The following is a 55625-nucleotide window of genomic DNA, read 5'->3' on the forward strand; positions in this document are numbered from 1 at the left end:
GCAAGCCCGGCAACGTCCTGGCCAAGTACCTGCCCGCCCTGCGGAAGGTCAACGGCACCGACTCGCACCAGGGCCTGGACCCCAATTACCCCGCGGACTGGCGCAAGGCCGCCCAGGACACCGCCTTCCAGCAGGCCCAGAACGACGAACGCGACCGCGTCTACTTCAACCCCGCCGTCGCCCAGGGCAAGACCGACGGGCTGCGCGCGCTCGGCCAGTTCATCTACTACGACGCCATCGTCATGCACGGCGACGGCGACGACCCGACCAGCTTCCGCAACATCCGCAAGCGCGCCCTGCGCAGCGCCAAGCCGCCGGCCCAGGGCGGCGACGAGACGGCGTACCTGAACGCCTTCCTGGACGCCCGGGTGTGGGCCATGAAGCAGGAGGAGGCCCACAGCGACACCAGCCGCGTCGACACCGCGCAGCGCGTCTTCCTGCGCAAGGGCAACCTCGACCTGAACACCCCGCTCGACTGGAAGGTCTACGGCGACAGCTACCACATCGGCTGATCTCCGCCGGGAACACGGCAGGCCGGCGGGCCCGGACTCCGGAGCCGGAGCGCGGTCCGGCGGCCTGCCGCCGTGCCGGACCGCGCCGGAGCCCCGCGCGGCCGGATCACGAGGCCCGGCGGGCCGGGTGTGTCCCACCTGTCAGGGGCGCACTCGCATGGCACGCCCCTGACAGGAAAGATGGGCGGTGAGCGAACGACCCCATCGAGGAGGAACCGACTCATGGCGCACGAGCGCGCCGGCCGGCCGGCCGGTCCCGAGGACCTTGTCGACGTGGCCCGGCTGGTCACGGCGTACTACACGCTGCACCCCGACCCGGCGGACCCGGGACAGCGGGTGGCGTTCGGCACCTCGGGCCACCGCGGTTCGTCCCTGGCGAGCGCCTTCAACGAGGACCACATCGCCGCCACCAGCCAGGCCATCTGCGAGTACCGCGCCGCCCAGGGCACCGACGGGCCGCTCTTCCTGGGCGCCGACACGCACGCCCTGTCCGAGCCGGCCAAGGCCACCGCGCTGGAGGTGTTCGCCGCCAACGAGGTGACCGTCCTCATCGACAGCGCGGACGGCTACACGCCCACGCCCGCCGTCTCGCACGCGATCCTGACGTACAACCGGGGCCGCACCACGGGCCTGGCCGACGGTGTGGTCGTCACCCCGTCGCACAACCCGCCCGCCGACGGCGGCTTCAAGTACAACCCGCCGAGCGGCGGCCCGGCGGCCTCCGACGCCACCTCCTGGATCCAGGACCGCGCCAACCAGATCATCGCGGGCGGCCTGAAGGACGTACGCCGCCTCCCGTACGCCCGCGCGCTCGCCGCGGAGACCACCCAGCGGTACGACTTCCTCGGCACGTACGTCACCGACCTGCCCAGCGTCCTGGACCTGGACGCCGTCCGCGCCTCCGGCGTGCGCATCGGCGCCGACCCGCTCGGCGGCGCCTCCGTCGCCTACTGGGGCCGGATCGCGGAGCAGCACGGCATCGACCTGACGGTGGTCAACCCGCACACCGACCCCACCTGGCGGTTCATGACGCTGGACTGGGACGGCCAGATCCGCATGGACTGCTCCTCGCCGTACGCCATGGCCTCCCTCATCGAGCAGCGCGACCGCTTCCGCATCGCCACCGGCAACGACGCCGACGCCGACCGGCACGGCATCGTCACCCCGGACGCGGGCCTGATGAACCCCAACCACTACCTCGCCGTCGCCATCTCCTACCTCTACCGGCACCGCGACCAGTGGCCGGCCGACGCGGGCATCGGCAAGACCCTCGTCTCCTCCACCATGATCGACCGGGTCGCCCGCGACCTCGGCCGCCGGCTCGTCGAGGTGCCCGTCGGCTTCAAGTGGTTCGTGGACGGACTGGCCGGCGGCGACCTCGGGTTCGGCGGCGAGGAGTCGGCCGGCGCGTCCTTCCTGCGCCGGGACGGCTCGGTGTGGACCACCGACAAGGACGGCATCATCCTCGCCCTGCTCGCCTCGGAGATCACGGCCGTCACCGACAGGACCCCCTCGGAGCACTACGCCGGCCTGACCGCGCGCTTCGGCGCACCCGCCTACGCCCGCATCGACGCCCCCGCGACCCGCGAACAGAAGGCGCTGCTCGCCAAGTTGTCGCCGGCGCAGGTCACCGCGGACACGCTGGCCGGGGAGCAGGTCACCGCCGTGCTCACCGAGGCGCCCGGCAACGGCGCCAGGATCGGCGGGATCAAGGTCACCACGGAGAACGCCTGGTTCGCCGCCCGGCCCTCGGGCACCGAGGACGTCTACAAGGTGTACGCCGAGTCCTTCCTCGGCGCCCGCCACCTCGCCCGGGTGCAGGAGGAGGCCCAGGCCGTGGTGCTGGGAGCGCTCGGCGGCTGAGCGGACGGCGGGGCGGCCTCCCGGCCCGGCAGACCGCCCCACCGCCCCGGCCCGGTTCCGTCCGCCTCCCCGGCTCAGCGGCGTCCGCGTCCCCGGTCCAGGCGGTCCAGCACGGCCTCGGCCATGGCGGCCTCGCCCTTGGCGTTGGGATGGGCCGGGGCGGCGGGGGAGGCCGGCTGAAGGGGCTCGATCCAGCGGTCCGCCGGCGCCTTGCACATGTCGTGGCCGACCGTGGGTCCGTAGGTGTCCGCGTACTCGGCCCGGTTCACGCCGGCCACCAGCCGCAGCATGAGGTTCAGCCGCTTCTCGGTGTCGCGCAGGTAGGCGAAGTCCTGCTGGGCGAAGGGGACCTGGGGGAAGCAGCCGCTGCCGTCGTCGGGCAGGAGGTCCGGGTAGCCGACGACGACCACGCGGGCGTGCGGCGCCCGGGCGTGCACGGCCCGCAGCACCCGGTCGACCTTCGGCGCGGTCCGCACGATGGTGAGGGCCAGCTGGTCGTGACCGGAGGCCGAGTAGGAGCGCTCGCAGGGGTTGCCCGCCGGGTCCTGGGCGGCCAGGCGGGCGCAGGTGGCGATGATGGAGCCGAAGCCGACGTCGTTGCCGCCGATCTGCACCGTCACCAGGTCCGTGTGCCGGTCCAGGGCGTCGAGCTGGGGCGGGTTGGCGCCCTGCGCCTGCCACATCTCGGCGGTCGTCGCCCCGCCGCAGCTCACGTCCGTGAAGGCGGCCGCCTGCCGCCGGCCGGCCACGAGCGAGGGGTAGTTGTGGTCCGAGCGCGCGCAGCCGGCGTCCACCTGCCGGGGGATGCCCGGGCCCGAGGTGTAGGAGTCGCCGAGCGCGACATAGGCGCTCGCGCGGCCGGGTCCGCCCGGGTGCGCCGCGGCCGGTGCCGTACCGGCGGCGACGAGGGCGCAACCGCCCAGTACCGCTCCGAGCACGGCGCGGCGCCGCCGGCCTGCCGCCCCGTCCGCCGGACGCGTCCCGTTCGCCATGAGTCCTGCCCCTGAGCCCGCTGCGGCGCGCGGCGGCACCACCGCAGAGCGGCCCTCGCGCGTTCGACCGGGTCTGTATACCGTCCGGTAGGTCCCGCCGACCAGAAGCGGGACGCGACGAGTTCAGGGGGAGGGGCGGCGACAGCCCCGGGGAAGGGGCGGGTTCAGACGGCGGACACCTGTTCCACGGGGGCGGACGGCTGGAGCGTGGACGACGGCTCGGGCGTGGCCGGAGCCTGGAGCAGGGAGTCGTCCTCCGGGCGGGCGCCGGAGAGACGGTGGCGGGCGGCGATGAGGGCCATGTCGACGTCCCGGGTGCCGGTGGCCACGCACAGCGTGTAGGAGATGTCCGCCAGCCGCTGCCGGGCCTCCGGTGTGCTCTCCTCGGCCCCGAGCAGTGTGAGGGCCTCGTACTGGGCGATGAGGTCCTGCAGTACTGCGGGGTGGGCCATGAGCATGCGATCCGCCTCCCTGAATGGGGTCGCCGATGTACGAAGTCGCAGCGCGAATACCCCCGCATCCGCCGCGCATTCCCCGCGGTCCCGGGCGGTCGGCCCGTCCGGGGCGTCCCCCTCGGCCGGCCTCACCGGCCCCCCACGTCGCCGTCCTCCCCGAGGGCACCGCCACCTGCGACCCGGCCGAGCCCGGCAACGGGCTCGCCGAGCAGCGCTCCGGTACGCCGTCTGCTTCCCCGGCCAGGACGGCCACGGCGGTACGGCACCGTCAGGTACGGCCGCCGAACCGGCGCCCGCCCGGCTGTCCGCCCGCCCGGCTGTCCGGCGGAGCCGACTTCGTGACACCGTCGTCTCCGGCCTCGTCGGCCCGCCCCGCCGGGTGACGGCGGGCATCCACGGCTCCTGGATCGCGGACAGCGCGCTCCCGGGGAGCACGGGAAGGGCTGACCGGACGGACTCGGGGCGCCGGGATGCCCGGCGGTGTGCCGGCGCGTCACCCGGTCGGGTGCTCTCTGCCCGGGATGTGCCGGATCACGGCACGCCGCCGTGATCTTTCCGTGATCATGCCCCCTGTGAGTCTGCAACGTCGAGGTGCCCTGGGCCGGCGGGTCGTTCCGGCCGTACTCGGCACCCTCAGTGTCCTGTCCCTGCTGTCCGCCCTGCCGGCCGCAGCCCAGCCGGCGCGGCGGGACCACCGGCCCGCCGCACCACCGCCCCGGCAGGTCACCGCCGCGGAGGCGCGCACCGACGCCCGTCTCCGCTCCCTCCACGACCGGCCCGCGGCCCTGCGGGAGTTCTTCCGGCAGCTCCCCAAGGGCGGAGACCTGCACAACCACCTCTCCGGCGCGGTGTCCACGGAGTACCTGATCGAGCTGGCCGCCGAGGACGGGCTGTGCGTCGACACCGCGACGCTGACCGCGGTCACCCCGCCCTGCGGCGCCGGCACCCGGCCCGCCGCCGACGCGCGCACCGACCGCGCCTTCCACGACGCGCTGGTGCGCGCCTGGTCCATGGAGGACTTCCCGCCCGGTGAGAGCGGGCACGACCACTTCTTCGACACCTTCGGCAAGTTCGGCGAGGTCACCTGGCGGCACCGGGGCAAGCTGCTCGCGGAGGTCGCCGACACCGTCGTCCGCAACAACCAGTCCTACCTGGAGACGATGGTCACCCCGGCCTCCGACGGCGCGAAGAAGCTCGCCGCCGAGGTCGGCTGGGACGACGACCTCGCCGCCCTGCACCGCAGGCTGGTCGCGGGCGGCAAGCTGGACAAACTGGTCGCCCAGGCCCGCGCGGAGGCGGACGACGGCGACGCGGAGTTCCGCGCCACCGAGCGGTGCGGCACCCCGCGGGCGCGTCCCGGGTGCGGCCTCACCGTCCGCTGGATCTCCCAGGCGTCCCGGGGCAGTGCGCCGGAGCGGGTCTTCACCCAGCTCGCCCTCGGGCTGCGGCTGGCCGAGGCCGACCCGCGGTTCGTGGCCGTGAACCTCGTCCAGCCCGAGGACTCGGACGTCTCCCTGCGCGACTACGGCCTGCAGATGCGCATGGTCGGCTACCTGCGCACCCAGTACCCGAAGGCGCACGTCACCCTGCACGCCGGCGAGCTGTGGCCGGGGCTGGTCAAGCCGAAGGACCTGAAGTCCCACATCCGAAAGGCCGTGGAGGTCGCCCGCACCGAACGGGTCGGGCACGGCGTCGACCTGGTCCACGAGGACGACTGGCGGCGCACCGCCCGCACGATGGCGGACCGTCAGGTGGCGGTGGAGGTGCCCTTCTCCAGCAACGCCCAGATCCTCGGCGTCAAGGGAGCCGACCACCCCTTCGGCACCTACCGCCGCTACGGCGTCCCGGTCGTCCTCGCCACCGACGACCCCGGGGTGTCCCGGATCGACATCAGCCACGAGTACCAGTACGCCGCCGCCACCTACGGCCTGAGCTACCCCGAGCTGAAGGACCTCGCCCGCGCCTCCCTGGAGTACGCCTTCCTGCCGGGCGCGAGCCTGTGGCAGGGCAACCCCACCGCCCAGGGCTACCGGCCGGTCCCGGCGTGCCGTGCCGAGCGCCCCGGCCTGCCCGTGCGCGGCGCGGCCTGCCGGCACCTGCTCGCCGACAGCGCCAAGGCCCGTCTCGAATGGCGCCAGGAGGCCGCCTTCGCCGCCTTCGAAAGGACGCACGGGGGCTGACGCCACCCGCCCGGCACCCCCGAGGCCCCTGGGGGTGCCGGGCGGACGAGGGAGCCTGGCGTGCGGTTCGGGTACGTGGCGCACGGCCGTGCGCACCTCACCCCGGGGCAGCCGCCCTGTCCTCAGGCCCTGTTGAGTCCGGCGGTGTCCGGCGGGGAGGGTGTGGAAGGCTGGGCGGGTCCGCGTCCGCGCAACGGGAGGCAACCACCCGCATGGCCGTCATCCACCGCACGACCCTCAAGCCCGGCAAGACCGAACTGCTCGCCGACTGGCTGCCCGGCCGCCCCTGGTACCGCGGCGGCCCGGCCGCTCCCGTGCTGGAGAAGTCCGGCGGCTTCCGGCTGGACGACCCCGAGGGCGAGGTCGGCATCGAGTTCATGGTGGTCACCGACACGTCGGGCCCCGGCCGTACGGCCTATCTGGCGCCGCTCACCTACCGGGGGGCGCCGCTGGAGGGCGCCGAGCACGCGCTCGTCGGCACGACGGAGCACGGGGTGCTGGGCACGCGCTGGGTGTACGACGGCTGCCACGACCCGGTGCTGGTCACCGAACTGCTGGCGCTGATCGAGGGCAGGGCGCAGGCGATGGCCCAGAGCGTCACGGACACCCCCGACCACGAGGTGACCCGCTCCTACGACGGCGCGCCCCTCGTCCCGGACGGCTTCAGGCCCGAACCGTCCGACGACGAGGACGGCACCCGCCTTCCGGTGCCCGGGGGCCTGACCCTGCACGTCCACCGCGTCCTCACCCCCGTCACCGGGAACCCGCCGCTGCCGCCGCGGGACGCCCTCGGCCATGTGGCGACCGGCTGGCCGGACCCGGACGGCACCCGTCCGCGCGCCGTCTTCATGACGCTGCGCGCCCGCTGACCCCGGCGGGCGGTGCCGGCGGGCCGGGGGGCGCGCCGGCCCGCTCGGGGCCACTCTCTCCGCCGCTCTGGCATGACCCGGTCAAATCTGTCACTCTTTCGGCAGCCCGCGCCCCGACCCACAGGGGCGCGCGCCGCACCTGTGCACAGCGATCGCGCAAGCCCCACCCGGACCGCCCCGGCGCACCCCAGCCGGCCGGGCGGTCTTCGAGCAGGCCGGACCCGGCCGCCGCAAAGGAGTAGCGTGTGAGACCGACCCCCCACAGGGCCCTTGGCGTCGGCGCGGTCACCGCCGCCGCGCTGGCCGCCCTCGTCCTTCCCGGCACCCCCGCCGCCGCACGGCCCGCCACGGCTCCCGCCGCCTGCACCCCGGCGCAGGTGGTCGCCAACGGCGGCTTCGAGAGCGGCACTTCACCGTGGACCCAGTCCGCGTCCACCGTGATCACCAGCCGCTCCGGGCAGAGCCCCCACGGCGGCGGCTCCTACGCCTGGCTGGACGGCGTCGGCGGCACCCACACCGACACCCTCGCCCAGAGCGTCACCGTCCCGTCCGGATGCGGCGCCGCCACCCTCACCTTCTGGCTGCACGTCGACACCGCCGAGACGACCTCGTCCACCGCCTACGACACACTCACGGCCAAGCTCGGCGGCACCACGCTGGCCACCTACTCGAACCTGGACAAGAACACCGGCTACGTCAAGAAGTCGGTCGACGTGTCCGCGTTCGCCGGCCAGACCGTGAACCTGTCCTTCACCGGCACCGAGGACTCCAGCCTCCAGACGAGCTTCGTCCTGGACGACATCGCCCTCGACACCTCGGACGGCACCACACCACCGCCGGCCGACTCCGCACGGACCCCGGCGGCCCCGTCGTACACCGTGAACCTGAGCAGCGACACCAGCGGCACCGTCTGGACCGGGCGCGAGAGCGTCACCTTCACCAACGCCTCCGCCACCGCGCTCGGCGAGGTCTACCTCAGGCTCTGGGACAACTACCACGGCAGCTGCGACGCGATGCCCGTCAAGGTCGGCAACGTCACCGGCGGCACCGCCGGCGCCCTCTCCGTCGCGTGCACCGCCCTGAGGATCGACCTGCCGAGCCCGCTCGCCCAGGGCCAGAGCGCCACCATAGGCTTCGACCTCGGCATCACCGTGCCCAGCGGCGCCGACCGCTTCGGCCACGACGGCGCGTTCAGCTTCGTCGGCAACGCCCTGCCCGTCCTCGCCGTCCACGACAGCGCCGGCTGGCACCTGGACCCGTACACGAACAACGGCGAGTCCTTCTACTCCCTGGCCGCCGACTTCCGCGTCACCCTGGACCACCCCAGCACCCTGCTGGTCCCGGCCACCGGCACCTCCACGGACACGCCCGGCTCCAGCGGCCGTACCGTCACCACGGCCACCGCCTCCAAGGTCCGTGACTTCGCCTGGGCGGCGGGCCCCTTCACCAAGATCTCCGGCACCTCGGCCGCCGGCGTCCCGGTGAACGTCTACTCCGTCTCGGGGATCAGCTCCACCAGCGCCCAGTCGATGCTCAGCACCGCCAAGAGCGCGGTCGACGCCCACGCCTCCCGGTTCGGCGCCTACCCGTACGGCGAGCTGGACGCCGTCATCGACAACAACTACTGGTTCGGCGGCATGGAGTACCCCGGCTTCGTCCTCGACCTGGTCAGCACCACCGCGCTCACCCACGAGATCGCCCACCAGTGGTGGTACGGCATCGTCGGCGACGACGAGTACACCAGCCCCTGGCTGGACGAGTCGTTCACCGACTACGCCACCGACCTCGCCCAGGGCAAGACCGGGACCAACTGCTGGAGCGGCGTCTCCTGGGCCTCCAGCGCCGAGAAGATCACCAACTCGATGGCGTACTGGGACGCGCACTCCTCCCGGTACTCCACCGTCGTCTACGGCTACGGCAAGTGCGCCCTGCACGACCTGCGCCGCGTCCTCGGGGACACCGCCATGGCCAAGCTGCTGAAGGACTACGCGACCGCGCACTGGTACGGCGTGTCCACCACGGCCGAGTTCAAGGCGGCGGCCCAGGCGGCCACGAGCACGGACCTGACCTCCTTCTGGACGCAGCACCGCATCGAGGGGTGAGGGGCGCCCACACGGGTTGAAACCGGCCGCGGACGGCCTCGTTGGGCGCAGTCCGACGTGCGCGGGGCTCGGGCCCCGGGTCGGATGGATCCCGTGCGAATCCCCATATTCCGTTTCCGCGGCCGGTCCCGCCCGTGCCTCACCGGCGCCCTGACCTGCCTGCTGCTGTTCCTGTCCGGCCCCCCGGCCGCGTCCGACGCGACCGGGGGCGCGCCCGAGCGCGGCAGCGCCTACATGGGCATCGGCGTCCTCGCCCACGACGGCGAGTCCGGCGACCCGCCGCCGGACCCCCGCGCCTCCCAGACCGAGGGGGTGGACGTCTCCAGCCACCAACGCGACGTCGACTGGCCGACGCTGTGGAACAGCGGCACCAAGTGGGCGTACACCAAGGCCACCGAGGGGACGTCCTACACCAACCCCTACTTCACCCAGCAGTACGACGGCTCGTTCGACGCCGGCATGGTGCGCGGCGCCTACCACTTCGCCACCCCGGACACGGCCGGCGGCGCCGCCCAGGCCGACTGGTTCGTGCAGCACGGCGGCGGCTGGTCGAACGACGCCCGGACGCTCCCCGGCGCCCTCGACATGGAATGGAACCCGTACGGCGACTCCTGCTACGGCAAGTCCAAGAGCGGCATGGTCAGCTGGATCCGGGACTTCCTGGAGCGCTACAGGTCCCGCACCGGCCGGGACGCGGTCATCTACACGGCGACCAACTGGTGGACCGAGTGCACCGGCGACTACGCCGGCTTCGGCGCGACCAACCCGCTGTGGATCGCGCGCTACGCCTCGACGGCCGGTCCGCTGCCGGCCGGGTGGACGTCGTACACGATGTGGCAGTACACCTCCAGTGGCCCGACGGTCGGCGACCACGACCGCTTCAACGGCTCCCAGGACGGGCTGCGGGAGTTCGCCACCGGTGACGCACCGGACGCGCAGGCGCTGCGGACCCCCGGCTCCGGGACGGCGTCACGGTCCTGACCTCCGGGTCACGGCCAAAGGGCCGGGCGCCGGGACCGGGACCGGGCCGGCGCCGGTTAGGCTCGGAGCGTGCCGCACGTCGAGATACTCCAGCTGCTGGTGTCCCCGGTGCACCGCCTCGCGGGCCGGCCGGGCGACGGCCCGCCCGAGCTGCCGCCCGGCGAGCTCGTGACGAGCGCCGAGGTCCGCGCGGGTCTCGGCATCGTCGGGGACCGCTACTTCAACCACCCCGCCCACCGCAACGCCTCGATCACCCTCATGGCCGCCGAGCGGCTGCCGCAGCCGTACCCGGCCGACCTGCTGCGGACCCGGCGCAACGTCCTGCTGCGCGGGGTGGACATCGACGCCTGCGTGGGCAGGACCGTCTTCCTCGACTCCGGTTCCGGGCCGGTCGAACTGGAGGTGCGCAGCGCCGCCCGGCCCTGCGCCTGGATGGACACCACCCTCGGCCCCGGCGCCCAGCGAGCCCTGCGCGGCGGCGGGGGAGTGCGCTGCCGGCCGCTGACCGACGGCGTCCTCACCGTGGGCCCCGCCGTGTTCGGCGTCCGCGGACCGGCGGACCCGGCGCCCGGCGCGTAGCGCCCGCGTTCACCCGGCCGAGGCGGCCAACTGGTCGGCCAGCCGGTGGGCCTGGGCCAGCAGCGCGCCGTAGGTGGCGACCTCGTCGGGGTCGTCCGTCGTGGAGCGGACCAGGTCCCGGCGCAGCTCGCCGAGCGTGTCCCGCACCCGCCCCACCGCCTCGCACAGCTCGTCCTCGCACTCGTCGCCGAACCGGCTGTGGCTGTAGAGCCGCAGCGCGCGGGCGGTCTCGTACAGGAAGTCCGCGTAGCGCTGGGCGAGTTGCGGGTTCGGCCGGGGCGCCGAGCGGTCCTCGGCGGCGGCCTCCAGCACCGTGCGGGTCACCCCCGCGGTGTGCACGGCCGCGTAGTCCAGCACCACCAGCGCGTCGTCGTACCCCTTCCCGGGCAGCGGCAGGGCCGGCTTGCGGCGCCCGCGCAGGTTGACGCGCAGGCTCTCCCGGCTCCAGTCGACCGCCGAGCGGGCCTCCTCCACGAGCCCGTGCAGCCGCAGCGCGCGCTGGTGCCAGGCGTCGGCCTCCTCCGCGTCCCAGCGGCTCGCCGCCAGTCCGTCGGCCACGTCCCGCAGGATGTCGTGGGCCTCCTCGGTCGCGTCCCGCAGGACGGCACGGGTGTCGCGCAGATACAGCGGCGGCCGGACCAGCGCGTTCACGGCGATGCCGACCACCGCCCCGAACAGGGCCTCGGTGAGCCGGGCCGCGGAGGTGGCGACGGTGACCGATCCGTTGGTCAGGACGAACAGGGCGCCCGTGGCCGCGTAGATGCCCTGACTGCCCAGGCGGCGCCACTGGCCCAGCAGCATCACCAGGGGGAGCACCACCGCCATCGCGGCCACCGTGCTGTGCATCAGCAGTCCGACCGCGGTCGCCGCGACCGTGCCGGCCGCGATCGCCGCGAGCTGTTGCAGGCCGTGCGCGATCGAGCGGTACACGGTCGACTCCACCAGGACGACCGCCACCCACGGCGCGACGAAGGCGACCGGCGCCCGCAGCCACCAGCCCGCGACCGCCCACGCCACCCACGCGGCCAGCGCCGCCTTCACCGCCTGGACGGCCAGGTCCCGTTCCCGGCACGGTCCCGCCCAGGCCCGCCGCACCGCACCCGCGGCACCCGCCACGTCACTCCGTACTCCTTGCCAGGTCAGTCGTATCCCACGCACGGCGCCCCGGGTGCCACCGTCGGCCCGCCTCATGCCACCGGGGCGCTGCCGATGTGGCGGGGCCGGGACGGCGGCGGCCCTTGGCGTGGGCGCCGTACGGGGCGGCCGGCGGCGGGTCAGGCGGAGGACGCGTCCGTCCGTGCCGCCCTCCTCCAGGCGGCCTCGCGCAGCAGGCGCAGGCCGTTCAGGCCGACGAGGACCGTGGAACCCTCGTGGCCGAGGACGCCCAGCGGCAGCGGCAGCGTGCCCGCGAGGTCCCAGACGACCAGGCCGGAGATGAACGCCGCCGCGATGACGAGGTTCTGCACGACCAGGCGGCGGGCGCGGCGGGAGAGGGCGACGACAGCGGGCACCGCGGCCAGCTCGTTGCGCACGATCACCGCGTCGGCGGTCTCCAGCGCCAGATCGGACCCGGCGCGGCCCATCGCGACTCCGCTGTGCGCGGCGGCCAGCGCGGGCGCGTCGTTGACGCCGTCACCGACGACCAGCACCCGGCGGCCGGCGTCCTGCCGCTCCCGTACGACGGCCACCTTGTCCTCGGGCAGCAATCCGGCCCGGACGTCCTGGATGCCGACCTCGCCGGCCAGCCGGGCGGCGGCGCGCGCGTTGTCCCCGGTCAGCAGCGTCGGACGGGTCCCGGTCAGCGCGGTGAGCGCGGCGACGGTGACGGCGGCGTCCGGCCGCAGCCGGTCCGCGATCCCGAGCACCCCGGCCGGAACGCCGTCCACCACCACCAGCACGGCGGTACGGCCACCGGCTTCGAGCCGTGCGACGAGGGACGCGGCGGCGCGGCCGGCCGCCTGCCGGGTGGTGACCGGGGAAGCGGCGACGGGGGAGCCGTGCGGGTCCGTGTGCGACGGCCCGGTCGGCGCGCCGTCGTCCGGCGTCCCGCTCGTCCCGTCCAGCAGCCGGGCCGGCGTGCCCACCGCGACCGCGTGCTCCCCGACCGTGGCGGTGACGCCGACACCCGGTGCGGAGCGGAAGCCGCGGGCGATCGGAACGGCGAGGTCACGGGCGCGCGCGGCCTCCACCACGGCCCGGGCGAGCGGATGCTCGCTCGGATGCTCGGCCGCCGCCGCGAGCGTGAGCAGCTCGCGCTCGCCGGGACCGGCTCCGGGCAGCGGTACGACGTCCGTCACCTTCGGCGTGCCCTCGGTCAGGGTGCCCGTCTTGTCCAGCGCCACCGCGTCCACCTGCCCGAAGCGTTCCATCACCACCGCCGACTTCACCAGCACCCCGTGCCGGCCGGCGTTGGCGATCGCCGACAGCAGCGGCGGCATGGTCGCGAGCACCACCGCGCACGGCGAGGCGACGATCATGAACGTCATGGCCCGCAGCAGCGACCCGGTCAGCGCGGCGCCGAAGGCGAGCGGCACCGCGAACACGGCGAGCGTCGCGGCGACCATGCCCAGCGAGTAGCGCTGTTCGACCTTCTCGATGAACAGCTGGGTCGGGGCCTTGGTCCCGGACGCCTCCTGCACCATGCGCACGATCCGGGCGATCACCGAGTCGGCGGCGTCCCGGCCGACCCGCACCCGCAGCGCGCCGGTGCCGTTGAGGGTGCCGGCGAAGACCTCGTCGCCGGGCTCCTTGGCGACGGGCAGCGGTTCACCGGTGATGGTGGCCTGGTCGACCTCGCTCGTCCCGTCCAGCACCCGGCCGTCGGCGCCGATCCGCTCGCCGGGCCGCACCAGGACGGTGTCGCCGACGGTGAGGTCCGCGGGCGTGACCGTCTCCTCGGTGCCGTCCGCGCGCAGCCGGGTGGCGGTGGCGGGGGCGAGGTCGAGCAGGCCGCGCACCGAGTCGGCGGTCCGGGCGGTGGCGAGCGCCTCCAGCGCCCCGGAGGTGGCGAAGATGACGATCAGCAGGGCGCCGTCCATCACCTGGCCGACGGCCGCCGCGCCCAGCGCCGCCACGATCATCAGCAGGTCCACGTCCAGGGTCCGGCCGGCCAGTGCCCGCAGCCCCGCCCACGCGGGCTCCCAGCCGCCGGCCGCGTAGGCGAGCGCGTACGGCACGGCCCAGGCCCAGCCGGGGGCGCCGGTGAGCTGGAGGGGGAGGGCGAGCAGGAACAGCACCGTGGCCGCCGCCGCCCAGCGGGCCTCGGGCAGCGCGAGGACCCGGGTGCGACGCCGGGGCGCGGCGGGCTCGGCGCCCGCCGCCCCGGTGGACAGGGGGCGGCGGGCGGTGAGGACGGAGGGCATGGCGGGGGAACCCTTCGGCAGGGTGGACGGCAGTGCAGCATGGCTCACCATACAGGTACATATGAAGAATCTTTCAAGTGTCGTCTGTATGATGGCCCGCATGGGCCATGGAGCAACTCCCGCGCGGACGGCGGTTCCCCGTACGCGCCTGGACGCGGACAGTGCCGCGCGCGTGGCGACCACACTGCAGGCCCTGGCCACTCCGTCCCGGCTCCTGATCCTGTCCCGGCTGCGGGAGGGGCCGTGCGCGGCCACCGAGCTCGCCGCCGAGGTCGGCATGGAGCAGTCCGCGTGCTCGCACCAGCTGCGGCTGCTGCGCAACCTCGGCCTGGTCGTCGGCCGCCGCCAGGGCCGCTCGGTGATCTACGCCCTGTACGACGGCCATGTGGCCGAACTCCTCGACCAGGCCGTCTATCACATCGAGCACCTGCGATTGGGCCTGAGCGACGGCGCGGACGCCGGTCTGCCGGGGGAGGCGCCGTCCGGCGCCGCGCGTTAGGGGTTCGCCGGAAGCACTTCGCGGGAGGGGGGACCGGGATGGGCTGGGGGACACGGAGCGCCGAAGCGGACGAGGAGGCGCTGCGCAGGGCGGAACGGGCCGCCGCCGCCCACGGGCTGGGCGAGCGGACGCACACACAGCGCATCGGGAGCCGGACCACCGGTCTGGGCTGCGCGTCGCTGATGCCGGCACTGCTCTGTCTGGTCTTCGGTGCCGGCATGGTGTCCGGCCCCTACGGTCCCGGGGTGAAGGCCGCCGCCGTCGGCCTCCTCGTCCTGGCGGTCGTACTCCCCGTGGCCGGCTTCGTCGTCGAGGGCCGGCTCACCCACCGGGACACCCGCCTGCACGTGTTCGCCGGGGGCGTCGTCGTGACCGTGGGCGTGACCCGCACCCACGCCGTCACCTGGCCCGAACTGTCCGTCACCGAGCGGACCGAGACCACCTCCTACGGCCGGAACAGCCACGGCCCCGCCATCCACTGGCTGTACCTGGCCGGCCCGGACGGCACCCCGCTGGCCCGGATCAGCACCCGCCACCCCGCCGGCGCGGCCGTCGCCCGCGCGAAGGCCGAGCGGACCTGATCGGTCGCACCGGTGCGGGGCGGCCGTGCGGGGCCCGCCGGCTGTCCGGCCCGGGACGAGGCGGCTGCCCGTCACTCCAGGCGCGGCGGCGTCCAGTCGGCGTGGCGCAGGATCGCCCGTATCGTCACCCGGGACGGGGCCAGGCGCAGCCCGGTGTTGCGCAGGGCCACGGCCAGCGGCTGGGACAGTCGCTGGCCGAGCCGGCCCGCCTGCCGGGCCGCGCGGGCGACCGCCTGGGCGCGCGGGCGGCGCTCGGCGTCGTACCGGGCCAGCGCCGCGCCGACCGAGGCCTCCCCGGCCAGCGCGGCGGCCAGGGCGACCGCGTCCTCCAGGGCCTGGCAGGCGCCCTGGCCGAGGTGGGGCGTCATGGCGTGCGCCGCGTCGCCCAGCAGTGCCACCCGTCCCGCCGCGAACGACGGCAACGGCGTGGCCAGTTCGTGGATGTCGTGGTGCAGCACGGCCTCGGGCCGGGTGGCGGCCAGCAGCGCCGGAACCGGGTCGTGCCAGTCGCGGAAGCGGTGGCGGAGCATGCCGAGCGGGTCGGCGTGGCGGACGCCGGGCGGCGCGTTGAGCACCGCGTGCCACTCGGCGCGGCCGTCGGTGAACGCGATGTGCCCGAACTCGGCGCCCGCGCCCCAGGTCAGCTCGAAGTCGGTGGCCACCTCCAGCGGGCCTTCGGTCAGGGCCCGCAGCACCGTCGAACCGGCGTACACCGGACCGGGATGCTCGGGGAACAACTGCCCGCGCAGCCGGCTGTGCACGCCGTCCGCCGCGACGACCACGTCGGCCTCCAGGACGCCGTCGCCGACCGGCACGCCCACCCGGCCGGGAGCGGAGAGGTCGAGCGTGTCCACGGTCGCGCCGACGAGCAGGCACTCCTCGGGCAGTGCCGCGCGCAGCAGCCGGTGCAGGACCGCGCGCGGGATGCCGACGATGGGGGAGCCCAGCTCGCGCTCCAGCAGCGTCCCGTCCATGCGGGACAGCCACCGGCCCGCCGGGGTGCGCGTACCCCCGGTGTACTGCGGGCGCGCGGCCGCCCGGACCGCCGCGCCGACGCCCACCGCGTCCAGCGCGCGCAGCCCGTTGGCGTGCAGCGAGATGCCCGCGCCCGCGTCGGCGAGGACGGCGGCCCGCTCCACCACCCGGACCTCCCAGCCGACCCGGCGCAGGCCCAGTGCCGCGGCCAGCCCGCCGATACCGCCCCCGACCACCACCGCCGTACCGCCCATGCCGGTCCCCTCCCGTGGGTTTCTACATCTGTAGAAGTTGTTGGGGCACCCTAGCGCGTCGTTCTACAGACGTAGAAGGCGGGTGTAGAAAGAGGAGGTGGCCACAGACCGACGTACCCTCCTCGCCGACACGGCGATCACCGTGCTCGCCGACAGCGGCATGCGCGGGCTGACGCACCGCGCCGTGGACCGCGCGGCCCGGCTGCCGACCGGCACCACCTCCGCGTACTACCGCACCCGTCAGGCCCTCCTCACCGCCCTGGTCCGGCGACTGGTGGCGCTGGACCAGGCGGAGCTCGAGGAGAGGGGCGCCGCCACGCCCGTGCCGCGGACCGCCGGCGAACTGACGGCCGGCATCGCCGCGCTGGTCGAAGCGCGGCTCACCGGAGAGGGGCGCCGGCGGTCCCTCGCCCGCTACGCCTGCGCCGTCGAGAGCGCGCACCACCCCGAACTGCGCGAGATCCTCGTGCCGCGCGAGAACCAGGGGCGGCGGGTCGTGCGCGCCTTCCTCGCCGCGCAGGGCGTCGCGGACCCGGAGGAGCGCACGGTGACCCTGCTGACGTGCGTGGACGGGCTGGTCTTCGACCGCCTGGTGAACGGCGGCGGCGTACGGGAGGAGGAGATCAGCGGCCTCGTCACGGCAGCGCTCCGCTGAGCGAGGGTGCCGGGGGGGGGCTCGGCGCCGTGGTATGGGGCCGGTCCTGGGTCTCCTCGGCGCCTGCCGGGTGCCGGCGTGGTGGTACGGCGAGCGGTGTCCGCGGGGCCGCTCCCGGACGATGGGGCCGGTCGGCCCTGGGGTCCCGGCATCCGTCGCGCGCCGGGTCGCGTCAGGGGGGCACCGCGCGCAGTGTCCGCAGGACCGCCCAGACGACGGAGACCAGGGGGACCGCGACGACGGCGCCGATCACCCCGGCGACGATGCTTCCCGCGATGACCGACACGGCCACGACGAGCGGGTGCAGCCGTACCGCCCAGCTCATCACCACCGGATGCAGCACGTGCCCCTCCAGCTGGCCGATCACCACGATCAGCACCAGCACGCCGGCCGCCGTCAGCGGACCCCGGCCGGCGAGCGCGACGATCGTGGCGACCCCGAGCGCCACCGGTGAGCCCACCAGCGGAACGAACGCCGCGAAGAACTCCAGCAGCGTCAGCGGCAGCGCGAGCGGTACCCGCAGCACCAGCAGGACCACTCCCACCAGGACGGCGTTGGTGGCGGCCACGATGATGATGCCGCGCGTGTACCCCGCGAAGGTCCGCCAGGCCGCCCGCCCCGCCCGGTCCCACACCGGGCGGGCACCGCTCGGCAGCAGCTGGTCCCGTGCCCAGCTCCACAGGCGCTCGCCCGAGTGCAGGAAGAACACCGAGGCGAACAGCGCGAGCGCGACGCCGGTGATCAGCTCGACCACCCGGCCCAGCTCGTTGACCGCGCTGCTGAGCAGAGCGGCCCGGTGCGTGGAGATGTAGTGCGTCACCTGGCTCTGGAGCCCGGAGAGCGCGTCGGAGCTGAGCCGGAACGGCGGCCGGCGCAGCCACTGCTCGATACGGTGGACCCCGCCCCTGAACTCCTGAGCCAGCCGGGCGGACTCGCCCGCCACCGCGCTGCCCACCAGCGCGAACAGGCCCAGCAGCAGCGCCAGACTGCCCACCAGCACGATCGCCACGCTCAGCGGTCTCGGCAGGAACCGGCTCAGCAGATCGGTCAGCGGGTGCAGTACGGATGTCACGACCAGCGCCAGGAACAGCGCGACGGCGATGAGCTGGAAGCTGCCGAGGATGCTGAAGACGCCGTAGACGACGATGCCGACGAGGATCAGCCGCCAGGCGTAGGCCGCGGCGACCCGCAGCCATTTCACCGTGCGCTCGGCCGGCGCCGCCCGCTGCTCCGGGCGGGTCACGGACGGCAGCCGCACGGAGTGCGCCGGCCGGCTGCCCAGCACCGCGCGCCCGGCCCGGCGTCCGCCGCCCCGCCCGGCCGCCCGTCGGTGCGCATCGTCCACCACCGCTCCCGCCTCCTCTCCGCACCGAGCGGCGTCCCCGCTGACAGCCGGTCACCTCCACAGCACCGTAAGCACACGACGCGGAAGGGGCGCGCGGAACGCACCCGGGGCCGGGTCGGGATCGCCGGCGGGGGCGGGGCGGGTACCTCTAGTGAGCGGTCCCGTCGCCGTCGGCCGACGCGTGCGGGCTCCCGCCGAGCACCGCGGGCTGCTCGCCGCGGCGGTAGCGGGCGATCGCCTTCCCGAGCTCGATCCGTTCCGGCTCGGGGAGCGTGCCTCCCTGGGCGTAGGCCAGGATGTGCTCGGCGACCGTGCGCAGCTTGACGTTCGTGCGCTGGGAGACGTCCCGCAGCGCACGCCAGGCCTCTTCCGGGGCCATCCGCCCGAGGACGACGACGGCGCCGATCGCCTGGTCGATCAGGGCGTGCGAGGTCACGGCGCGTTGGAGCTGCCGGTTCTCTTCCTCCAACCGGTGGTACTCCGACGCCAGCTCGGTGGCGGAGAGCAGGACCAGCGGCTGATGCCGGGAGAGAGCGAAGAAGGCCATGGAGCACCTTTTCGGGAGGGGAGCGACACTGCTACGCCTGCCCCCGGTGGGCGCTTGCACACGATGGAACCAGGCTCACCCGCCCCGGTCACGGTGTGCGGCCCGCGCGGTGCGGCGCACCCCGTCCAAGGCGTCCTTCGCCCGGCGCCGCCCTGACCGCCGCGCCGCCTCAGCCCGTCCCGGCCCGTCAGCCCGGCTGCTCGTGGACCCCGCTCACTGTCGGCCGGGCTCACTGCCGCCCCGGCTTCCCGCCGGCCGGGCCCCAGGTCGGCCGGCGGCCACGGCATCCCTGTCAGTCCGGCCCCCTCGTGTCCTCGGCCGCGCGCTCCACCGGCAGCAGTTCGCGGATGTCGGCCGGCAGCGCCCCGTCCATCCGCTCGGTCAGCTCCGGGGCGAGTGCGGCGTCCAGCACCTCCATCACGGCGGCGGCCTCCCGCAGCGCCGTCTCCTCGTCGGTGCCGGCCCGGACGGCGATGCGTCCGGCGAACGCCGTCAGCCCGAACGCCTCGGCCGCCGTGCCGGAGTCCGGCCCGGCGGACGCGTCGGCCGCCTCCCGCATGGCCGCCGCCATGTCCGGCGGCAGCTGGGCGGCCACGTGCCGGGCCAGCCCGGCCGGCAGCCGTTCCGCCAGGGTGCTCACCACCGCGTGCGCCGCCCGCTCGGCCGCCTCGCGGTCGGGCAGCTGGGCCAGTGCCTGCACCTTTCCGATCATCTCGTCGTGCCGCATGAGACCGGTCCCTTCCGCGCGAAGTGCCGACGGTGCGCCCGCCCGTCCCCCGGGCGCAGCGGCACCGGGCGAGTACCCCGCGCCCGCCGGACTACGAACGGCCGCTACCGCCGCCGCCCGGCCTCAGCCCTCCGCCGTCTGCTGCGTCCACGTCCACGCGTACTGCAGCCAGTCCGCCACCGTCAGCGCGCCGAAGCCCGCGCACACCAGCCGGGTGAGGCGGGGCGCCGCCGCGTACGAGCAGACCAGGGCGCCGGTGGTCCAGGCGGCCACGCAGAACGGGCAGGACACCAGGTCGCCGACCGCGCGCCGGAGGCCGTCGCCGCGCGGCTCGTCCATGACCTCGCTCGCCTCGCCCTCGTCCGCGCGGCGGGTGAACGGCGCCCGCAGGAAGCTGGTGATCTTGTCCTTGGCCAGGACCCGCGAGGTCTCGTACGCGGCGGCGCCCAGCAGTGCGACGTCCCAGGGCGGCACCTGCTGCGGCAGGCGGACGCCCCGGCGCCGGGCCAGCAGCGCGAAGGCGCCGGTGCCCGCGAGGAAGACGGAGGCGAGGACGGCATAGCCTCCCAGCGGTACCTCGCCCTGGTCGTCGTAGCGTGCGGCGTCCATGGCCATGCGACCTCCCAGCCTTCCGGTGCGTCTTCCGTCCCGCTCAAGGCGCGCGACGGGTTCCCCCGTCCACCGCGGCGACACGTGACGTTCCGGTCCGCGAGGGAGTACCCTATCCCTATTCATCGAATGATGAATTAATGAGCCGCTCACTGCTCTCGACCGGAAGGGCGGGACCGCCATGGAGAAGACCACCTGCTGTGTCGTCGGCGGAGGCCCCGCGGGCATGGTGCTCGCCCTGCTGCTGGCCCGGGCCGGGATCGCGGTGACCGTGCTGGAGAAGCACGCCGACTTCCTGCGCGACTTCCGCGGCGACACCGTCCACCCGTCGACCCTGGCGCTGCTGGACGACCTCGGCCTGGCCGGGGAGTTCGCCCGGCTTCCGCAGCGCCGGGTCCGCACCCTCCAGCTCCCGCTCGGCGCCGGCCGCTCGCCGGTCACCGTGGCGGACCTCTCCGCACTTCCCGGGCCCCACAACTACGTGGCGATGGTGCCCCAGTGGGACCTGCTCGACCTCCTCGCCGACCAGGCCCGCCGCGAGCCGTCCTTCGAACTGAGGATGAACACGGAGGCCACCTCCCTCGTCGTCGAGTCCGGACGGGTCACCGGGGTCCGCTACCGCCGCTCCGACGGCCGCACCGGCGAGCTGCGCGCCCTCCTCACCGTCGCCTGCGACGGCCGCGGATCGCTGGCCCGCGCCCTCCCCGAACTGGGCCTGCGCCACTTCGCCTGCCCGATGGACGCCTGGTGGTTCCGCCTGCCGCGGCGCGAGGACGACCCGAGCGGGCTCGTCGGCGGCGCCGGCGAGGGCTTCCTCACCGCCATGATCGACCGCGGTGACTACTGGCAGTGCGCCGCGCTCATCCCCAAGGGCACCGACGCCGAGCGCCGCGCCGCCGGCCTGGACCGCTTCCTGGCCGCCTTCGCCGACGCCGTCCCCTGGATCGCCGACCGGACGCACGCGCTGCGCTCCTGGGACGACGTCAAGCTCCTCGACGTCCACCTGGACCGGCTGCGCCGCTGGCACCGCCCCGGCCTGCTGTGCATCGGCGACGCGGCGCACGCCATGTCCCCGGTCTTCGGCATCGGGATCAACCTCGCCGTGCAGGACGCCGTGGCCACCGCCCGCCACCTGGCCGGGCCCCTGAGCCGCGGCACCGTCGGGCCGCGTGACGTACACGCCGTGCAGCGCCGCCGCCGTCCCACCACGGTCGTCGCCCAGGCGCTGCAACGGGCGGCCCACGCCCGCGTCATCGCGCCGGTCCTGGACGGCCGGCCGCCCCTGGGCGGCGCGCGGCGCGCCGAGCGCCTCGCGGCCCTGCTCGGCGACGCGCCGTGGCTGCGCCGCGTCCCCGCCTACTTCATCGCCTACGGCGCCCTGCGGGAACGCCCGCCGAAGGAAGCGACGCGCCGACGCCCGGCGCGCACACCGGCACGTGGGTCCTCCCGATGAGGGGGGTGGGGTGAGTGTTCCGGGTGAGTCGGGTGAGGGTCTTGCCTGTCGGTGCGCGGGGCCTACCGGTGGGTGCGTGGGGGTGCGGGCGGGGCCCCAGGGGAGAGTGGCGCACCGGCGGGCGGGTTTTCCCGCTGAGCGCGTGAGGCGCAGGCGGGCGAGTGCTCTCGGTGAGCGTGTCGGTGGGGGCGGGTGTTCCTGGTGAGCGTGTGGGGCGTGGCGACTGCTTTCGGCGCGTGGCCGTATCGGTGCGCGGGGGCTTCCCGGTGGGTGCGTGGGGGTGCGGGCCGGTCCCCACCGGCGAGGGGGCGCACCGGCGGGCGGGTTTTCGCGGTGACGCGGGTGAGGTGGGGGCGGGTGCTCTCGGGAGGTGGCGGCATCGGCTCGCGGAGCTTCCCGCTGAGCGCCCGAGGCGCGGGCAGGTGCTCCCGGCGAGCGTGTGCAGCCGGGGCGGGTGCTCCCGGTGAGTGGGGGAGGCGGGTGAGTGGCCGCACCGGCGCGCGGGTCCCCCCCGGTGAGGGCGTGGGGCGCGGGGTGCGTGGGTGAGGTCACATATGACCTGGTACGCACCCCCTCCCGGCCGTGACCGGCACCGGGCTACCGTTGCGTGGAGCCCTGAACCCCTTCGCACCTCGGACGGCCCGGCTGTGCTCACTGATCTGTCCCCCCTGATAGCCGCGACGGCACGCTGGCTGACGGTCGCCTACCCGCCGTGCGGCGGCGCGCTGGCCTCCGCGCTGTGCGAGGCGCAGGCCCGGCAGGCGGTGACGGTCGCCGCCTGGCTGCGGTACCCCACGGCGATCGACGCCGGCCTGGTCACCATGGCGGGCCCCGGAGGCGCGGCCCGTCTCGACTGGATCGCCGGCGCCGAGCGGGCCGGCGGGCACCCCGCCGAGGACTGGGCCTGGCGCACCTGGGTGGACGAGGTCGTGGCCAGCTGGGCCGCCGCCCTGCTGACCGACCCCGAGCTGGCCGTCCTGGCCGTCGCCGCACTCGCCGGGAGCGAGCACGCGGCGACCCCGGTCGAGTTCCGCCGGCTGCTCGCCCCCGACGACGGCGACCGCGGCGCGGCGGCCCTGCTCCGCCACCCCGACCTGCTGTGGCCGGTGGCCGAGCTGCACCACGACCAGCTCGTGGACCGCCTGGCGCCCGGTGAGCCCCTCGCGGCCTGAGACGGCCGGACCGGCCCCCGGGCACGGCACGGCACCCGGCCGGGCCCCGGTGTCGTACGCCCCCACCGGGGTACTGCGGAGCTGACGCGTCAGCCGCCCTTCGCGGGAAAGGCTCGGCCATGACGTTCAAGAACCCCGTCCACCGCGGCGGCCCCCGCCGCGGCCGGTTCGAGCAGCTCGCCGAATACGCCTCGAACTTCACCAGCTCACCGCTGTTCTTCCTGTTCTGCCTGGCCCTCGTCAGCTTCTTCGCCGCCTCCCACATCGCCCACCTGCCGCTGGAGGTGCTGCTCCTCGCGGGCGAGTCCATGACGGCCGTCGCCCTGCTGCTCCTGGCCCTGCTGAAGAACGCCGAGATGCGCGCCGAACACGCGATCCAGCGCAAGCTCGACGCGATCGCCGCCGCGCTGCTGGAGGCGCACCAGGACGACCGCAGCCAGGCCTTCGAGGATCTGCGGAACGCGATCCGGATGGAGGAAGAGACCTGAGCCGGGCCGGCGAAACGCCGCCGCGGTACTTCCCGGCACCCGGGCGAGCGGCGACCATGCCGTGGCATGGACATTCTGCTCGTCGCCAGCGCGTTCAACAGCCTCTCCCAGCGCCTGTACGCCGAACTGTCGGACCTCGGGCACCAGCTGGACGTCGTGCTCGCCGCGCACGGCCCCGACCCGGTCCGGGCCGCCGTGCGCGAGTCGCGCCCCGACCTGATCATCGCGCCGATGCTCCGGACGGCCCTGCCCGAGGACGTGTGGCGGGAGCACACCTGCCTGATCGTGCACCCCGGCCCGCCCGGTGACCGGGGCCCGTCCTCGCTGGACTGGGCCATCGCCGACGGAGCCGGGCAGTGGGGCGTGACCGTCCTCCAGGCCGAGGCGGCGATGGACGCGGGCCCGGTCTGGGCGGCCGAGCCGTTCCCCGTGCCCCCCGTCGGCAAGAGCGACCTGTACCGCAACGAGGCCTCCGACGCCGCCGTCACCGCCGTCCTGACGGCCGTACGGCGCTACGCCGACGGCGGGTACAAGCCGCTGCCGCAGACCGACGAGTCGGTCACCGTCGTCTGGCGGGACGCCTTCCGGCAGGAGCGGCGGCGGATCGACTGGGAGCGCGACGACACCGGCACGGTCCTGCGCAAGCTGCGCGGCGCCGACTCCCAGCCCGGCGTCCTGGACGAACTCCTCGGCCACGAGGTGTTCCTGCACGGCGGGCACCCCGAGGGCGAACTGCGCGGCCGCCCCGGCACCCTGCTGGCCCAGCGCGCGGGCGCCGTCTGCCGGGCCACCCGGGACGGCGCGGTCTGGATCCCGGAACTGCGCCCCCGCAAGGGCTCCGGCGACCCGGCGCCCTTCCGTCGCCCCGCCGCCTCCGTCCTCGCCGGGTACCGGCCCGGGCTCGCCCTCCCGGAGGTCCCCGCCCCGCTGGAGCTCCCGGCCGGCCGGCGCACCTGGACCGACATCCGCTACCGGCAGCACGGCGACACCGGCTTCCTCGCCTTCTCCTTCCCGGGCGGCGCGATGAGCACCGGCCAGTGCCGCAGACTGCTCGCCGCCTACACCGAGGCGCTCACCCGCCCCACCCGCGTCCTCGTCCTCGGCGGCACCCGGGACTTCTTCTCCAACGGCATCCACCTGAACGTCATCGAGGCGGCTCCCGACCCGGCCCAGGAGTCCTGGACCAACCTCAACGCCATGGACGACCTCGTGGAGGCCGTGCTGCGCACCACCGACCGGCTGGTCGTCGCCGCGCTCGGCGGCAACGCGGCGGCCGGCGGCGCCATGCTGGCCCTCGCCGCCGACGAGGTGTGGTGCCGCGCCGGCGTCGTCCTCAACCCGCACTACCGGCGCATGGGCCTGTACGGCTCCGAGTTCTGGACGTACACCCTGCCGCGCCGTGTCGGCCCGGAGCAGGCCGGGCGGCTGACGACGCAGGCCCTGCCGGTCAGCGCCGCCACCGCGGCACGGCTCGGCCTCGTGGACCGGCTGCTGCCGGCCGCACCGGGGGACTTCGCCGCCGAGGTCGGGCGACTGGCGACGGGCCTCGCCGCCGCCGGGGACCTGGACCGGCGGATCGCCGCCAAGGCGGCGGCCCGCGCCACCGACGAGCGGGACCGGCCCCTCGCCCGGTACCGGGAGGCGGAACTGGCCCGTATGCACGCCCTCTTCTTCGACCCCGAGGCCCCCTACCACGCCCTGCGCTCGGCCTTCGTCCGCAAGACACCGGGCGGCTCCGCCCGGCCCCTCGCCCCGGCCGCCGCGGGCGCCCGGTGACGGCGCGCCTGCTGGTGGCCGGTGTCGGCAACATCTTCCTCGGCGACGACGCCTTCGGCCCCGAGGTGATCCGCGCACTGGACCAGCGCCCGCTGCCCCCCGGGGCACGGGTCCGCGACTACGGCATCCGCGGCCTGGACCTCGCCTACGACCTGCTGTCCGGCTGCGCCACCGCCGTCCTCGTCGACGCGGCCCCGCGCGGGCACCGCCCCGGCACCCTCTCCCTGATCGAGGCCGAACCCCCCGACGGGACCGCCGTGCCCGAGGCCCACGGCATGGACCCGGCGAAGGTGCTGGCCCTGGCCGCCCACCTGGGTGACGAGCCCCTGCCCCGGGTCCTCGTCCTCGCCTGCGAACCCGGCGTCCTGCCGGACGGCGACGACCTCCTGCCCGGACTCAGCGCGCCGGTGCGGGAAGCCGTCGGCCGGGCCGTCGACGCGTTGCACGCGCTCGTCCCCGCCCTCCTCACCGACCCCGCCGGACCCCTGCCCCCGTTGGGCTGCCCGGTGGAATCCGGGACCCCGCACGCGGCTGCGCTGCCGGGCACGGCGCCCGGCGCGGCCCAAGATCGGTGACACCCCCGGGCCGCACCGCACGCGGCCCGGGCACCACCGCACCCGAGGAGCACCGCCCATGTGCCGGTCCGACGTCAAACAGGCCGTGCTGGCGAAGAACGACGGCCTGGCCGCGAGCCTGCGCGACGACCTCGCCCGGCAGGGCGTCACCCTCGTCAACCTGCTGTCCAGCCCGGGCAGCGGCAAGACCGAGCTCCTCGCCCGGGTGCTCGCCCGCGCCGGGGAGCGGGGCGTCCCGGTGGCCGCGCTCACCGCGGACCTCGCGACCGAGAACGACGCCGTCCGGCTCGCCCGGTCCGGCGCGCCCGTCCAGCAGCTGCTCACCGACGGCCTGTGCCACCTGGAGGCCCGCCAGGTCGGCGCCCGGCTCACCGGCTGGCTGCCGCCGGACACCTCCGTGCTCTTCGTGGAGAACGTCGGCAACCTGGTCTGCCCGGCCGCCTACGACCTCGGGGAGACCCTGCGGATCGTGCTGATGGCGGTCACCGAGGGCGAGGACAAGCCGCTGAAGTACCCGACCGCGTTCGGCTCCGCGCACCTCGTCGTGATCACCAAGACCGACCTCGCCGGACCGGCCGGCTTCGACGAGAGCCTCTTCCACGAGAACGTGCACCAGGTCAACCCGGGCGTGGAGATCATCCGGTCCTGCGCCCGCACCGGCACCGGCGTCGGCGCCCTCCTCGACCGCGCCCTCGCCGCCCGCGACGGCGCCCCGCCGCACCGCCCGCCGCTCGCCCCGCACCCGCACCACCACCCCGCCTCCGCCCCCGTCTCGTGACCGCGCCCGTCACCCGTCCGGTCCGCCGCCGGATCACGGTGCGCGGCACGGTCCAGGGCGTCGGCTTCCGGCCGTACGTGCACCGGCTGGCCGCCGGGCTCGCGCTGACCGGGTTCGTGAGCAACACCGCGGACGGCGTCCTCATCGAGGTCGAGGGCCCGCCGGACGACGTGGACCGGTTCGCCGTCCGGCTGACCGAGCAGCCGCCCCCGCTCGCGACCGTGACCGGCGTCGGCAGTGAGGACGTCCCCGCCACCGGCGCCACCGGCCCCTTCACCATCCGCCCCACCGAGCGCTCCCCGGGCCGCACCCAGCTCCCGCCCGACACCGCGACCTGCGCCGACTGCCTGCGCGAACTCGCCGCCCCCGGCGACCGACGGCACCGCCACCCCTTCGTCACCTGCACCCACTGCGGCCCCCGCTTCACCATCGCCACCGGGATGCCGTACGACCGGCCGGCCACCACCATGGCCGGCTTCCCGATGTGCCCCGCCTGCGCCCGCGAGTACGGCGACCCGGCCGACCGGCGCTTCCACGCCCAGCCCGTCGCCTGCCCGCACTGCGGCCCGCGCCTCAGTCTCGTCCCGGCCGCGGGCCTCGGCGTCCGCCCGGCCCGGGACGCGAAGGCCCTCGCGACGGCACGGGCACTGCTCGCCGCCGGGCACGTCGTCGCCGTCAAGGGCGTCGGCGGCTACCACCTGGCCTGCGACGCGACCGACCCCCGGGCGGTCGCCACCCTGCGCCGCCGCAAGGAGCGGGGCGAGAAGGCGTTCGCCGTGATGTGCGCCGACCTGGAGACGGCGGAACGCGTCGCGGTGCTCCGCGCCGCCGAACGGGCCGCGCTCACCAGCGCCCGCCGCCCCATCGTCCTGCTGCGCCGCCGCACACCTCCGGACGGCCTCCGCCTCGCCGACCAGGTCTGCCCCGGCAGCCCGCACGTGGGCCTGCTGCTGCCCTACACCCCCGTGCACACCCTCCTGCTCGGCCTGCCCGGCGACCCGCCCGGCCCCCGCGCCCTGGTCATGACCAGCGGCAACCGCTCCGGCGAGCCCATCGTCACCGACGACGCCGAGGCGCTGACCCGGCTCGCCGGACTCGCCGACGCCTGGCTCACCCACGACCGGCCCATCGCCTCCCCCTGCGACGACTCCCTGCTGCGCGTCCGCCCCGACGGCACCGAACAGGTCCTGCGGCGCTCGCGCGGCTACGTCCCGCGCCCGCTGCGCCTCCCGCTCCCGGTCCGCCCCACGCTCGCCACCGGCGGCGACCTGAAGAACGCGCTGTGCCTCGGAGAGGACGACCAGGCCTGGTTCGGCCCGCACATCGGCGACCTCGGCGACCTGGCCGGCCTCGCCGCCGCGGAACGCGCCGAACGGCACCTCACCGTCCTCACCGGGGTCACTCCCCGGCTGGCGGCCGCCGACCGCCACCCCGGCTACCACTCGACCCGCCGGGCCGCCCGGCTCGGCCTCGGCGCACCGGTGCTGGTCCAGCACCACCACGCCCACATCGCCTCGGCGATGGCCGAACACGGCCTCGACGGCCGCACACCCGTGATCGGCGTCGCCTTCGACGGCACCGGGTACGGCGACGACGGCACGGTGTGGGGCGGCGAGATCCTGCTCGCCGACTACACCGGCTACCGCCGCTTCGCCCGTCTCACCCCCGCCCCGCTGCCCGGCGGCGACACCGGCGTCGCCAACCCCTGCCGGCTGGCGCTGGCCCGGCTGTGGGCGGCGGGACTGCCGTGGGAACCCGCACTGCCAAGCGTCCAGGCGTGCACCGCGACCGAACTCACCGTACTGCGGCAGCAGTTGAGGCGCGGACTGGCCTGTGTGCCGACCTCCGGCATGGGACGGCTCTTCGACGCCGTGTCGTCCCTCGTGGGGCTGTGCCACCGCGCCGGCTACGAGGCACAGCCGGCGCTGGAACTGGAGGCGGCCGCGCTGAGGGCCTGGGACGCGGACACCGGCGCCTACCCGTTCGGCCTCACCCCCCTCTCCGGCACCGGCACCGGCACCCCCTGGCGCCGGTCGCCGGGCCGGCGGATCCCCGGCCCCGCCTGGGAGATGGACCCGGCCCCCGCCCTCCGCGCCCTGCTGCACGACCGGGCCCGCCACACGCCCGTACCCGTCCTGGCCGCCCGCTTCCACCGGGGCGTCGCCCGGACGGTCGCGCACCTCAGCCGCCGGGCCCGCGCGGAGACCGGCCTCACCACCGTCGCCCTGACCGGCGGTGTCTTCGCCAACGCCCTGCTGGAGGCGGAGACCGCCGCGCTGCTCACCGCGGCCGGCCTCACCGTCCTCCGGCACGGCGAAGTCCCCCCGAACGACGGCGGTCTGGCACTCGGCCAGCTGATGGTCGCGGGAACAGCAGTCCACCACGAGACGGAGTGACCCATGTGTCTGGCAGTGCCCGGCAAGGTCGTGTCCATCGACCACCGTGCCGACCCGCTCACCGGCCTGATCGACTTCGGCGGCGTACAGAAACAGGCCTGCCTGGAGTACCTGCCCGACATCCAGGTGGGGGAGTACGTCATCGTCCACGTCGGCTTCGCGCTCCAGCGCCTCGACGAGGAGTCGGCCCGCGCGTCCCTGGAGCTGTTCGGCCAGCTGGGACTGCTGGAGGAGGAGTTCGGTGACGCCTGGGAGCAGGCGGCACGCCAGGAGAGCGGCACGGAGGCCCGGTGAAGTACATCGACGAGTTCAACGACCCCGAGCTGGCGCGGCGGCTGCTGGACGAGATCCACGCCACCGTCACCCGGCCCTGGGCCCTGATGGAGGTCTGCGGCGGCCAGACCCACTCCATCATCCGCCACGGCATCGACCAGCTCCTCCCGGAGGAAGTCGAGTTGATCCACGGACCCGGCTGCCCGGTGTGCGTGACCCCCCTCGACGTCATCGACAAGGCCCTGGAGATCGCCGCACGCCCCGACGTCGTCTTCTGCTCCTTCGGCGACATGCTGCGCGTGCCCGGAACCGGCCGGGACCTGTTCCGGGTCAAGGGCGAGGGAGGCGACGTACGGGTCGTCTACTCACCGCTGGACGCCGTGGAGCTGGCCCGCAGACACCCCGACCGGCAGGTCGTGTTCTTCGCCATCGGCTTCGAGACGACCGCCCCCGCCAACGCCATGGCCGTCCACCAGGCACGCCGCCTGGGCCTGGCCAACTTCAGCCTGCTGGTGTCCCACGTCCGGGTCCCCCCGGCGATCGAGGCCATCATGGCCGCCCCCGCCTGCCGGGTGCAGGGCTTCCTCGCCGCCGGGCACGTGTGCAGCGTGATGGGCACCGCCGAGTACCCGGACCTCGCCGAACGGCACCGCGTCCCGATCGTCGTCACCGGCTTCGAACCACTCGACATCCTCGAAGGCGTCCGGCGCGCCGTCCACCAGCTGGAGCGCGGCGAGCACCGGGTGGAGAACGCCTACCCCCGCGCCGTACGCGACCAGGGCAACCCGGCAGCGGTCCGCATGATCGAGGAGGTCTTCGAGGTCACCGACCGCAACTGGCGGGGCATCGGCCGCATCCCGGCCAGCGGCTGGCGGCTGTCCGACGCCTTCCGCGCCTACGACGCCGAACACCGCTTCGACGTCACCGGCATCCGCACCGAGGAACCCGCCGTGTGCCGCGCCGGCGACGTCCTGCAAGGGCTCATCAAGCCCACCGAGTGCGCCGCGTTCGGCACGGCCTGCACCCCGCGCACCCCGCTCGGCGCCACCATGGTCTCCAGTGAGGGCGCCTGCGCGGCCTACTACCTGTACCGCAGGATGACCGACAGCCCGGCACCACAGGGATCCCGCATCCCGCGCGAGGAGATGAACCCCGTTGGCTGACCTCGCCACCCCGGACACCGCCCCCGTCGACCCCGTGAACTGGACCTGCCCCGCACCCCTGCGCGACCAGCCGGTCGTCGTCATGGGCCACGGGGGAGGCGGCGCCCTGTCGGCGGAACTGATCGAGCAGGTCTTCGCCCCCGCCTACGGCAATCCCACGCTCGCGGCGCTCACCGACTCGGCCGTCCTCGGCCTCGGCGGCGCCCGCCTGGCCTTCTCCACCGACTCCTACGTCGTACGCCCGCTGTTCTTCCCCGGCGGCTGCCTGGGCGACCTCGCCGTCAATGGCACGGTCAACGACCTGGCGATGAGCGGTGCCCGGCCCACCCACCTCTCCGCGGCCTTCATCCTGGAGGAGGGCGTGGAACTGGCAGTGGTCGAGCGCGTCGCCCGCGCCATGGGCGACGCGGCCCGGGCCGCCGGCGTCACCATCGCCACCGGCGACACCAAGGTGGTCGAGTCCGGGCACGGCGACGGCGTCTACGTCACCACCGCCGGCGTCGGCCTCGTCCCCGAGGGAGTCGACATCCGGCCGCAGCGCGCCCGGCCCGGCGACGCCGTCCTCGTCAGCGGACCGATCGGCCTGCACGGCGTGGCCGTCCTGAGCGTCCGCGAGGGCCTGGAGTTCGGCGTCGAGATCACCTCCGACACCGCACCGCTCGCGGACCTGGTGGCGGCCATGCTGGCGGTCACCCCGGACGTCCACGTGCTGCGCGACCCCACCCGCGGCGGCCTCGGCGCGTCCCTCAACGAGATCGCCCGTGCCTCCGGCACCGGCGTACGGCTGCGGGAGCGGGCCGTGCCGGTCCCGGACGAGGTCGCGAACGCCTGCGGCTTCCTGGGCCTCGACCCGCTGTACGTCGCCAACGAGGGACGGCTCGTCGCCTTCGTCCCCGCCGAGCACGCCGACGCCGTCCTGGCGGCCATGCGCGCCCACCCGCAGGGCACCGGCGCCGCCCGCGTCGGCGAGTGCGTCGCGGACCACCCCGGCATGGTCGTCGTCGCCACCGGGCTCGGCGGCACCCGCGTGCTGGACCTGCCGCTGGGCGAGCAGCTGCCGCGGATCTGCTGAGGAAGCCCCCGGCCCCGCCGTCAGGCCGGGGCCGGGGCCGCCTCCACGTCCGTGATCTCCAGCTCCCTGCCGCCGCGCAGCTCCTGCGAGGGCCGGTCGCAGCGCGGGCACCAGAAGAACGGCGGCATGCCGAGCGCGAACTCCTCGGCACACCCGCCGCACCAGGCCCGCGCCGTCACCTGCTCCACGACCAGCCGGGCCCCGGCGAGCGCCGTGCCGTCGCGGGCCACCTCGAAGGCGAAGTGCAGCGCGTCCGGCACGACACCGGCCAGCTCCCCGACCCGGACGGTCACCGAGGCCACACCGGTCACGCCGTCCGCGCGGGCGATCTCCGCCGCCTGTTCCACGATCGCGGTCGCGATCGACAGCTCGTGCACGGCCGGCTCAGCGCGGGCGCCTGGCGCCGGAGCGCAGGTTGACCATGCGCCAGATGCGCACCTCGCGGACGATGCCGGGAAGTTCGAGGACGAGCAGCCCGAGCGTGAGGGCGCCGAGCGCGGCGCCCTGTGCGATCAGCACGCGCCGCGCCGTCGTTCCCGTCCGCACCTGCCCGGCCGCCGTGTCCGCCGGCCGCCTCCTCATCGCGATGCCCTTGTGCTGTCTCATCCTGTCCTCATCCCGGGGAGATGTTCGGCATGATCTTCATGATGGCGTTGTGCCGCTTCCAGTGGACCCCGGTGGAACGGCGCGCGTCGGACGTGCCGTCCTCGTGGTGTCCCGTCTGGTGCTTGTAGGGCCCCCTGTTGCCCTGGTGCAGCCCGCGCACATGGACCGGTGTGTCGGGCCTCGCCTGGGGGCGGCCCACTCGGATGGCGCTCATCGGTTCTCTCCTCTCCTGCCGGGCCCTCACGGCCGCTCGGTGAGCTCCGCGAAGAACCGCTCCACGGCCGGCCAGACCCGGCCGCCTCCGGCGAGGCCGCGCCACTCGCGGCGGACCAGCGCGACCATCCGGAAGCAGTCGTCCACCGGCACGATCCAGTGGTGGTCCAGGCCCCGCACGGTGTTCACCAACAGAGCCTCCACCTCGGGTGCCATGGTCGCCAGCGGAGGACACGCGCCGCACATCTCGGCCCAGCGGTCCGCCTCCACCTCCCAGCGCATCGCCCCGGCCGGGCTCGGGCCCTGCGCGGTGACCGTGCCGTCGGCGCGCGGGACGAAGAACACCAGCCCGACCGGCACCCCGAGCGGCCCGGTGTCCACCGGGGCCAGCCGCACCCGGCGGCTCGGCACCATCAGGTACCGGCCGCCGCCCGCGCCCTCACCGGCGAACAGCACCGCGCACGCCCCGCAGGCGCACAGCAGCTCCTCGCGGTCGGCGGCGTACAGATGGCGGTGCTCCTCCGGCACGGCCTGTGCGCACAGGTCGCACCGCTCGGGGCCGTCCGGTCCGGCGGCCGAGCGGATGACCCGGGCCAGCGCGCCGTCCGCCCTCACCGCGCCTCCCGCACCATCAGCGAGTGAAGCGGTACGAAGGCGGGCGCGGCCGGCGCGGTCAGCTGCTCGACCGCCGTCAGCTCGGGTGCGGCCGCCAGCACGGCCTCCCGTACGGCGTCGGCGACCGTCGGCCCGCCGCCGCAGCCGGACCCGCAGCCACCCGCCTCCGTGACCCGCACCCGGGCCACCTGCCCGTCGACGCCGACCAGTTCGACGTCGCCGCCGCGCTCGCGCACCGCCGGCCGCAGCCGGTCCACGGCGCGCTCGGCCCGCCGCGCGGGCGGCTCGGGGTGCAGCCCGTGCAACACCAGCAGATGCCCCAGCAGCTCGTCCTCGGCCAGCCGCCCGGCCGGCTGTCCGCCGGTCACGTCGAGCACCCGGGCCAGGGCCTCGCCGTACACCTCGGTCAGCAGGCGCACGGCCTCGACGGCGTTGCCCGCCGCGGGGCCGGGCGCGGACTCCAGCCCGGCCAGCAGCTCGTCCAGCCGGGCCAGCCGCGCCTCGACCGCCGGGTCCGCGAGCCGGCCCGCGTCAGCGTCAGCCATGGTTCGCCCCGTACGTCGGCGAGTGCACGGTGGTGAGCGTCCTGCCCTTGCCCATGTACATGTGCACTCCGCACGGCAGACAGGGGTCGAAGCTGCGCACGGTGCGCATGATGTCGACGCCCTTGAAGTCGTCGGGACCGTTCTCCTCGAAGATCGGCTGGCCCTGCACGGCGTCCTCGTACGGGCCCGGGGTGCCGTAGATGTCGCGCGGGCTGGCGTTCCACGGGGTGGGCGGGTACGGGTGGTAGTTGGCGATCTTCTGGTCCCTGATCACCAGGTGGTGCGAGAGGACACCGCGCACCGCCTCGTGGAAGCCGCAGCCGATCGCCTCGTCCGGCACCTCGTAGTTCTCGAAGATCTTCGTCTCGCCGGCCCGCAGCAGCGCCATCGACTCCTCCAGGAACTGCAGGGCCATGGCGGCGGCGTAGGCGACGAAGTAGGGCCGGGCGCGGTCCCGTTCGATGGTGTTGCTCCACTTGGGGATGCGCCACTCCAGGGTGGTCTCCGGCAGTTCCTGCCCCCGGGGCAGGGAGATGCGCACGCTGTCGCCGGTGGCCTTGACGTACGGCGTGTCGACCAGGGCGTTCAGCGCGGTCGACCACAGCCGGGCGAGCGGGCCGCCGCCGGTGTCCAGCGCCAGGTGCTGACCGGTCTCGGGGTGGTACCAGCGCGGGCTCATCACCCAGCTGTAGTTGCCGGCGAAGTCCCGTTTCTGCGGCACCGGGACGGTGGTCTGGTTCCAGGGGTGCCGCATGTCGACGGGGTTGCCGAGCGGGTCGTGGGTGACGAACGGCTGCTCGTTGACCCAGTCGTCGTAGAAGGAGCTGCCCAGCAGGACGCGCAGGCCGAGGTTGATGTCGATCAGGTTGTTGGTGACGAGCTTGCCGTCCACGATGATGCCCGGGGTGACGTACATCGCCTTGCCCCAGCGGTCCATGTTCTCGTACCGGTAGTCGACCACGTCCGGGTTCTGCCAGGCGCCCCAGCAGCCCAGCATGATGCGGCGCCTGCCGACCTCCTCGTAGCCCGGCAGGGCCTCGTAGAAGAAGTCGAAGACGTCGTCGTTCATCGCCACGGCCTTCTTCACGAAGTCGATGACGCGCATCAGCCGGGCGAGGTAGTCGGTGAAGGTGTTCGGCTGCGGCATCGTGCCGACGCCGCCCGGGTACAGCGTGGAGGGGTGGACGTGCCGCCCCTCCATCAGGCAGAACATCTCCCGGGTGACCCGGCTGACCTTCAGCGCCTCCTTGTAGACCTCGCCCTCGAAGGGGTTGAAGGCCCGCATGATGCCGGCGATCGTCCGGTAGCCGTGGATGTCCCCGCGGGGCGCGTCGGTGCGCTCGGCGCGGGCCAGCACACCGGGGTTGGTCGCCTTGACCATCGCCTCGCAGAAGTCCACGAAGACCAGGTTGTCCTGGAAGATCGTGTGGTCGAACATGTACTCGGCCGCTTCGCCCAGGTTGGTGATCTGCTCGGCCATCCGCGGCGGCTTGACGCCGTAGGCCATCTGCTGGGCGTAGTTGGAGCACGTGGTGTGGTTGTCGCCGCAGATGCCGCAGATCCGGGAGGTGATGAACCCGGCGTCGCGCGGGTCCTTGCCCTTCATGAACACCGAGTAGCCCCGGAAGAGCGACGAGGTGCTGTGGCACTCCACGACTTCCTGGTTGGCGAAGTCGATCTTCGTGTAGATGCCGAGGTTGCCGATGATCCGGGTGATCGGGTCCCAGGACATGTCCACGATCTGCGCGGGCTTGCGCCCCGTGACCCGGGTCGGGTCCTCGGTGGTCGTCATGTCGCTTCCTGCCCCTCGTTCGTCGTAGGCGTGGGTGGGTGCCGGCGCTCAGGCACGCCAGTGCGGGTCGTAACCCGTGGTCAGTTCCGGTCCGTTGTGGTGCCACTTCGGTTCGCGGTTCACCGCCATGCTGGTCAGGCCGCGCAGCCGGCGGACGACGGCGCCGTACGGCTTGAGCAGCGCGGACGACAGGGCGCCGCCGGTCGGCTCGTCCATGAACGGCATGAACGCGTCCGGGAAGCTCGGCATGGTGCAGCCGATGCAGATGCCGCCGACGTTCGGGCAGCCGCCGATGCCGGCCATCCAGCCGCGCTTGGGCACGTTGCAGTTCACGACCGGACCCCAGCAGCCGGTCTTCACCAGGCACTTCGGGGAGTTGTAGTCCTTCGCGAAGTCCGCCTGCTCGTAGTACGCGGCCCGGTCGCAGCCCTCGTGCACCGTCTTGCCGAACAGCCACTGCGGACGCAGCATGTGGTCCAGCGGGGGCGGCGGGGCGGCGCCGGCCGCGTGGTAGAGCACCCAGATGAGGGTCTCCATGAAGTTCTCCGGCTGGATCGGGCAGCCCGGTACGTTCACCACCGGCAGCGCGCCCTGGGACAGGAAGTCCCAGCCCAGGTAGTCCGCGAGGCCCATGCAGCCGGTGGGGTTGCCGGCCATGGCGTGGATGCCGCCGTACGTGGCGCAGGTGCCGGCGGCCACCACGGCCCAGGCCTTGGGCGCCAGTTGGTCGATCCACCAGTTGAGAGTCTGCGGCTCGCCCGTGTCCGGGTCGTTGCCGAACGACGTCCAGTAGCCGTCGCCCTCGATGATGTTCTGGTTCGGCACCGATCCCTCGATGACCAGGATGAACGGCGCCAACTCCCCGCGCGCCGCCGCCCGGTAGGGAGCGAGGAAGTCCTCGCCGCCCAGGCTGGGGGAGAGGACCTTGTTGACCAGGTTGACCTTCGGCAGGCCGGGGATGAGCCCGGCGACCAGGTCCTCGATGCCGGGCTGCCCGGCGGCCGTCATGGACACCGTGTCGCCGTCGCAGCTCATCCCCTCGGAGATCCAGAGGATGTAGATCTCGTCGAACCCGTTCCCGCGCGCCTCGGACCGGCTGGGTTCACGCGTCACTTCGGTGGTGCCGCTCTGCGTGGTCATGTCGTCGGCCTCCGCTGGAGTCGGTCTCGGAGTCGGTCGTAGGCCGCGGCCAGGGGGGCCGCGAGGGTCAGGGCGGGCGGCTGGTCGGGGGCGTGCGGGTGCGGACGGGTCGGCGCGCCGGCCTTGGCCTGCCCGATCAGCTCGCCCAGCCGGTCCAGTTCCTGCTGGGAGACGGCCTCCCGCAGCCGGGGCATGAGGGTGCCCTCCTCCTCCCGGATGTGCTCCGCCAGGTCACGGCGCAGCTGAGCCACCAGCTCACCGGTCCGCTGGTCGCCCTCGCCGAGCCGGTCGAGCGCGAGGAGGGTCTGCTTCACCCCCATGTGCTCGCTCAAGTGCTCGTCGATCTCCCGGTCGCCGTCCGGCAGCACCTTCCTGGCCAGCGGATACAGGAGCATCTCCTCCAGAGCCGCGTGCTTGGACAGCTCGCGCACCAACAGCTCCACGACACCGCGCCGCTGCCGGTCGGAGGCCGCGGCCTCGTAGTCGCGGAACAACTGCTCGACCATCCTGTGGTCGTGCATGAGGACGTCAAGGGCGTCCATCGAACCGTCCCTCCTCCGGCCCGTCGGCCGGACGCTCGGGTGGCCGCGGGGACTGCGGCCGGATCGGCCGGCCCGGACCCGGTGGGGCGTCGGGGCCGAGCGTTTCGACCTCGTCGGGCCGGAAGTAGTGGAAGCGGCCGTACCAGCCGTGCAGTTCGGCGGCCGGATCGTCGTCGACCGTGACCGCCAGGTGCGTGCTGCCGTCCACGTCGTGGAAGACGGCGGCCACCCGCGCGGTGCGCCCGGCCAGGAACATGTCCTGGGCGTCGGCGCCCCGGCCGCGCGGACACAGCCGCACCCGGCTGCCGCCGCCCACGGGCACGCCGTCCACCAGCACGGTGTCCATCGCCGGGGACAGCCCGTCGTCGCCGCCCTCCTGCCACCAGGCGGGCCGCTCGGCACAGGCGGCCGGGGGCCGTGCGGTGACGGGGGCCGGGGGCCGTTCGGCCGCGGGGGTGCGCGGGGTCAGGGAACGGATGGCGCCGTGCAGCCGGGAGAAGACCTCCCGGGGCATGGTGTCCACCCGGTCGAGGATGCGCGCGGCCCGCGGGTCGGTGGCCCGGGCCTCCGCCTTCTCCTCGTCGGTCAGCAGCATCGTGCGCAGCGTCAGGATCTCGTCGATCTCCGCCGCGTCGTGCAGGTCGCCCGGACTCTCCGGCGCCACCTGGGGGTGGTCGGGGAGGATGATCGGCGCGGAGAGCAGCAGCGTGCCGGTGGCCCCGTCACCGCTGGTGGACTCGGGCGGGGCCCCGCCCAGCACCGGGAACGTGAACGCGTTGCGGCAGGCGCGGACCTGCTCGGCGTAAGCGGCCGGCGGGTCGATCAGCGACACGAACTCCACGCCGTCACCGGTGAGGAGGGTGTGCGTGGCGAGCAGCGCCTGCCCCAGCACCGTGTTCCGGGAGGCCCGCGGGTCCGGCGCGGCACCGGTGTTCTCGGTGCGCACCCGCAGCCGGTACAGCCCGGGCCCGAGCGGCTGCGCCGTGACCGTGGTCGCGGCCCGCACCTCCCGGCGCCGGCGCACCGTCCGCCCCGCCCCCGCCGGCAACGGCTCGTACTCCGCCCCGGCCGGGGCCCCCACGGCGACGGTCCGGCCGCCCGGCGGCGACTCCGCCGGCGCCAGCACCAGTTCCGTCTCGCGGGGCACGGCCTCCTCGAACGAAAGGTGGGCGGTCCCGTCGGCCGTCCGCAACGACTCGACCGGGCGGTGCGCCCCGTTCCCGTCGGCCGCCTCCACCTGCTTGTGCTGGAGTTGCAGGTACCGCACCCGCACCCGGACGGCCGCACCGGCGCGCCGCACCCGCAGCAGACACTCGGTGTGCTGGTACCAGGAGTCGGCGGAACCGGAGACACCGGGCGTGACCGGCCCGTCGCGCTCCACCCAGTTGCGGGGCAGCAGCACCCCGAACTGCCAGCGGACCCGGTTCTTCGCCGAGGACCGGCGATAGGGGTAGAGCAGATACCCCTCGTACAGCACGGCGTCCGCGACGGCACTCAGCTGCGCACAGGCCCCGCCGGTTCCGTTCGCCATGCCCTCTCCTCACCACTGGTGTGTCCGTGCACTCCACCCCCCACGGTCACACCGGTCACGCCCGCCCGCCCCTCCGGCGCACCGTCATTGCGCCGGACAGGGGAGAACACACGTCCGTCACGTGGCGCGGGCCAGCTCCAGGCAGCAGCGCACGAAGTCCCGCACGACCGGGTTGCCGTCGTCGGCCGGTGCCCAGGCCACGGCGACCCGGGTCGGGCCCACCCCGGTGACCGGGCGGTAGACCACGCCGGGGCGGGCGTAGAACCGGGCGGCGGACGCGGGTGCGAGGGCGATGCCGTACCCGCTGGCGATGGCGCTCAGCCACTCGTCGGGCTGCTCGGTGACCGCGCCGATCCGGACCGGACGGCCCTCGCGCTCACCGGCGGCCAGCCAGTGGTCGCGCCAGGCGCCGGTCTCCGGCGAGGCGGCCACGAACGGCTCGTCCCACAGCTCCCGGAAGGCGATCCGCGCGCGTTCCGCGAGCCGGTGCGTGCTCGGCAGCGCCACCCAGCGCTCCTCGCTGAACAGCACCTCGAACCGCAGCGCGTCCTGTCCCGGGAACGGCAGCCGCAGCAGCGCCGCGTCCACCTCGCCGTCGGCCAGGGCCCCGCTCGGGTTCGTCCAGGGCGCCTGCCGCAGTTCGGCACGCCATCCGGGCCACCGCCGGGCGAACTCGGCGACGATCCCCGGCGTCGCCTCGTTGGCCGCGCTGGCGACGAAGCCCACGCGCAGCACCCGGGCCGTGCGCCGGCCGGCGGCCCGGGCGGCGCGCAGGGCGTCGTCCCAGGCCGCGAGGACGTCCGGGGCGCGGCGCGCGAGTTCCCGGCCCGCGTCCGTCAGCGCCATGCCGGTGCGCGAGCGGTCGAAGAGCCGCACCCCGAGCCGGCTCTCCAGCTGCCGGATCTGCTTGGTCAGCGCCGGCTGGGACACGTACACCCGCTCGGCGGCGCGGACGAGGCTGCCCTCCTCGGCGACGGCCAGGAAGGAGCGCAGCAGACGTGAGTCGACGTCCATTCCAGAAGGTTATGGACGCCGGTATTGGACGTCGCGGCGACCCTCCGGCGAGCGTGGACGGCATGAACCTCGCCCTTCTCACCGTCACCTGTGCGACCGTCCTGGCCAACGCGGGCATCGCGGCGGCCGACCTCGCGAAGGCGCCGTTCGTCCTCGCCAACGCGGCCCGGGTCGGCGTGCCGCCGCGCCGGCTCCCCGTGCTGGCGCTGCTGAAGGCCGCCGGCGCGGCCGGGCTGCTCCTCGGGCTGCTGGGCGCGCACCCTCTGGGCATCGCCGCCGGCACCGGCCTCGTGCTGTTCTACGTCGGCGCGGTGGCCGCCCACGTACGGGCCCGGGCGTTGCGCACCCTCGCCTTTCCGGGCCTGTTCCTGGCCCTGGCGACCGGGTCCCTGGCCCTGGCAGCGGCCCGGTGAACCGGCGACGGAACACCCGGCCGGCTCGGGCCGGCCACGGCCGCCTCCCGGGACCGGCCCCTGTCCGGTGCGCGCTCGTGCCCGTACACTGCGAACTCACAGACATGCGGGCGGAGTTGACCGGGGGGAGCCATCATGTCCGGAGGTCCGTACGGTCCGGGTCAGGGTTTCGGCGGGCCGCCGCTGCCGCCCATGCCGCCTGGTCCGCCACCCGTACCGGCGACTCCGCCGCCCGCGCCGCCGGACGCCCGGCGGGCCGCCGCGGTCGCCCTGCTCAACCTGAGCGGGCTCGGCCTCGGTTACGCGCTCCTGCGCCGCTGGGTGCCGGCGGCGGCCTGCTGGGTCGCGACCGGGCTGCTCCTGGTCTTCGCGCTGCCCGTCGACGCCGGCGGGCTGCCCGCGGCCGTGCTCGCCTGCTACGCCGCGGTGCTGCTGGTGGCGGCCGTCCACGGCGCGGTCGCCGGACTGCGCACCCGGCTCGCCCGGCCGCGCGGGACGCCGCTGGCGCTGCTGCTGGGCGTGGTGCTGCTCGCCGTTCCGGCCGGCGGCGCCCTGTGGTACGAGGACGCCCGTGACGAGGCCGTGGAGCAGGCACTCCTCGGCCGCCTGGAGCGCGCCGACGACCTGGTGGCCGAGAGCGGCCGCCAGTCCTTCAGCGCCGCCCGGTCCGGCTACGGGACGGCCCTGGGAGTCTACCGCGACATCGCGCTGCACCACGCCGGTTCCCGCGCGGCGCGGCAGGTCCCCGACCGGCTGCGGACCTACTACGCGACGGTCGGCGCGGCCTACGGCCACCAGCGGTACTGCGACGCCGTGGAGCCGCTGAAGTACCTCCGCACCGTGCCGGACACGATGCCCGGGGAACAGCTCGGCCCGCTGGCGCGGTGGCCCGACGACCGGCTCGCGAACGCCCTGTACGAGTGCGGTGCGCGGCACCTGGCGAGCGGCGACACGGACTGGGTGGGCCGCTTCGGCGACCTGCTCGGCACCTTCCCGCGGTCCGGGGCGGCGGCCAAGGTGGCGCCGGCCGTGGACGCGGCGGTGGCGAGGACGGAGAAGGCCGTCGGCGGGGACGCACCCTGCGCGGCCGTCGAGACGCTGCGCGACCTCGACACCCGGATCGCCGACCTGTCCAGGTCGGCCGGTGACGTGGACGGCCGGCTGGCGAAGGCCGCGGCCCGGGCCGGCCGCAGCGGTGACGCCGGCGCGTACGCCTGCGGTGTCGACCAGTACCGGGACGGGGACTTCGACGCGGCACGGAAGACCATGGAGCAGTTCGCCGCCGGCCACAGGCACGACAGGAACCGCGCCCGCGCCCAGAAGATCGCGATAGCCGCCGAGGTCGCCCAGACCCTCCCGGCGGCCGGCAAGAAGCTGCCCACCCTGGCCTCCGGCGGCAGCATCTCCGTCACGGTCAAGAACGACAGCCCGGACGACATCACCGTCCTCTACACCGGCCCGGTCACCGGCAGCTTCACCCTCAAGGGCTGCGGCGGCTGCACGGCGTACTCGCTCGTGGACACGGCGTTCTCCACCTTCAAGCCCTGCAACGACAGCCGCAGGAACTACCCGCAGCGCACCATCAGCCTGCCCGTCGGCACCACGTACTTCGTGCACAAGCCGCACGGCGACAGCACCGCGACCCCGGCCTCGGACACCGCCAGGCTCCGGTCGGGCTACCTCTACACGGAGTGCGCGTACTCCACCCGGCGGCTGGGCTCCGGTTACTGACCGGCCGGCCGCTCGGGGGCGGGCCGTGCCCGCAGTCCCTCGCCGAGGGCGGCGATCGCGGCCGGTCCGTGGCCGGCGGCCGTCAGCGGGGCCCGGATGTCGCCGTCGAGGTCGGGGACGTAGCCGAACAGGACGTCGGCGGGTCCGCTGACCCGCACCCGCCCGAGCGCGGCGGGCAGCAGCAGGGTCCTGGCCCGGCCGAGCCGGCCGGTCCAGCCGCCGCAGGTGACGGTCACCGGGGCGCCGGCGTTGCTGAGGACCTGCGCGGTCGCGAACGCGCGGACCAGGGGGGCGCTGCCGCCGGCCGTCCAGCGTTCCAGCGCGAAGTACGGCCCCGCGCACAGCACCGTGCGCTCCACCGAGTCGTCCAGCGGCACGCTGAGCCCCGGCTGGAACCGCGGCCGGGGCTCCGGACGCCACTCGTCCAGCAGCCGCCCGATGTTCGCCTCCCGCTCCTCCTCGGCGAGCGGTGCGCCGTCCTCCATCCGCCAGGGCATGGCGTGCTGCTGGATGTCGGAGGTCTGCTCGATCTCGTACACCAGGGTGCCCGGCCCGAAACTGTGCAGGGTCCCGCCCGGTACGTACACGGTCTGCCCGGCGCGCACCGGCAGGCGGCGCATCACCGCGTCGAAGTCCTGCGCGAGCAGCGCCCGGCGCAGCCGCTCCCGGTCCACCCCGGGCCGCACGCCGACCAGGGCGGTCGCGCCGGGTACGGCGTCCAGCACGTGCCACGCCTCCGTCTTGCCGTTCGGCTCGCCCTCCAGGCGGCGGGCGGTGGCGTCGTCGGCGTGCAGGTGCACGGGCAGCGCGCCGGTGCCGTCGATGAACTTGGTGAGCAGGGGGAAGCGCGGACCGTGCGGGCGGTCGCCCAGCAGCCCGCCGGGATCCCGCGCCATCAGCTCCCGCAGCGACCGCCCGGCCAGCGGCCCGTCGGTCACCGTGGCGCCCTCCCCGTCGACGTCGCTGACCTCCCAGGTCTCGGCGACCGGGCCGTGCGGCAGGTCCGTCCGGCCCAGCCGGTCGGCGAGGGCCCGGCCGCCGAAGACGTGCTCTCTGACGGGCGTGCTGAGGCGCAGCGGGTACCAGCTCACCGGGTGCGCCATGTCAGCCGGCCGCGTTGTCCACCCGCATCCGCACCTGTTCCTCCAGCCGGCGCAGGCTGCCGTCGAGGGCGTCGCCGACCGCCCGCTCGCCCGGGTCGTGCCCCTCGTCGAAGAAGGACAGGTGCACGGTCACCTCGCTGGCCCCGCTGCCGATGCCGGCCACCTGGAGCCAGCCGGCGTAGCCGCCCTGCTCGCGGGTGCCCCACTCCAGGCGCATCTGGTCCGGTTCGGAGCGCAGCAGGGCGGGCGTGTCCTCGCCGGAGCGGTCCTCGTGGACGGTCACGGCGGGCGGTTCCTGTACGTCGACGTGCAGCTCGCCCGGGAGCCAGGCGTCGAGCTGGGCGGTATTGGCCGCCTGGTCGAAGACCTGCTCGGGCTGTGCGGGCATCGTGCGGGAACGTTCGTACTCGGCCATCGTGGTCTCGCCCTTCCGGTCGGAAAGCCGTACCCCGACCGCGTGCCCCTTCCACGGCGGCCGAAAAGTTCCGGCGGCACCTCGCTCCCGGGACGCCCGGCCGGTCACGGGGTGAGGGCGGCGGCCGCGCGGGGACCGCTCACCCCACGGCCGCGCGTGCCGTCCGCTCCACCAGGGACACGCCGTCGCTCATGGAGGCGCTGCCGTCCGACAGGACCGCGACGAGGTACCGGTGACCCTTCACGGTGATCTGGCCGACGCTGTTGACGTCCCACAGGCCCGTCGTGTCGCGCTGGAGCCAGCCGTTCTTCAGGGCCTTGCGGGAGCCGTCGGCGCCGGCCGCCGGGACGCCCCAGGTCTGCTCGGGCACGACCTGGCCCATCAGGGTGCGGAGGTAGGCGCGGGAGTCCGCGTCGAGTCCGCCGGAGCCCGCGCGGACCGTTGCGCCGGTGTCGAACACGGCCCGCAGCAGCCGGATCTGGTCGCGCACGGTCGTCCGGGTCAGGCCCCACTTGGCGCCGGGCCCGCCCGTGGTCGAGGTCAGGCCGAGGCGCTTGTTGGCCGCCGCCAGTCCGGGGGCCCGGCCGATCTGCCGCCACAGGGCGTTGGCCGCCGCGTTGTCGCTGCGCCGGATCATCGGCTCGGCGCGCTTCCGCTCGCTCGCGGTGAGGTGCCGTCCCGCGTCCTGCGCCTGGAGCAGCAGGGCCGCGAGGATGTCGACCTTGACGATGCTGGCGGTGTCGTACGCCCGGTCCTCGCCGTGGACCACGGGCGTGCGGCCGGTGCCGTCCAGGTCGAGCACGGCAGCCGTGGCCTGTGCGGAGGCGGCGGCGGCCGGGGTGGGGTGCAGGAGCCCGGTGGCGAGGAGGGCGGTCGCCGAGGCCACGAGGGCGCAGGCCTTGGCGCGTGCTGTGCGGGAGAGGCGGGACGACATGGGTCACGAACGTAGACAACTACGGCGTCCGGCGACGTGGCGCCCGTCACCTCGAGGCCCCGTTCGGCCCGGATTGTGAGAAGAGCCACCGATGGGGCGCATTGTTCCGGCCGGTTCGCCGGGGCGGCGGCGTGTGCGCGCGGCCCGGCCGTGCTCCTCGCTTATCGTCGGCCCGACACCGACATCCGGAGTGAAAATGGACAAATCGGATGAGCTGGTTGGTGTGACGGAGGGCGTGGCGGCCGTACCCCACCCCGGCCCGCCCGCGCGCCGCGTCCCGCCGTGGCCACCGGGCGCCGGCCCCCGGCCCCGGCCGCCCGGCGCCGTCCCCCGGCGCCGGGCCCGCGGCGCCGCCCTCACGCTCGCGGGCGTGCTCCTCCTGGCCGGCACGCCGTGGCTGAACCATCCCGCCGTCCAGGCCTGGCGCACCGTCTGCCTGGCCATCACCGTCCAGGCGCTCCCCTTCCTGCTCCTCGGCACCGCCCTGTCCGGCGCCATCAACGCCTTCGTGCCGGCCGACCTGTTCACCCGGGTGCTGCCGAAGCGGCCGGCCCTCGCCGTCCCGGTCGCCGGCGTGGCCGGCGCGGTCCTGCCGGGCTGCGAGTGCGCCTCCGTGCCCGTCGCGAGCAGCCTGATCCGCCGGGGCGTCACCCCGGCCGCCGCCTTCGCCTTCCTGCTCTCCGCGCCCGCGATCAACCCCGTCGTCCTCACGGCCACCGCCGTCGCCTTCCCGGGCGACCCCGCGATGGTCGCCGCCCGGCTGCTCGCCTCCCTCGCCACGGCGGCCGTCATGGGCTGGCTGTGGCTGTGGCTCGGCAAGGAGGAGTGGCTGCGTCCGCTCCTGCGTCACCGGCACACCGGCCACCGGCCCGGCCACAGCCGCCGCACCGAGTTCCGGCTCGGCTTCCAGCACGACTTCCTGCACGCCGGCGGCTTCCTCGTCCTCGGCGCCATGGCCGCCGCCACCTTCGACGTCACCGTGCCGGGCTCCGTCCTCGACGCGTTCTCCGGCACGCCCTGGCTCTCGGTGCTCTTCCTGGCCCTCCTCGCCGTACTGCTGGCCGTCTGCTCGGAGGCCGACGCGTTCGTCGCGGCCTCGCTCACCGGCTTCCCGCCGACCGCCCGGCTCGCGTTCCTGGTGGTCGGCCCCATGGTCGACCTCAAGCTGATCGCCCTCCAGGCGGGCACCTTCGGCCGTGCCTTCGCCTGGCGGTTCTCCACGGCGACCACCGTCGTGGCCGTCACCGCGAGCGTCCTGACCGGAGGCGCGCTGCTGTGAACCGCCCCCTCCAGGCCCTGCTCCTGGCCCTGACCGGCGCCGGCCTGCTGCACACCGCCCTGCTCACCGACACCTATCTGCGCTACGTCAAGGCCGGACTGCGCCCGGCGCTGATCGTCTCCGGCGCCGTCCTGCTGCTGCTCGGGCTGGCCGGAGCGCTGACCCGGGACCGGCGGCACACGGCCGGCTCCGGGCACGACCACGACCACACCGGCATGCCGCGCGTCGCCTGGCTGTTGTTCCTGCCCGCGCTCAGCCTGCTCCTCGTGCCCCCGCCCGCGCTCGGCGCGTACACCGCGGCCCGCGCCGACACCAAGCCCGTCGCCGTGCAGAAGGGGTTCGGGCCACTGCCCGCGACCTCGCCGCTGCCGCTGACCCTCACCGACTTCACCAAGCGGGTCCAGCAGGACCGCGGCCGGGCCATCGAGCACCGCACCGTCCGGCTGACCGGCTTCGCCACCCCCGCCGGCGCGGGCGCGGGCTGGTACCTGACCCGGATCGTCTTCTCCTGCTGCGCGGCGGACTCGCAGACGGTCAAGGTGCGCGTCTACGGCGGCGAGGCACCGCCCGCCGACACCTGGCTGGAGGTGACCGGCACCTGGCACCCCCGCGGCACCCTCGGCACGAGGTCGGCGGAGGCGGCGCTCGACGTCCGGGAGGTCCGTCCCGTCGCCCAGCCCGTGAACGCCTACACCGACGACCTGCCGCTCACGCCCTCCTAGGTCCGGTCGTCGAACTCCCGCCGTCCGCCCGGGGGGCAGGCCCGCGGCGGCACCAGTGCGTGCTCTGGGGCCCTGGGCCGAAGGCCGCGGGAGTGCCGGGCCCGGCCCCGTACCGGGTGCCCGGTGCGGCGGGGCCGCCGGGCGGCAGCGGTCCGCCACGGCCCCGTCGCGGCGGACCGCTGCCGCCCGCCGCTCCCCAGGGCCCCGCGGGCCGGTTCCCCCGCTCGCTCGACGGGACAGGTCCGTCCCCCGGCGGACGACCGGCCGGGACAGGTGCAGGATGGTGTCATGACCCTCGCCCGGGCGACCGGGTCCGGGAGACCGCGGGGGCCACCACGGTCCCGGCCGCCGGTGGGCGGGAGGAGGCGGTGACGATGACACGGACACCTCCCACGACGGTCACCCGGGTACGCCTGTGGCGGTGGCGGCGCAACCCGCTGCGGCGGCACAGCGATGTCGTCGAGGCATGGATCGTCCTCGCCGGCTGGGTGCTGGCCCTGCTCGTCGGTGCCTGCGCGGGCCTGTGGGCGGCCCACGCCTCCGAGTCCGCGTTCGCGGCACGGCTGGCCCACCTGCACCCCGTGTCCGCGGTGCTCACCGACGACGCGGCGCGGACCCCCGCCGCGGGCAGCGGCTACGACGACGGACGGGTCTGGGGCGCCGTGCGCTGGACGGACCCGGACGGCTCGGCGCACACCGACCGGGCGAAGGTCGTCCCGGGTACCCCCGCCGGCACGCGGATGACGGTGTGGACGAACCAGGCGGACCGGATCGTGCCCGCCCCCCTCGCCGGAACGACGGCCGACCTGCAGTCGGCGCTCACCGGCGTCCTCGTCGCCCCGGCGGCCGGGGCGCTGGTCTGGGGCGCGGGCCGGCTGGTCCGCGGCCGGCTCATCCAGCGCCGGCTGGCCGAGTGGGACGAGGAGTGGAGGCAGATCGGGCCCCGGTGGGGGAACCTCAGCGGAGGGCGGGGCTGACGGGCGCCCGCGGCCGGCGCGCGCCCCCGTGTGCCTACCGCACAGGTTGTACACCGGTCCGGCCCTACCGCGGCCGTTGGAGCCGGGCGTCAACTCCCGGGTTGGCGACGAGCGCACCCCCGGCACGTAGCTTGTGTGCCGTGCCGAGAGGCACTCGTCAACCAGGGGGAAACACATGCGGACGAACATCCTCACCAGGACCCTCCTCGCCACCGCGACCACGGTGGCGCTGGCCGCGGGCAGCCTCGCCGCCGCGGGCACCGGCTTCGCGGCGCCCGCGGCGCACCCGGCGGCGGCCACCGAGGCCGTCACCCCGCAGGCGGTGAACAACCTCGGCCTGAGCGCCGCCCGGGCGAAGAAGGTCCAGCGCTGGCTGAAGACGTACTGGAACTACCGGAACTCCGTCGACGGCAAGCTCGGCACCAACAGCTGGAAGGCCTTCCAGCGCTGCCTGAAGAAGTACTGGGGCTACACCGGCCCGATCGACGGGGTCGTCGGCAAGGGCACGGTCAAGGCGCTCCAGCGGCTCCTGAAGGACAGCTACGGCTACCGCGGCCCCATCGACGGCATCGCCGGCTCCGGCACCAAGGCCGCCTTCAAGCGGTTCGCCGACGCGCACTGAGCCCCGGCACGGCGGCCCGGCCGCACGCCCTCCGTCCCGCCGCCGGGGCGGAGGGCGCCGGGCGAGGAGGCCCGGGACGAGGAGACCGACGGGTGAACCGGGGGCGTGATCACGCCCCGCGGGGTTACCCGACGGACATGGCGAAGCTGCACGTACCACGGCGGCACCACAAGCAGGCCGCAGACGAGACCCCGGCGCCGCGCATCCCCGCGCCGGACGAGGCGGGACCCGGCGAGGACGTCGAGCGACGGGCACCGGACACCCCCGTGAAGCTGCCCCGGCGCGCATGGCCCGCGGTGTTCAAGGGCGCCCTGCGCGAGTTCCGCGACGACGAGCTCACCGACCGGGCCGCGGCGCTCACGTACTACGCCGTCCTGTCCCTGTTCCCGGCCCTGCTGGTACTGGTCTCGCTGCTGGCCGTCGCCGGCCGGTCGGTCACGGACAAGGTCCTGGCCAACCTGCGCAACCTCGCCCCCGGCCCCGCCCGCGACATCATCACCCGGGCGGTGGAACAGCTCCAGCACGGCGCCGGAACCGGGTCCCTCGTGGCCGTCCTCGGCCTCGTGCTGGCCGTGTGGTCGGCCTCCGGCTACGTGGCCGCGTTCATCCGCGCCGCCAACGCCGTCTACGACATGCCCGAGGGGCGCCCCATCTGGAAGCTCCTGCCCGTGCGCGTCGGCGTCACCGTCGTCCTGGTGGTCCTCGCCGTGGCCAGCGCGCTCATCGTGGTCTTCACCGGCGGCCTGGCCCGCCGGGCCGGGGACGCGCTCGGGCTCGGCGACACGGCGCTGACCGCGTGGTCCATCGCCAAGTGGCCCGTGCTGGTCCTGCTCGTCACGGTGATGATCGCCATCCTGTACTGGGCGACCCCGAACGCCAAGGTCAAGGGGTTCAGGTGGATCACCCCCGGCAGTGTCCTCGCCCTGCTGATCTGGATGGCCGCCTCCGCCGGATTCGCCTTCTACGTCGCCAACTTCGCCTCCTACAACAAGACCTACGGCACCATGGCCGGCGTCATCGTCTTCCTGGTGTGGCTGTGGATCACCAACCTGGCCATCCTGCTGGGCCTGGAGTTCGACGCGGAGACCGTGCGGCAGCGGGCCATCGCGGGCGGACACCCGCCGCGGGCCGAGCCGTACACCCAGCCCCGCGACACCAGGAAGTGGGACGAGGAGGACGTACGCCGCCTGGACGAGACCTGACGCGCCCGCCCTCCCCGCTCCGTCAGGCCGCGTACCCGCCGTCCACCGAGAACTCCGCGCCCGTCACGTACGCCGCCCCCGGCCCCGCCAGGAACGCCACCATGGACGCGACCTCCTCCGCCGTACCGAACCGGCCGAGGGCGGTCGCGGCGGCCTGACCGGAGGCGTACGGGCCGTCCGCGGGGTTCATGTCCGTGTCCGTCGGCCCCGGGTGCACGACGTTCGCCGTGATCCCGCGCCCGGCCAGCTCACGGGCCAGAGCCTTCGTCAGCCCCACCACGGCCGCCTTGCTCATCGCGTACAGCGTGGCCCCCGGCCCCGGCACCCGCGCGGTGACACAACTGCCGACCGTGATGATCCGCCCGCCGTCGCCCATGACCGCGGCGGCGGACCGGGCGGCCAGGAACACCCCGCGCACGTTCACCGCGAGGAGCCGGTCGACGTCGGCGGGGGACAGGCTCTCCAGCGGTCCCAGCAGCCCGACGGCCGCGTTGCCCACCAGCACGTCCAGCCCGCCCAGTTCCTCCGCCGCGCGCCGCACCGCCTCCGCCGCGTCCCCGGAGTCCGCGCGCAGGGCCACCGCCCGCCGCCCCAGCGCCTCGATGTCCCGCACGACCTCCCCGGCCGCCTCCTCGCCCCGCACATAGGTGAGGGCCACGTCCGCGCCCTCCCGCGCCAGTCGCCGTGCCGTCGCCGCGCCGATGCCCCGGCTGCCGCCGGTCACCAGCGCCGCCCTGCCCCGCAGATCCGTTCCCGAAGTCATGCGTCCATCCCAGCCGACGGCCCCCGGGAGCACCGGCGGCGAACGGACATCGACCTCGGCGTGCGGCAGCGCCGGCCGGGCACACCGGCCGGTCCTGCCGTGAGCGGATGGCGCGTCCGGGTGTCTTTCGGCAGGCTGACGGCATGACACAGCCACAGCCACTGCTGCTGCCCCCTGCCCCGGCGCGGTCCACCGGGCAGCTCCCGTACCACCGACTGGCCCGCCTCTCACCGCGCTACCGGTGGTGGCGCCCCCTCCTCGGGACCCTGGTCGCGGCCGTGGCGTACATGATCACCACGGTCGTCCTCATGGTCGTCCTCGCGGCCCTGGGCTCGGGCCTCGGCTACCCCCAGGACGACGACGGCTGGCCGGAGTTCGGCCCCGTCACCGGCACCGCCGTGGACCTGCTCTGCATCGCGGCCGGCATACCCGTCCTGCTGCTGGTCGTGCGCTGGATCGGACGGCGCCCGGCCGGCACGGTGTCCTCCGTGACGGGCCGGCTGAGATGGCGCTGGATGCTGCTGTGCGCGCTGACCGCCGTGCCCGTCGTGGGCCTCGCGATGGTCTGCGTGTCGCTGTTCCCGGCGGACGGGGAGCCGGAGGGCCAGTGGGTGGGCTGGCCGGCCTTCGGACGGGCCCTGGTCATGCTGGTGCTGCTGGTGCCGGTGCAGGCCGCCGCCGAGGAGTACGTGTTCCGCGGCTGGCTGACGCAGACCGCCGGGGCGTTCCTGCGCTCGCCGTGGGCCGCGCTGCTGCCCCAGGCGGTCCTGTTCGCCGCCGCCCACGGCTGGGGCACGCCCTGGGGCTTCGCAGACCTCGTGGTGTTCGGCGTGGCCGCGGGCTGGCTCACCTGGCGCACCGGCGGACTGGAGGCGTCCATCGCCCTGCACACCGTCAACAACCTGCTGGCCTTCGGCGTCTCGGCCGCCGTCGTCGACGGGCTCAGCAGTGACGACACCGCGGCGGACGCCGGTTGGCAGCTCGTCCTGTTCGACGTGCTGAGCATCGCGCTGTACACGGCGGCCGTGGCGTGGTGGCTGCGCCGCCGCCGACTGGACCGCACGGCTCCGGCCCCACAGCCACCGGCTCCCCTGCCGTGGCCCCCGTACGGCAACGGCGTTCCGCTGCCGCGGCAGTGGGCGGGGCAGCCGGGTCCGGGCACGGGCGCGGGCGGCGTCGGGCCGTGGGCCGGGCAGTCGGGATGGGGTCCGGGCGTGGTGGGTGCTGCGCCGTGGGCGGGGCAGCCGGGGCCAGGTGCGGCCGGTGACGGGCCGTCGGCCGGGCAGGCCGGGCCGGGGGCGGGTGTTCCCCTGACGGCAGCTGACGGGGGCGCCCCGCCGGCGTCCTCGGCCGGTCGGCCGGAGGCCGGTCCGGGCACCGGGGGAGACGACGGTACGGACCGTCCGTAGGCCGTGGCCGGCTCGGGCGCCGCGCACTTGTCGGCGTACGCCTCGCCCTGGCCCCGCGGGCTGCGGGCTCGGCCAGGGTGCGGTCGGGCTGGGGCGTCTGCGGTTCCGCCCCTCTCACGGCCCCGCGTCTTCGGCGAGGTCGGCGGCCAGGGCGGCCAGCGGAAACTCCCTGCGGGTCGCCGCACGCGCGGCGACCACGGCCAGGGCGGAGGGCAGCCGGCCGCACCGGCGGAGGATCTCCGTCACGGCCTCCGGCTCGGCGGCCAGCCGCGCTGCGCCGATCCGCCGGGCGAGCAGCTCCCGGGCGTCTTCCGCGGAGGGCAGCCCCAGGCACAGCGTACGAAGGCCCGTAAAGGCCCGCCCCCGGGGCCCGGCCGGCCCGGCGGGGGCGCCCACGGCGGGTGTGGCCGGTCCGGTTGGTTCCGTCGCCCCGCCGGGTCCGGCCGCGCTCGGTCCGGTCGACCCGCCCCGGCTGGTGACCACCGTCAGGCAGCCCGGCGCCTCCGGCAGCAGCGGACGGATCTGTCCGAGGCAGGCGGCGTCGTCCAGCAGGACCAGCAACCGGCGCCCCGCCAGCGCACCGCGGTACCGCGCGGCGAGGGCGGTCACGCCCGCGTGCGTGCTCCGCGCGGGCACCCCGAGGGCCGCGAGCAGCCGGCGCAGTGCCTCGGCCGGCTCCAACGCGGCCTGACCGAGCGCCGATCCGCCCAGCTCCAGGTGGAGCCGGCCGTCCGGGAAACGGTCGGCGACCCGGTGCGCCCAGTGGACCGCCAGCGCGCTCTTGCCGACACCGGCCGGACCACTGATCAGCACGGCCGGCGCCGGGTAGGCACCGGTCAGCGGGGCCGCCGCGGCCGGGACGCCCCGCGCACCGGGCACCGCGCCGGCGTCGCACAGGGCATCCGGCGCCGCCCGTGCGGACCCCCCGTCGCCCCGGGGGCCCGGCCGCGCGCTCACCGGCTTCCCGTCCAACAGCGCGTCCAGCGCGGCCAGTTCCCGCTCGCGGCCGGTGAAGACAGGCAGGTCCGGGGGGAGTTGTGCCGGGGGGACGAAAGGCCGGGCGGGGGACGGCGGGCCGGTGGGGAGCCGGTGACGGGCGGGGCGTATCTGCTGGCGCAGGACCCGGGCGTGGGCCGCGGCCAGTTCGGCGCCGGGCGCGACCCCCAGCTGTGCGGCGAGGTCGCGGCGCGCGCCCTCGTAGGCGGCCAGCGCGTCCGCCTGATGGCCGCACGCCGCCAGCGACAGGATCAGGCGGGCCAGCAGCGGCTCGTCGAGCGGGTTCAGGGCGGCGGCCCGGCGCAGGCCCGGCAGCACCTGGTCCGCGCGCCCGCACAGCAGCGCGGCGTCCGCCGCCATCCGCGCCGTGCGCAGGACCTCCCGGTCCACGGCCGCGAAGTGCGGATGCGCCCGCACCGGTCCCGGCAGGTCGGCCGCCACCGGGCCGCGCCACAGCCGCAGGGCCGCGGTGAAGTGCCGTACCGCCTGCTCGGGGCGCCCGGTGGCGGCGGCCCGCATGCCCCGCCGGCCGAAGGCGCGGAAGCGCAGCAGGTCGGCCTCGTCGGCCGCCGCCTCCAGCAGATAGCCGCCGGTACGGCCCAGCAGGCGCCGCCCGGGCGCCCGCGGCGGCAATCCGGGCTCCAGCAGCCTGCGCAGCGTGCCGACGTGGCGCCGTACCGCGTTCGGCGCGCTGACGGGCGGCCGGCCCGGCCAGAGCACGTCGACGATCGTGCTGGTCCGCACGGGCCGCCCCGGCCACACCATGAGCACGCCGAGCAGGGCCCGTGCCTGCGGATACCCGAGATCCAGCTCGCTGCCCGCGCTCAGCACCCGCAGCGGGCCGAGCACCTCGAACCGCAGCGTCCCGGACCGCGTCCCGTCACTGGGCCCGTCGGGCACGCGCACCACCCGGTCGCCGGTCAGCGGACGCGGGCCGCGATGGTCCGCGCGCACATCAGGGACTCGGTGTGGGTGGTGTCGACCTCCAGGTCGTACGACACCCCGTCGTGCACCACGTCGGCCTGGGCCGCCGCCATGCCCCGGGGCCGGTCCCCCCGGGCGATCTCGCGGGCCGCGGCGACCTGGGCGTCGCACCGCACTCCCACCCACAGGACGTCCAGTCCGGCGAGGGCCGTGCGCCACCGCTGCTGGGAGGCCGCTCCGCCGAGGAAGACGTCGTCCACGACGACCCTGGCGCCGGCGCGGGCCGTCGCCGCGATGCCCTCCATCCAGGCCGCCTCCAGCGCCCGGAAACCCGCGCCGACCCGCACCCCGCCGTCCTCGGCGAACTCGATGCCCCCGTCGTCCTCCTGGAGCCGCGGGGGCAGCGCGTCGACCAGCGAGTCGATGCCGAACACCAGCCAGGGGTCGGGCAGTACGGCCTGCAGGCACCGCCCGATCCCCGACTTGCCCGCGCTGGAACCACCGTTGAGAAGGATCACCCGAGTCGTCACCGTGCCAGCCTACGGAGCCGTCCGGCCGATCGGCCAACCCGTTCCGCGCCCCGGGACCGTCATCCCGCACCGGACCGCTCCTCCCGCCCGGCGAGCCGGTCCCGGACCCGTTCCGCGTCCGGATGGCCGAGCCGGGTGAGCAGGGCGAGGGCCTGCTCCCAGGCGGCCCGCGCACCCTCCCGGTCACCGGTGGCCAGGTGCGTGTCGCCCATGCGGATCAGCGTGTCGGCCTCCGGGTACGGCGCCCCGAGCGCCCGGTACAGCGTGAGCGCGTTGCGGTAGCCGAGCAGGGCGTGCGGGTGCCGGCCGAGGCAGTGATAGGCGTAGGCGATGCTGTCCCAGGTCGCCGCCTGGCCGTACCGGTCGCCCAGGTCCTGGAGCAGGGCCAGCGCCTCGAAGCAGCGCGCGAGGGCCGGCCGGTACTCACCGCGCAGCGCGTGGTACCAGCCCACGGAGTTGAGGACACTGGCCCGCGCCGGCCGGGACCCGGCGGTGCGGTACAGCTCCAGCGCGAGCTGGTTGTGCCGCAGGGCCCCCGCCAGGTCGCCCTCCTGCTCGCACGCCCAGCCCAGACTGCGGTGGGTGCCCGCCCGGCCGACGGTGTCCGCGGCGAGGGTGAACAGCGTGAGCGCCCGCCCGAGATGGGCCCGGCTCTCGCCGGACAGGCCCAGCCTGCCCTCGGCCCGGCCGAGCCCGCGCAGGGCGCGTGCCTCCAGGAGGGGGTCGGCGAGCCGCAGCGCGGCGCCGAGCGCGGTGCGCTGGGCGGCCAGTCCGTCGTGCCAGTGGCCGCGCCGCTCGAAGTACGGCTCCAGGGCCCAGGCCAGCAGGCACGCGTACCGGTCGTGGCCGGTCGCGGCCGCCGCCCGGACGACGGCCGGCAGGGCCGGGTGCTCGGCGGTGAGCCAGGCGAGGGCGGCGCTGTCGTCGGCGAACAAAACGGCCCCCGGGTCCGGTGGCGCGGCCCCCGCGTCCGCAGGCGCGGCCGGCGGCGCCGGGGCGTCACCGCCGGGGTCGAGCAGCGCGCCGGCGGCGTGGGCGTGCTCCGCGTAGTGCCGGAACAGCCGGTCGCGGGCCTCCTCCCGCTCGGCCTCGGTGTGGTGCTCGTCGAGGAGGTCACCGGCGTGGGCGCGCAGCAGGTCGTGCAAGCCGTAGCGCCCGGGCGCCGGTTCGGTGACGAGGTGGACGGCGGCGAGTTCGCCGAGCAGTGAGCGCGCCCGGCGCCGCGGCAGGCCGGCGAGCGCGGCGGCGGTGGGCGCCGACACGTCCGGGCCGGGGTGCAGGGCGAGCAGCCGGAACAGCCGGGCGGCGGCGGACGACACGGCCCGCACGGACCAGGAGAAGACGGTGGCCACGTCCACCGGGGTGCCGGGCCGGGTGAACCCGTCCAGGGTGCCGCGGGTCGCGCGCAGTTCGGCGGCCACGGCCGCCAGCGGGAAGTCCGGGCGCAGGGCGGCGCGGGCGGCCACGCAGGCCAGGGCGAGGGGCAGCCCGGCACACCGGGCGACGATCTCGTCCACCGCCCGCGGCTCGGCGGCGATCCGGCCGGCGCCCAGCCGTCCGGTGAGGAAGTCCCGCGCCTGTCCGGCGTCGAACGGCCGCAGGGTCAGCGAGCGGGCGCCGTGCGCGGCCACCAGCCCCGTCAGGTCGTCCCGGCTGGTGACGACGGCGAGGCAGCCGGGCGTGCCGGGCAGCAGCGGCCGTACCTGCTCGGCGTCCCGGGCGTTGTCCAGCAGCACGAGCACCCGGCGTCCCGCGAGCACACTGCGGTACAGCGCGGCCTGCGCGGACAGGCCCTGCGGGACGTGCTCGGGCGGCACCCCGAGCGCGTGCAGGAAACCGCGGACGGCCTCACCGGGGTCGGTGACCGCGCCCGAAGGGGCGAAGCCGCGCAGGTCGGCGTAGAGCTGCCCGTCCGGGTAACGGTCCGCGACGCGGTGGGCCCAATGGACCGCCAGCGTGGTCTTGCCCACCCCGGCCATCCCGCCGAGCGCCGAGATCAGCACCGTCCCGACGGGCTCCCCGGCGGCGAACGGGTCCAGCAGCTCGGCCAGTTCGGTGTCCCGGCCGGTGAACGCGGGCAGGTCGTGCGGCAGTTGGGCGGGTACGACGGGACGCGCGGCGACGGCTCGAGCGGGCGGCGGCTCCGCCGGGTCCCCGTCCCCTGCCGCGCCCAGCGCCGCCCGGTGGGCCTCCTGGAGTTCGGGCCCGGGGTCGATGCCCAGCTCCTCGGCGAGACGGCGGCGGGCGTCCCGGGACGCGGCGAGCGCCTCGGCCCGCCTGCCGGTGGCCGCGAGGGCCAGGACCAGCCGGGCCAGCAGGGGCTCGTCCAGCGGGTGCGCGGCGGTGGCCTCCCGCAGCCGGGCCAGTACCGCGC

Annotated in this window: 54 protein-coding genes (2 of these 54 only partly in view); 28 read left to right on the plus strand and 26 right to left on the minus strand. The window is 75.3% G+C overall.

All coding sequences use genetic code 11. The annotated features are described in order from the left end of the window. Nucleotides 1-512, plus strand: partial view of a chitosanase gene (locus ACZ5DC_RS23540; RefSeq protein WP_468655631.1) — the 3' portion only. 346 nt of this gene lie to the left of the window's left edge; the window shows 512 of its 858 coding nt (coding positions 347-858); its start codon lies beyond the left edge, outside the window; it ends in the stop codon at nucleotides 510-512. 222 nt (nucleotides 513-734) lie between these two features. Further along, nucleotides 735-2375: a phosphoglucomutase (alpha-D-glucose-1,6-bisphosphate-dependent) gene (pgm, locus tag ACZ5DC_RS23545; RefSeq protein WP_468655633.1), complete on the plus strand. Its 1641-nt coding sequence runs from the start codon at nucleotides 735-737 to the stop codon at nucleotides 2373-2375. Between the two features lie 74 nt (nucleotides 2376-2449). On the opposite strand, the gene ACZ5DC_RS23550 is transcribed toward pgm, so the two are convergent. Next, nucleotides 2450-3367, minus strand: a complete 918-nt coding sequence (locus tag ACZ5DC_RS23550; protein ID WP_468655635.1) for an SGNH/GDSL hydrolase family protein — start codon at nucleotides 3365-3367, stop codon at nucleotides 2450-2452. 164 nt (nucleotides 3368-3531) lie between these two features. Then, entirely contained in the window at nucleotides 3532-3825 is a 294-nt protein-coding gene (locus tag ACZ5DC_RS23555; RefSeq protein WP_366753451.1) for a DUF5133 domain-containing protein, read from the minus strand. A gap of 560 nt (nucleotides 3826-4385) precedes the next feature. Between ACZ5DC_RS23555 and ACZ5DC_RS23560 the strand changes: the two genes are divergently transcribed. From ACZ5DC_RS23560 to ACZ5DC_RS23580, 5 genes are all read left to right on the plus strand, one after another. Beyond that, nucleotides 4386-6002, plus strand: coding sequence for an adenosine deaminase family protein (locus ACZ5DC_RS23560; protein WP_468655637.1), 1617 nt, complete (start codon nucleotides 4386-4388; stop codon nucleotides 6000-6002). Between the two features lie 212 nt (nucleotides 6003-6214). Beyond that, nucleotides 6215-6871 carry a maltokinase N-terminal cap-like domain-containing protein gene (locus ACZ5DC_RS23565; RefSeq protein ID WP_468655639.1) on the plus strand — a complete coding sequence of 219 codons (657 nt, stop codon included), beginning with the start codon at nucleotides 6215-6217 and terminating at the stop codon, nucleotides 6869-6871. 245 nt (nucleotides 6872-7116) lie between these two features. Next, nucleotides 7117-8973: a M1 family metallopeptidase gene (locus ACZ5DC_RS23570; RefSeq protein ID WP_468655641.1), complete on the plus strand. Its 1857-nt coding sequence runs from the start codon at nucleotides 7117-7119 to the stop codon at nucleotides 8971-8973. 84 nt (nucleotides 8974-9057) lie between these two features. Beyond that, nucleotides 9058-9954 (plus strand): lysozyme, encoded by an 897-nt coding sequence (locus tag ACZ5DC_RS23575; protein ID WP_468655643.1) that lies wholly within the window; start codon nucleotides 9058-9060, stop codon nucleotides 9952-9954. Between the two features lie 69 nt (nucleotides 9955-10023). Next, nucleotides 10024-10533, plus strand: coding sequence for a molybdenum cofactor biosysynthesis protein (locus ACZ5DC_RS23580; protein ID WP_468655644.1), 510 nt, complete (start codon nucleotides 10024-10026; stop codon nucleotides 10531-10533). Between the two features lie 9 nt (nucleotides 10534-10542). On the opposite strand, the gene ACZ5DC_RS23585 is transcribed toward ACZ5DC_RS23580, so the two are convergent. After that, nucleotides 10543-11649: an FUSC family protein gene (locus tag ACZ5DC_RS23585; protein WP_468655646.1), complete on the minus strand. Its 1107-nt coding sequence runs from the start codon at nucleotides 11647-11649 to the stop codon at nucleotides 10543-10545. A gap of 158 nt (nucleotides 11650-11807) precedes the next feature. After that, nucleotides 11808-13895: a heavy metal translocating P-type ATPase gene (locus ACZ5DC_RS23590; protein ID WP_468656092.1), complete on the minus strand. Its 2088-nt coding sequence runs from the start codon at nucleotides 13893-13895 to the stop codon at nucleotides 11808-11810. Nucleotides 13896-13995: 100 nt separating this feature from the next. Here ACZ5DC_RS23590 and ACZ5DC_RS23595 point away from each other — a divergent pair, with 100 nt between their 5' ends. Further along, nucleotides 13996-14394 (plus strand): ArsR/SmtB family transcription factor, encoded by a 399-nt coding sequence (locus ACZ5DC_RS23595; protein ID WP_468655648.1) that lies wholly within the window; start codon nucleotides 13996-13998, stop codon nucleotides 14392-14394. Nucleotides 14395-14432: 38 nt separating this feature from the next. Beyond that, on the plus strand, nucleotides 14433-14975 hold the full coding sequence (locus ACZ5DC_RS23600; protein ID WP_468655650.1) for a hypothetical protein: 543 nt from the start codon (nucleotides 14433-14435) through the stop codon (nucleotides 14973-14975). A 71-nt stretch (nucleotides 14976-15046) separates the two neighbouring features. Here ACZ5DC_RS23600 and ACZ5DC_RS23605 read toward each other — a convergent pair whose 3' ends face one another. Continuing rightward, a complete protein-coding gene (locus ACZ5DC_RS23605; protein ID WP_468655652.1) occupies nucleotides 15047-16204 on the minus strand; it encodes an FAD-dependent monooxygenase in 1158 nt (385 codons plus the stop codon). A 97-nt stretch (nucleotides 16205-16301) separates the two neighbouring features. Here ACZ5DC_RS23605 and ACZ5DC_RS23610 point away from each other — a divergent pair, with 97 nt between their 5' ends. Then, nucleotides 16302-16859, plus strand: coding sequence for a TetR/AcrR family transcriptional regulator (locus ACZ5DC_RS23610; RefSeq protein WP_468655654.1), 558 nt, complete (start codon nucleotides 16302-16304; stop codon nucleotides 16857-16859). Nucleotides 16860-17031: 172 nt separating this feature from the next. Here the strand turns inward: ACZ5DC_RS23610 and ACZ5DC_RS23615 are convergent, their stop codons facing one another. The 4 genes from ACZ5DC_RS23615 to ACZ5DC_RS23630 all read right to left on the minus strand — a co-directional run bounded on the left by ACZ5DC_RS23615 (nucleotide 17032) and on the right by ACZ5DC_RS23630 (nucleotide 20093). Next, nucleotides 17032-18204 carry an AI-2E family transporter gene (locus ACZ5DC_RS23615; protein WP_468655656.1) on the minus strand — a complete coding sequence of 391 codons (1173 nt, stop codon included), beginning with the start codon at nucleotides 18202-18204 and terminating at the stop codon, nucleotides 17032-17034. Between the two features lie 148 nt (nucleotides 18205-18352). Further along, on the minus strand, nucleotides 18353-18751 hold the full coding sequence (locus ACZ5DC_RS23620) for an ANTAR domain-containing protein (RefSeq protein ID WP_468655658.1): 399 nt from the start codon (nucleotides 18749-18751) through the stop codon (nucleotides 18353-18355). 292 nt (nucleotides 18752-19043) lie between these two features. Next, a complete protein-coding gene (locus tag ACZ5DC_RS23625; protein ID WP_468655660.1) occupies nucleotides 19044-19478 on the minus strand; it encodes a DUF2267 domain-containing protein in 435 nt (144 codons plus the stop codon). 123 nt (nucleotides 19479-19601) lie between these two features. Continuing rightward, on the minus strand, nucleotides 19602-20093 hold the full coding sequence (locus ACZ5DC_RS23630) for a DUF1360 domain-containing protein (RefSeq protein ID WP_468655662.1): 492 nt from the start codon (nucleotides 20091-20093) through the stop codon (nucleotides 19602-19604). Nucleotides 20094-20268: 175 nt separating this feature from the next. Here ACZ5DC_RS23630 and ACZ5DC_RS23635 point away from each other — a divergent pair, with 175 nt between their 5' ends. The 10 genes from ACZ5DC_RS23635 (at nucleotide 20269) to hypE (ending at nucleotide 31233) form a co-directional block, all read left to right on the plus strand. Then, on the plus strand, nucleotides 20269-21540 hold the full coding sequence (locus ACZ5DC_RS23635) for an FAD-dependent oxidoreductase (protein WP_468655664.1): 1272 nt from the start codon (nucleotides 20269-20271) through the stop codon (nucleotides 21538-21540). A 647-nt stretch (nucleotides 21541-22187) separates the two neighbouring features. Further along, nucleotides 22188-22712 (plus strand): hypothetical protein, encoded by a 525-nt coding sequence (locus ACZ5DC_RS23640; protein WP_468655666.1) that lies wholly within the window; start codon nucleotides 22188-22190, stop codon nucleotides 22710-22712. 119 nt (nucleotides 22713-22831) lie between these two features. Further along, nucleotides 22832-23200, plus strand: a complete 369-nt coding sequence (locus tag ACZ5DC_RS23645) for a hypothetical protein (protein ID WP_468655668.1) — start codon at nucleotides 22832-22834, stop codon at nucleotides 23198-23200. Nucleotides 23201-23266: 66 nt separating this feature from the next. Continuing rightward, nucleotides 23267-24976, plus strand: a complete 1710-nt coding sequence (locus tag ACZ5DC_RS23650) for a hydrogenase maturation protein (protein WP_468655669.1) — start codon at nucleotides 23267-23269, stop codon at nucleotides 24974-24976. After that, nucleotides 24973-25551, plus strand: coding sequence for a hydrogenase maturation protease (locus ACZ5DC_RS23655; protein ID WP_468655671.1), 579 nt, complete (start codon nucleotides 24973-24975; stop codon nucleotides 25549-25551). The genes ACZ5DC_RS23650 and ACZ5DC_RS23655 overlap by 4 nt, the downstream gene beginning before the upstream one ends. Before the next feature lie 58 nt (nucleotides 25552-25609). After that, entirely contained in the window at nucleotides 25610-26329 is a 720-nt protein-coding gene (gene hypB / locus ACZ5DC_RS23660) for a hydrogenase nickel incorporation protein HypB (RefSeq protein ID WP_366753473.1), read from the plus strand. Next, on the plus strand, nucleotides 26326-28725 hold the full coding sequence (hypF, locus tag ACZ5DC_RS23665; protein WP_468655673.1) for a carbamoyltransferase HypF: 2400 nt from the start codon (nucleotides 26326-26328) through the stop codon (nucleotides 28723-28725). The genes hypB and hypF overlap by 4 nt, the downstream gene beginning before the upstream one ends. A 3-nt stretch (nucleotides 28726-28728) precedes the next feature. Continuing rightward, nucleotides 28729-29019, plus strand: a complete 291-nt coding sequence (locus ACZ5DC_RS23670) for a HypC/HybG/HupF family hydrogenase formation chaperone (protein WP_058079171.1) — start codon at nucleotides 28729-28731, stop codon at nucleotides 29017-29019. Continuing rightward, nucleotides 29016-30161, plus strand: a complete 1146-nt coding sequence (gene hypD, locus ACZ5DC_RS23675) for a hydrogenase formation protein HypD (RefSeq protein WP_468655676.1) — start codon at nucleotides 29016-29018, stop codon at nucleotides 30159-30161. The genes ACZ5DC_RS23670 and hypD overlap by 4 nt, the downstream gene beginning before the upstream one ends. Then, the gene (hypE, locus tag ACZ5DC_RS23680; protein ID WP_468655678.1) at nucleotides 30154-31233 is read left to right on the plus strand and encodes a hydrogenase expression/formation protein HypE; all 1080 of its coding nucleotides are present in this window, start codon (nucleotides 30154-30156) and stop codon (nucleotides 31231-31233) included. The genes hypD and hypE overlap by 8 nt, the downstream gene beginning before the upstream one ends. Nucleotides 31234-31253: 20 nt before the next feature. Here hypE and hypA read toward each other — a convergent pair whose 3' ends face one another. The 10 genes from hypA to ACZ5DC_RS23730 all read right to left on the minus strand — a co-directional run bounded on the left by hypA (nucleotide 31254) and on the right by ACZ5DC_RS23730 (nucleotide 39231). Next, a complete protein-coding gene (gene hypA / locus ACZ5DC_RS23685; protein WP_468655679.1) occupies nucleotides 31254-31610 on the minus strand; it encodes a hydrogenase maturation nickel metallochaperone HypA in 357 nt (118 codons plus the stop codon). A 7-nt stretch (nucleotides 31611-31617) separates the two neighbouring features. Then, the gene (locus ACZ5DC_RS23690) at nucleotides 31618-31839 is read right to left on the minus strand and encodes a hypothetical protein (RefSeq protein ID WP_468655681.1); all 222 of its coding nucleotides are present in this window, start codon (nucleotides 31837-31839) and stop codon (nucleotides 31618-31620) included. 7 nt (nucleotides 31840-31846) lie between these two features. Next, nucleotides 31847-32053: a hypothetical protein gene (locus tag ACZ5DC_RS23695; protein WP_468655683.1), complete on the minus strand. Its 207-nt coding sequence runs from the start codon at nucleotides 32051-32053 to the stop codon at nucleotides 31847-31849. A 26-nt stretch (nucleotides 32054-32079) separates the two neighbouring features. Continuing rightward, nucleotides 32080-32667, minus strand: coding sequence for a DUF5947 family protein (locus ACZ5DC_RS23700; protein ID WP_468655685.1), 588 nt, complete (start codon nucleotides 32665-32667; stop codon nucleotides 32080-32082). Beyond that, the gene (locus ACZ5DC_RS23705; protein ID WP_468655687.1) at nucleotides 32664-33212 is read right to left on the minus strand and encodes a NifU family protein; all 549 of its coding nucleotides are present in this window, start codon (nucleotides 33210-33212) and stop codon (nucleotides 32664-32666) included. The genes ACZ5DC_RS23700 and ACZ5DC_RS23705 overlap by 4 nt, the downstream gene beginning before the upstream one ends. Beyond that, on the minus strand, nucleotides 33205-35004 hold the full coding sequence (locus ACZ5DC_RS23710; RefSeq protein ID WP_468655689.1) for a nickel-dependent hydrogenase large subunit: 1800 nt from the start codon (nucleotides 35002-35004) through the stop codon (nucleotides 33205-33207). Before ACZ5DC_RS23710 ends, ACZ5DC_RS23705 begins: the two co-directional genes overlap by 8 nt. A 48-nt stretch (nucleotides 35005-35052) precedes the next feature. Further along, entirely contained in the window at nucleotides 35053-36144 is a 1092-nt protein-coding gene (locus ACZ5DC_RS23715) for an NADH-quinone oxidoreductase subunit B family protein (RefSeq protein ID WP_468655691.1), read from the minus strand. Beyond that, nucleotides 36141-36686 (minus strand): hemerythrin domain-containing protein, encoded by a 546-nt coding sequence (locus ACZ5DC_RS23720; RefSeq protein ID WP_468655693.1) that lies wholly within the window; start codon nucleotides 36684-36686, stop codon nucleotides 36141-36143. Before ACZ5DC_RS23720 ends, ACZ5DC_RS23715 begins: the two co-directional genes overlap by 4 nt. After that, a complete protein-coding gene (locus tag ACZ5DC_RS23725) occupies nucleotides 36673-38217 on the minus strand; it encodes a hypothetical protein (RefSeq protein WP_468655695.1) in 1545 nt (514 codons plus the stop codon). Before ACZ5DC_RS23725 ends, ACZ5DC_RS23720 begins: the two co-directional genes overlap by 14 nt. Nucleotides 38218-38334: 117 nt before the next feature. Next, entirely contained in the window at nucleotides 38335-39231 is an 897-nt protein-coding gene (locus ACZ5DC_RS23730) for a LysR family transcriptional regulator (protein WP_468655697.1), read from the minus strand. A 62-nt stretch (nucleotides 39232-39293) separates the two neighbouring features. On the opposite strand from ACZ5DC_RS23730, the gene ACZ5DC_RS23735 reads away from it, so the two are divergent. Together ACZ5DC_RS23735 and ACZ5DC_RS23740 are read left to right on the plus strand one after the other, a co-directional pair. Further along, the gene (locus ACZ5DC_RS23735; RefSeq protein ID WP_468655699.1) at nucleotides 39294-39644 is read left to right on the plus strand and encodes a DoxX family protein; all 351 of its coding nucleotides are present in this window, start codon (nucleotides 39294-39296) and stop codon (nucleotides 39642-39644) included. 192 nt (nucleotides 39645-39836) lie between these two features. After that, on the plus strand, nucleotides 39837-41375 hold the full coding sequence (locus tag ACZ5DC_RS23740) for a hypothetical protein (RefSeq protein ID WP_468656094.1): 1539 nt from the start codon (nucleotides 39837-39839) through the stop codon (nucleotides 41373-41375). On the opposite strand, the gene ACZ5DC_RS23745 is transcribed toward ACZ5DC_RS23740, so the two are convergent. From ACZ5DC_RS23745 to ACZ5DC_RS23755, 3 genes are all read right to left on the minus strand, one after another. Then, a complete protein-coding gene (locus ACZ5DC_RS23745) occupies nucleotides 41369-42478 on the minus strand; it encodes a class I mannose-6-phosphate isomerase (protein ID WP_468655701.1) in 1110 nt (369 codons plus the stop codon). The two genes, ACZ5DC_RS23740 and ACZ5DC_RS23745, sit on opposite strands and share 7 nt — an antisense overlap. Nucleotide 42479: 1 nt before the next feature. After that, nucleotides 42480-42893 carry an SRPBCC family protein gene (locus ACZ5DC_RS23750; protein ID WP_366753489.1) on the minus strand — a complete coding sequence of 138 codons (414 nt, stop codon included), beginning with the start codon at nucleotides 42891-42893 and terminating at the stop codon, nucleotides 42480-42482. Nucleotides 42894-43032: 139 nt separating this feature from the next. Then, nucleotides 43033-43827 (minus strand): serine hydrolase, encoded by a 795-nt coding sequence (locus ACZ5DC_RS23755; RefSeq protein WP_468655703.1) that lies wholly within the window; start codon nucleotides 43825-43827, stop codon nucleotides 43033-43035. A gap of 196 nt (nucleotides 43828-44023) precedes the next feature. On the opposite strand from ACZ5DC_RS23755, the gene ACZ5DC_RS23760 reads away from it, so the two are divergent. From ACZ5DC_RS23760 to ACZ5DC_RS23780, 5 genes are all read left to right on the plus strand, one after another. Next, entirely contained in the window at nucleotides 44024-45106 is a 1083-nt protein-coding gene (locus ACZ5DC_RS23760) for a permease (protein WP_468655705.1), read from the plus strand. Next, nucleotides 45103-45828 (plus strand): TIGR03943 family putative permease subunit, encoded by a 726-nt coding sequence (locus ACZ5DC_RS23765; RefSeq protein WP_468655707.1) that lies wholly within the window; start codon nucleotides 45103-45105, stop codon nucleotides 45826-45828. The genes ACZ5DC_RS23760 and ACZ5DC_RS23765 overlap by 4 nt, the downstream gene beginning before the upstream one ends. Before the next feature lie 374 nt (nucleotides 45829-46202). After that, nucleotides 46203-46805 carry an Rv1733c family protein gene (locus ACZ5DC_RS23770; RefSeq protein WP_468655709.1) on the plus strand — a complete coding sequence of 201 codons (603 nt, stop codon included), beginning with the start codon at nucleotides 46203-46205 and terminating at the stop codon, nucleotides 46803-46805. Nucleotides 46806-46980: 175 nt separating this feature from the next. Beyond that, a complete protein-coding gene (locus ACZ5DC_RS23775; protein WP_468655711.1) occupies nucleotides 46981-47427 on the plus strand; it encodes a peptidoglycan-binding domain-containing protein in 447 nt (148 codons plus the stop codon). A gap of 137 nt (nucleotides 47428-47564) precedes the next feature. Next, nucleotides 47565-48629 carry a YihY/virulence factor BrkB family protein gene (locus ACZ5DC_RS23780; protein ID WP_468655712.1) on the plus strand — a complete coding sequence of 355 codons (1065 nt, stop codon included), beginning with the start codon at nucleotides 47565-47567 and terminating at the stop codon, nucleotides 48627-48629. Nucleotides 48630-48651: 22 nt separating this feature from the next. Here the strand turns inward: ACZ5DC_RS23780 and ACZ5DC_RS23785 are convergent, their stop codons facing one another. Continuing rightward, a complete protein-coding gene (locus tag ACZ5DC_RS23785; RefSeq protein WP_468655714.1) occupies nucleotides 48652-49392 on the minus strand; it encodes an SDR family oxidoreductase in 741 nt (246 codons plus the stop codon). Between the two features lie 143 nt (nucleotides 49393-49535). On the opposite strand from ACZ5DC_RS23785, the gene ACZ5DC_RS23790 reads away from it, so the two are divergent. Then, complete coding sequence (locus ACZ5DC_RS23790) at nucleotides 49536-50801, plus strand: lysostaphin resistance A-like protein (RefSeq protein WP_468655716.1); 1266 nt, start codon at nucleotides 49536-49538, stop codon at nucleotides 50799-50801. 114 nt (nucleotides 50802-50915) lie between these two features. Here the strand turns inward: ACZ5DC_RS23790 and ACZ5DC_RS23795 are convergent, their stop codons facing one another. The 3 genes in view from ACZ5DC_RS23795 to ACZ5DC_RS23805 are tightly spaced (at most 59 nt apart) and all read right to left on the minus strand, a layout consistent with a single transcriptional unit that may run on beyond the window. Continuing rightward, nucleotides 50916-52751: an AfsR/SARP family transcriptional regulator gene (locus ACZ5DC_RS23795; RefSeq protein ID WP_468655718.1), complete on the minus strand. Its 1836-nt coding sequence runs from the start codon at nucleotides 52749-52751 to the stop codon at nucleotides 50916-50918. Next, nucleotides 52718-53251, minus strand: coding sequence for a chloramphenicol phosphotransferase CPT (gene cpt / locus ACZ5DC_RS23800; RefSeq protein ID WP_468655720.1), 534 nt, complete (start codon nucleotides 53249-53251; stop codon nucleotides 52718-52720). Before cpt ends, ACZ5DC_RS23795 begins: the two co-directional genes overlap by 34 nt. A 59-nt stretch (nucleotides 53252-53310) precedes the next feature. Beyond that, nucleotides 53311-55625, minus strand: the 3' portion of a protein-coding gene (locus ACZ5DC_RS23805) for an AfsR/SARP family transcriptional regulator (protein ID WP_468655722.1). 556 nt of this gene lie beyond the right edge of the window; the window shows 2315 of its 2871 coding nt (coding positions 557-2871); the start codon falls outside the window, past its right edge; the stop codon is at nucleotides 53311-53313.

The organism is Streptomyces sp. NPDC031445, assembly GCF_055581365.1.

Bases quoted from the DNA above. Each gene is read 5' to 3' on its own strand.
- ACZ5DC_RS23590 (WP_468656092.1), bottom strand. From the start codon at position 13,895: ATGCCCTCCGTCCTCACCGCCCGCCGCCCCCTGTCCACCGGGGCGGCG.
- hypB (WP_366753473.1), top strand. From the start codon at position 25,610: ATGTGCCGGTCCGACGTCAAACAGGCCGTGCTGGCGAAGAACGACGGC.
- ACZ5DC_RS23785 (WP_468655714.1), bottom strand. From the start codon at position 49,392: ATGACTTCGGGAACGGATCTGCGGGGCAGGGCGGCGCTGGTGACCGGC.
- ACZ5DC_RS23645 (WP_468655668.1), top strand. From the start codon at position 22,832: ATGACGTTCAAGAACCCCGTCCACCGCGGCGGCCCCCGCCGCGGCCGG.
- ACZ5DC_RS23600 (WP_468655650.1), top strand. From the start codon at position 14,433: ATGGGCTGGGGGACACGGAGCGCCGAAGCGGACGAGGAGGCGCTGCGC.
- ACZ5DC_RS23760 (WP_468655705.1), top strand. From the start codon at position 44,024: ATGGACAAATCGGATGAGCTGGTTGGTGTGACGGAGGGCGTGGCGGCC.
- ACZ5DC_RS23695 (WP_468655683.1), bottom strand. From the start codon at position 32,053: ATGAGCGCCATCCGAGTGGGCCGCCCCCAGGCGAGGCCCGACACACCG.
- ACZ5DC_RS23780 (WP_468655712.1), top strand. From the start codon at position 47,565: ATGGCGAAGCTGCACGTACCACGGCGGCACCACAAGCAGGCCGCAGAC.
- pgm (WP_468655633.1), top strand. From the start codon at position 735: ATGGCGCACGAGCGCGCCGGCCGGCCGGCCGGTCCCGAGGACCTTGTC.
- ACZ5DC_RS23630 (WP_468655662.1), bottom strand. From the start codon at position 20,093: ATGGCCATGGACGCCGCACGCTACGACGACCAGGGCGAGGTACCGCTG.
- ACZ5DC_RS23770 (WP_468655709.1), top strand. From the start codon at position 46,203: ATGACACGGACACCTCCCACGACGGTCACCCGGGTACGCCTGTGGCGG.
- ACZ5DC_RS23620 (WP_468655658.1), bottom strand. From the start codon at position 18,751: ATGGCCTTCTTCGCTCTCTCCCGGCATCAGCCGCTGGTCCTGCTCTCC.
- ACZ5DC_RS23555 (WP_366753451.1), bottom strand. From the start codon at position 3,825: ATGCTCATGGCCCACCCCGCAGTACTGCAGGACCTCATCGCCCAGTAC.
- ACZ5DC_RS23755 (WP_468655703.1), bottom strand. From the start codon at position 43,827: ATGTCGTCCCGCCTCTCCCGCACAGCACGCGCCAAGGCCTGCGCCCTC.
- ACZ5DC_RS23775 (WP_468655711.1), top strand. From the start codon at position 46,981: ATGCGGACGAACATCCTCACCAGGACCCTCCTCGCCACCGCGACCACG.
- ACZ5DC_RS23705 (WP_468655687.1), bottom strand. From the start codon at position 33,212: ATGGCTGACGCTGACGCGGGCCGGCTCGCGGACCCGGCGGTCGAGGCG.
- ACZ5DC_RS23650 (WP_468655669.1), top strand. From the start codon at position 23,267: ATGGACATTCTGCTCGTCGCCAGCGCGTTCAACAGCCTCTCCCAGCGC.
- ACZ5DC_RS23730 (WP_468655697.1), bottom strand. From the start codon at position 39,231: ATGGACGTCGACTCACGTCTGCTGCGCTCCTTCCTGGCCGTCGCCGAG.
- ACZ5DC_RS23670 (WP_058079171.1), top strand. From the start codon at position 28,729: ATGTGTCTGGCAGTGCCCGGCAAGGTCGTGTCCATCGACCACCGTGCC.
- ACZ5DC_RS23720 (WP_468655693.1), bottom strand. From the start codon at position 36,686: ATGGACGCCCTTGACGTCCTCATGCACGACCACAGGATGGTCGAGCAG.
- ACZ5DC_RS23575 (WP_468655643.1), top strand. From the start codon at position 9,058: ATGGATCCCGTGCGAATCCCCATATTCCGTTTCCGCGGCCGGTCCCGC.
- ACZ5DC_RS23550 (WP_468655635.1), bottom strand. From the start codon at position 3,367: ATGGCGAACGGGACGCGTCCGGCGGACGGGGCGGCAGGCCGGCGGCGC.
- ACZ5DC_RS23690 (WP_468655681.1), bottom strand. From the start codon at position 31,839: ATGAGACAGCACAAGGGCATCGCGATGAGGAGGCGGCCGGCGGACACG.
- ACZ5DC_RS23740 (WP_468656094.1), top strand. From the start codon at position 39,837: ATGCCGCCTGGTCCGCCACCCGTACCGGCGACTCCGCCGCCCGCGCCG.
- ACZ5DC_RS23565 (WP_468655639.1), top strand. From the start codon at position 6,215: ATGGCCGTCATCCACCGCACGACCCTCAAGCCCGGCAAGACCGAACTG.
- ACZ5DC_RS23725 (WP_468655695.1), bottom strand. From the start codon at position 38,217: ATGGCGAACGGAACCGGCGGGGCCTGTGCGCAGCTGAGTGCCGTCGCG.
- ACZ5DC_RS23745 (WP_468655701.1), bottom strand. From the start codon at position 42,478: ATGGCGCACCCGGTGAGCTGGTACCCGCTGCGCCTCAGCACGCCCGTC.
- ACZ5DC_RS23735 (WP_468655699.1), top strand. From the start codon at position 39,294: ATGAACCTCGCCCTTCTCACCGTCACCTGTGCGACCGTCCTGGCCAAC.
- ACZ5DC_RS23595 (WP_468655648.1), top strand. From the start codon at position 13,996: ATGGGCCATGGAGCAACTCCCGCGCGGACGGCGGTTCCCCGTACGCGC.
- ACZ5DC_RS23715 (WP_468655691.1), bottom strand. From the start codon at position 36,144: ATGACCACGCAGAGCGGCACCACCGAAGTGACGCGTGAACCCAGCCGG.
- ACZ5DC_RS23560 (WP_468655637.1), top strand. From the start codon at position 4,386: ATGCCCCCTGTGAGTCTGCAACGTCGAGGTGCCCTGGGCCGGCGGGTC.
- ACZ5DC_RS23710 (WP_468655689.1), bottom strand. From the start codon at position 35,004: ATGACGACCACCGAGGACCCGACCCGGGTCACGGGGCGCAAGCCCGCG.
- ACZ5DC_RS23635 (WP_468655664.1), top strand. From the start codon at position 20,269: ATGGAGAAGACCACCTGCTGTGTCGTCGGCGGAGGCCCCGCGGGCATG.
- ACZ5DC_RS23790 (WP_468655716.1), top strand. From the start codon at position 49,536: ATGACACAGCCACAGCCACTGCTGCTGCCCCCTGCCCCGGCGCGGTCC.
- ACZ5DC_RS23625 (WP_468655660.1), bottom strand. From the start codon at position 19,478: ATGCGGCACGACGAGATGATCGGAAAGGTGCAGGCACTGGCCCAGCTG.
- ACZ5DC_RS23605 (WP_468655652.1), bottom strand. From the start codon at position 16,204: ATGGGCGGTACGGCGGTGGTGGTCGGGGGCGGTATCGGCGGGCTGGCC.
- ACZ5DC_RS23750 (WP_366753489.1), bottom strand. From the start codon at position 42,893: ATGGCCGAGTACGAACGTTCCCGCACGATGCCCGCACAGCCCGAGCAG.